50 protein-coding genes (1 of these 50 only partly in view) are annotated in these 57,671 nt (G+C 62.7%); 26 read left to right on the plus strand and 24 right to left on the minus strand.

Features of this window, described 5'->3' with window-relative positions:
* Positions 1-403 precede the first annotated feature (403 nt).
* Complete coding sequence (locus D5400_RS17970; RefSeq protein WP_126011344.1) at positions 404-598, plus strand: hypothetical protein; 195 nt, start codon at positions 404-406, stop codon at positions 596-598.
* Between the two features lie 232 nt (positions 599-830).
* On the opposite strand, the gene D5400_RS17975 is transcribed toward D5400_RS17970, so the two are convergent.
* A complete protein-coding gene (locus D5400_RS17975; RefSeq protein ID WP_245451349.1) occupies positions 831-2,771 on the minus strand; it encodes a sigma 54-interacting transcriptional regulator in 1,941 nt (646 codons plus the stop codon).
* 223 nt (positions 2,772-2,994) lie between these two features.
* On the opposite strand from D5400_RS17975, the gene D5400_RS17980 reads away from it, so the two are divergent.
* The 6 genes from D5400_RS17980 to D5400_RS21745 all read left to right on the plus strand — a co-directional run bounded on the left by D5400_RS17980 (position 2,995) and on the right by D5400_RS21745 (position 7,959).
* Complete coding sequence (locus tag D5400_RS17980) at positions 2,995-4,392, plus strand: CmpA/NrtA family ABC transporter substrate-binding protein (protein WP_425364936.1); 1,398 nt, start codon at positions 2,995-2,997, stop codon at positions 4,390-4,392.
* Position 4,393: 1 nt separating this feature from the next.
* Positions 4,394-5,230, plus strand: coding sequence for a nitrate ABC transporter permease (gene ntrB, locus D5400_RS17985; RefSeq protein WP_126011347.1), 837 nt, complete (start codon positions 4,394-4,396; stop codon positions 5,228-5,230).
* 9 nt (positions 5,231-5,239) lie between these two features.
* Positions 5,240-6,157 (plus strand): ABC transporter ATP-binding protein, encoded by a 918-nt coding sequence (locus D5400_RS17990; protein WP_126011349.1) that lies wholly within the window; start codon positions 5,240-5,242, stop codon positions 6,155-6,157.
* Positions 6,158-6,201: 44 nt separating this feature from the next.
* Positions 6,202-6,645, plus strand: a complete 444-nt coding sequence (cynS, locus tag D5400_RS17995) for a cyanase (protein ID WP_245451350.1) — start codon at positions 6,202-6,204, stop codon at positions 6,643-6,645.
* Positions 6,646-6,722: 77 nt separating this feature from the next.
* The gene (locus D5400_RS18000) at positions 6,723-7,187 is read left to right on the plus strand and encodes a nuclear transport factor 2 family protein (protein ID WP_126011351.1); all 465 of its coding nucleotides are present in this window, start codon (positions 6,723-6,725) and stop codon (positions 7,185-7,187) included.
* Positions 7,188-7,845: 658 nt separating this feature from the next.
* A complete protein-coding gene (locus D5400_RS21745) occupies positions 7,846-7,959 on the plus strand; it encodes a DUF1003 domain-containing protein (RefSeq protein ID WP_164527940.1) in 114 nt (37 codons plus the stop codon).
* A 485-nt stretch (positions 7,960-8,444) separates the two neighbouring features.
* Here the strand turns inward: D5400_RS21745 and D5400_RS18005 are convergent, their stop codons facing one another.
* The 7 genes from D5400_RS18005 to D5400_RS18035 form a co-directional block, all read right to left on the minus strand.
* Positions 8,445-9,647 (minus strand): benzoate/H(+) symporter BenE family transporter, encoded by a 1,203-nt coding sequence (locus tag D5400_RS18005; protein WP_245451351.1) that lies wholly within the window; start codon positions 9,645-9,647, stop codon positions 8,445-8,447.
* Between the two features lie 146 nt (positions 9,648-9,793).
* Positions 9,794-10,600, minus strand: coding sequence for an enoyl-CoA hydratase/isomerase family protein (locus D5400_RS18010; protein WP_126011355.1), 807 nt, complete (start codon positions 10,598-10,600; stop codon positions 9,794-9,796).
* A gap of 33 nt (positions 10,601-10,633) precedes the next feature.
* Positions 10,634-12,154 (minus strand): AMP-binding protein, encoded by a 1,521-nt coding sequence (locus D5400_RS18015; protein WP_126011357.1) that lies wholly within the window; start codon positions 12,152-12,154, stop codon positions 10,634-10,636.
* Positions 12,147-12,659, minus strand: coding sequence for a (2Fe-2S)-binding protein (locus D5400_RS18020; protein WP_126011359.1), 513 nt, complete (start codon positions 12,657-12,659; stop codon positions 12,147-12,149). Before D5400_RS18020 ends, D5400_RS18015 begins: the two co-directional genes overlap by 8 nt.
* Positions 12,647-13,474 (minus strand): FAD binding domain-containing protein, encoded by an 828-nt coding sequence (locus D5400_RS18025; RefSeq protein WP_126011361.1) that lies wholly within the window; start codon positions 13,472-13,474, stop codon positions 12,647-12,649. The genes D5400_RS18020 and D5400_RS18025 overlap by 13 nt, the downstream gene beginning before the upstream one ends.
* Positions 13,471-16,449, minus strand: coding sequence for a xanthine dehydrogenase family protein molybdopterin-binding subunit (locus tag D5400_RS18030; RefSeq protein ID WP_126011363.1), 2,979 nt, complete (start codon positions 16,447-16,449; stop codon positions 13,471-13,473). The genes D5400_RS18025 and D5400_RS18030 overlap by 4 nt, the downstream gene beginning before the upstream one ends.
* A gap of 95 nt (positions 16,450-16,544) precedes the next feature.
* On the minus strand, positions 16,545-17,411 hold the full coding sequence (locus D5400_RS18035; protein WP_126013546.1) for a helix-turn-helix transcriptional regulator: 867 nt from the start codon (positions 17,409-17,411) through the stop codon (positions 16,545-16,547).
* Between the two features lie 276 nt (positions 17,412-17,687).
* On the opposite strand from D5400_RS18035, the gene D5400_RS18040 reads away from it, so the two are divergent.
* The 9 genes from D5400_RS18040 (at position 17,688) to D5400_RS18075 (ending at position 25,699) form a co-directional block, all read left to right on the plus strand.
* The gene (locus D5400_RS18040) at positions 17,688-18,878 is read left to right on the plus strand and encodes a carbohydrate kinase family protein (protein WP_126011365.1); all 1,191 of its coding nucleotides are present in this window, start codon (positions 17,688-17,690) and stop codon (positions 18,876-18,878) included.
* Positions 18,879-18,907: 29 nt separating this feature from the next.
* Positions 18,908-19,660 (plus strand): ATP-binding cassette domain-containing protein, encoded by a 753-nt coding sequence (locus tag D5400_RS18045; protein ID WP_126011367.1) that lies wholly within the window; start codon positions 18,908-18,910, stop codon positions 19,658-19,660.
* 72 nt (positions 19,661-19,732) lie between these two features.
* Positions 19,733-20,719 carry an autoinducer 2 ABC transporter substrate-binding protein gene (locus D5400_RS18050; protein WP_126011369.1) on the plus strand — a complete coding sequence of 329 codons (987 nt, stop codon included), beginning with the start codon at positions 19,733-19,735 and terminating at the stop codon, positions 20,717-20,719.
* A 72-nt stretch (positions 20,720-20,791) separates the two neighbouring features.
* Positions 20,792-21,055, plus strand: a complete 264-nt coding sequence (locus tag D5400_RS21290) for an ABC transporter permease (protein ID WP_164527942.1) — start codon at positions 20,792-20,794, stop codon at positions 21,053-21,055.
* Positions 21,052-21,771, plus strand: coding sequence for an ABC transporter permease (locus tag D5400_RS18055; protein ID WP_164527943.1), 720 nt, complete (start codon positions 21,052-21,054; stop codon positions 21,769-21,771). The genes D5400_RS21290 and D5400_RS18055 overlap by 4 nt, the downstream gene beginning before the upstream one ends.
* Entirely contained in the window at positions 21,768-22,748 is a 981-nt protein-coding gene (locus D5400_RS18060; protein ID WP_126011373.1) for an ABC transporter permease, read from the plus strand. The genes D5400_RS18055 and D5400_RS18060 overlap by 4 nt, the downstream gene beginning before the upstream one ends.
* Positions 22,748-23,710: a carbohydrate kinase family protein gene (locus D5400_RS18065; protein WP_126011375.1), complete on the plus strand. Its 963-nt coding sequence runs from the start codon at positions 22,748-22,750 to the stop codon at positions 23,708-23,710. Before D5400_RS18060 ends, D5400_RS18065 begins: the two co-directional genes overlap by 1 nt.
* On the plus strand, positions 23,703-24,677 hold the full coding sequence (locus D5400_RS18070) for an eIF2B alpha/beta/delta subunit family protein (RefSeq protein ID WP_164527944.1): 975 nt from the start codon (positions 23,703-23,705) through the stop codon (positions 24,675-24,677). Before D5400_RS18065 ends, D5400_RS18070 begins: the two co-directional genes overlap by 8 nt.
* The gene (locus D5400_RS18075) at positions 24,674-25,699 is read left to right on the plus strand and encodes an SIS domain-containing protein (RefSeq protein ID WP_126011379.1); all 1,026 of its coding nucleotides are present in this window, start codon (positions 24,674-24,676) and stop codon (positions 25,697-25,699) included. Before D5400_RS18070 ends, D5400_RS18075 begins: the two co-directional genes overlap by 4 nt.
* Before the next feature lie 360 nt (positions 25,700-26,059).
* Here the strand turns inward: D5400_RS18075 and D5400_RS18080 are convergent, their stop codons facing one another.
* From D5400_RS18080 to D5400_RS18110, 7 genes are all read right to left on the minus strand, one after another.
* Positions 26,060-27,370: an MSMEG_0569 family flavin-dependent oxidoreductase gene (locus D5400_RS18080; RefSeq protein WP_245451352.1), complete on the minus strand. Its 1,311-nt coding sequence runs from the start codon at positions 27,368-27,370 to the stop codon at positions 26,060-26,062.
* A 4-nt stretch (positions 27,371-27,374) separates the two neighbouring features.
* On the minus strand, positions 27,375-27,662 hold the full coding sequence (locus D5400_RS18085) for an MSMEG_0570 family nitrogen starvation response protein (RefSeq protein WP_126011381.1): 288 nt from the start codon (positions 27,660-27,662) through the stop codon (positions 27,375-27,377).
* Positions 27,655-28,629: a sll0787 family AIR synthase-like protein gene (locus tag D5400_RS18090; protein WP_126011383.1), complete on the minus strand. Its 975-nt coding sequence runs from the start codon at positions 28,627-28,629 to the stop codon at positions 27,655-27,657. The genes D5400_RS18085 and D5400_RS18090 overlap by 8 nt, the downstream gene beginning before the upstream one ends.
* Entirely contained in the window at positions 28,626-29,255 is a 630-nt protein-coding gene (locus D5400_RS18095; RefSeq protein ID WP_126011385.1) for an MSMEG_0567/Sll0786 family nitrogen starvation N-acetyltransferase, read from the minus strand. The genes D5400_RS18090 and D5400_RS18095 overlap by 4 nt, the downstream gene beginning before the upstream one ends.
* Positions 29,252-30,355, minus strand: a complete 1,104-nt coding sequence (locus tag D5400_RS18100; RefSeq protein ID WP_126011387.1) for an MSMEG_0568 family radical SAM protein — start codon at positions 30,353-30,355, stop codon at positions 29,252-29,254. Before D5400_RS18100 ends, D5400_RS18095 begins: the two co-directional genes overlap by 4 nt.
* Positions 30,348-31,352: a Nit6803 family nitrilase gene (locus tag D5400_RS18105; RefSeq protein ID WP_126011389.1), complete on the minus strand. Its 1,005-nt coding sequence runs from the start codon at positions 31,350-31,352 to the stop codon at positions 30,348-30,350. Before D5400_RS18105 ends, D5400_RS18100 begins: the two co-directional genes overlap by 8 nt.
* 84 nt (positions 31,353-31,436) lie before the next feature.
* The gene (locus D5400_RS18110; protein WP_126011391.1) at positions 31,437-31,919 is read right to left on the minus strand and encodes an MSMEG_0572/Sll0783 family nitrogen starvation response protein; all 483 of its coding nucleotides are present in this window, start codon (positions 31,917-31,919) and stop codon (positions 31,437-31,439) included.
* Positions 31,920-32,207: 288 nt separating this feature from the next.
* Between D5400_RS18110 and D5400_RS18115 the strand changes: the two genes are divergently transcribed.
* The gene (locus D5400_RS18115) at positions 32,208-33,581 is read left to right on the plus strand and encodes an aminotransferase-like domain-containing protein (protein ID WP_126011393.1); all 1,374 of its coding nucleotides are present in this window, start codon (positions 32,208-32,210) and stop codon (positions 33,579-33,581) included.
* A gap of 114 nt (positions 33,582-33,695) precedes the next feature.
* Here the strand turns inward: D5400_RS18115 and D5400_RS18120 are convergent, their stop codons facing one another.
* A complete protein-coding gene (locus D5400_RS18120; protein ID WP_164527945.1) occupies positions 33,696-35,366 on the minus strand; it encodes a CYTH and CHAD domain-containing protein in 1,671 nt (556 codons plus the stop codon).
* A gap of 113 nt (positions 35,367-35,479) precedes the next feature.
* Here D5400_RS18120 and D5400_RS18125 point away from each other — a divergent pair, with 113 nt between their 5' ends.
* Positions 35,480-36,004 carry a SixA phosphatase family protein gene (locus D5400_RS18125; protein ID WP_245451577.1) on the plus strand — a complete coding sequence of 175 codons (525 nt, stop codon included), beginning with the start codon at positions 35,480-35,482 and terminating at the stop codon, positions 36,002-36,004.
* Positions 36,005-36,095: 91 nt separating this feature from the next.
* On the opposite strand, the gene D5400_RS18130 is transcribed toward D5400_RS18125, so the two are convergent.
* The gene (locus D5400_RS18130; RefSeq protein ID WP_126011399.1) at positions 36,096-36,761 is read right to left on the minus strand and encodes a hypothetical protein; all 666 of its coding nucleotides are present in this window, start codon (positions 36,759-36,761) and stop codon (positions 36,096-36,098) included.
* 90 nt (positions 36,762-36,851) lie between these two features.
* On the minus strand, positions 36,852-40,319 hold the full coding sequence (locus tag D5400_RS21750) for a S8 family serine peptidase (RefSeq protein WP_126011401.1): 3,468 nt from the start codon (positions 40,317-40,319) through the stop codon (positions 36,852-36,854).
* Between the two features lie 313 nt (positions 40,320-40,632).
* Here D5400_RS21750 and D5400_RS18140 point away from each other — a divergent pair, with 313 nt between their 5' ends.
* Complete coding sequence (locus D5400_RS18140; protein ID WP_126011403.1) at positions 40,633-41,946, plus strand: helix-turn-helix domain-containing protein; 1,314 nt, start codon at positions 40,633-40,635, stop codon at positions 41,944-41,946.
* A gap of 88 nt (positions 41,947-42,034) precedes the next feature.
* On the opposite strand, the gene D5400_RS18145 is transcribed toward D5400_RS18140, so the two are convergent.
* The gene (locus tag D5400_RS18145) at positions 42,035-43,030 is read right to left on the minus strand and encodes a L,D-transpeptidase family protein (RefSeq protein ID WP_126011405.1); all 996 of its coding nucleotides are present in this window, start codon (positions 43,028-43,030) and stop codon (positions 42,035-42,037) included.
* A gap of 370 nt (positions 43,031-43,400) precedes the next feature.
* On the opposite strand from D5400_RS18145, the gene D5400_RS18150 reads away from it, so the two are divergent.
* From D5400_RS18150 to D5400_RS18160, 3 genes are read left to right on the plus strand one after another with little or no spacing between them, the layout of a single operon-like run.
* Complete coding sequence (locus tag D5400_RS18150) at positions 43,401-44,165, plus strand: amino acid ABC transporter substrate-binding protein (protein WP_126011407.1); 765 nt, start codon at positions 43,401-43,403, stop codon at positions 44,163-44,165.
* A 7-nt stretch (positions 44,166-44,172) separates the two neighbouring features.
* Entirely contained in the window at positions 44,173-44,847 is a 675-nt protein-coding gene (locus D5400_RS18155) for an amino acid ABC transporter permease (RefSeq protein WP_126011409.1), read from the plus strand.
* Positions 44,844-45,575: an amino acid ABC transporter ATP-binding protein gene (locus D5400_RS18160; protein WP_126011411.1), complete on the plus strand. Its 732-nt coding sequence runs from the start codon at positions 44,844-44,846 to the stop codon at positions 45,573-45,575. Before D5400_RS18155 ends, D5400_RS18160 begins: the two co-directional genes overlap by 4 nt.
* Before the next feature lie 43 nt (positions 45,576-45,618).
* Here D5400_RS18160 and D5400_RS18165 read toward each other — a convergent pair whose 3' ends face one another.
* Positions 45,619-46,773 carry a helix-turn-helix transcriptional regulator gene (locus tag D5400_RS18165; protein ID WP_164527948.1) on the minus strand — a complete coding sequence of 385 codons (1,155 nt, stop codon included), beginning with the start codon at positions 46,771-46,773 and terminating at the stop codon, positions 45,619-45,621.
* Positions 46,774-46,889: 116 nt separating this feature from the next.
* Between D5400_RS18165 and D5400_RS18170 the strand changes: the two genes are divergently transcribed.
* Together D5400_RS18170 and D5400_RS18175 are read left to right on the plus strand one after the other, a co-directional pair.
* A complete protein-coding gene (locus D5400_RS18170) occupies positions 46,890-47,168 on the plus strand; it encodes a hypothetical protein (RefSeq protein WP_126011415.1) in 279 nt (92 codons plus the stop codon).
* Positions 47,169-47,315: 147 nt separating this feature from the next.
* On the plus strand, positions 47,316-47,762 hold the full coding sequence (locus D5400_RS18175; protein WP_126011417.1) for a hypothetical protein: 447 nt from the start codon (positions 47,316-47,318) through the stop codon (positions 47,760-47,762).
* Positions 47,763-47,865: 103 nt separating this feature from the next.
* Here D5400_RS18175 and xth read toward each other — a convergent pair whose 3' ends face one another.
* On the minus strand, positions 47,866-48,642 hold the full coding sequence (xth, locus tag D5400_RS18180) for an exodeoxyribonuclease III (RefSeq protein WP_126011419.1): 777 nt from the start codon (positions 48,640-48,642) through the stop codon (positions 47,866-47,868).
* On the minus strand, positions 48,639-49,274 hold the full coding sequence (locus tag D5400_RS18185; RefSeq protein WP_126011421.1) for an alpha/beta hydrolase family protein: 636 nt from the start codon (positions 49,272-49,274) through the stop codon (positions 48,639-48,641). The genes xth and D5400_RS18185 overlap by 4 nt, the downstream gene beginning before the upstream one ends.
* 261 nt (positions 49,275-49,535) lie before the next feature.
* On the opposite strand from D5400_RS18185, the gene D5400_RS18190 reads away from it, so the two are divergent.
* The gene (locus tag D5400_RS18190; protein WP_126011423.1) at positions 49,536-49,886 is read left to right on the plus strand and encodes a DUF2200 domain-containing protein; all 351 of its coding nucleotides are present in this window, start codon (positions 49,536-49,538) and stop codon (positions 49,884-49,886) included.
* Between the two features lie 21 nt (positions 49,887-49,907).
* Here the strand turns inward: D5400_RS18190 and D5400_RS18195 are convergent, their stop codons facing one another.
* Positions 49,908-50,576, minus strand: coding sequence for a response regulator (locus D5400_RS18195; protein ID WP_126011425.1), 669 nt, complete (start codon positions 50,574-50,576; stop codon positions 49,908-49,910).
* Entirely contained in the window at positions 50,576-52,075 is a 1,500-nt protein-coding gene (locus tag D5400_RS18200) for a sensor histidine kinase (RefSeq protein WP_126011427.1), read from the minus strand. The genes D5400_RS18195 and D5400_RS18200 overlap by 1 nt, the downstream gene beginning before the upstream one ends.
* A 265-nt stretch (positions 52,076-52,340) precedes the next feature.
* Between D5400_RS18200 and D5400_RS18205 the strand changes: the two genes are divergently transcribed.
* Positions 52,341-57,671: the 5' portion of a peroxidase family protein gene (locus D5400_RS18205; RefSeq protein ID WP_126011429.1), read on the plus strand. The gene runs 2,112 nt beyond the window's last position; only the first 5,331 of its 7,443 coding nucleotides appear in the window; the start codon lies at positions 52,341-52,343; the stop codon falls past the right edge of the window.

A 57,671-nucleotide genomic window follows, 5' to 3' on the forward strand; every position in this document is an offset into this window, starting at 1 on the left:
GACGTCATTTGCCGTCTCGCGCCTCGCCAGCGTATCGAGCGCCGACAGAAGCTCAAGCCAAACGCTCCATTTCGGATCGAAGCTACCCAAGAGCGACGTCCCTTGTCTCTCCCGTCTCAACGATTGACGGCAGGTCCCAACAATCGGGCCTCGGAATTGGTTTCTTAACGCGCGCTCTGGACCGAAAGTTGACTGTCAGCTCCTCGATCCGGTTTTCGCGAACAGCAGACATTTCGCATCGACCACTCCATGCTGGCGCCAGGCGGATCGCGATCCATACGCTCGGTATACGTGGAGATGTTCAACCCTATGTCGCACTTGCTCGCAGCCTGAAGGCCCGTGGCCAACAGGTTCAGCTCGCAGCTCCCATCCAGTTTTCCTGCCGCTTCGCCTGGCGATCGGGATGACCTGGATCGTCCTGGTTCCCTGCGAAATGCTGGGCGTGCAGGCTCGCCTTGGATACCTCATCCTCGACACGCGCGACAGCCTCGCCTCTCCCGAACTCGTCCCTACCATGATCACTCTCGGGATCATCGGATACTTCATCGACCTTTACGCACGCATGATCGTTCGACGCTTAGCGCCAAGCGCGACCTGAACGGGCTTCGAGCAAAAGACGAGCAAGGGTGTGTTCGCACCCGCAGTCGCAATCCAAGCGAAAACGATTGGGATCGCAGCAGTGGCGCAGAACGCCGATACCGCGCAGGTTACCCAATCAAGCCTGCAAGGTCGCCCAGCAAGCACAGACTGACCAACCCATCACACATTTCAACTCCGATGCTGGAATTGTCGACTAGCCGGCTGCAGGATGTCTGGCCGGGTCATGGCGGCTACTGACCGTTCCTGTCGATCCCGAGCGCCTTCAGTTTGGAGTAAAGCGTGGTCGGCTTCATTCCCAGCAGGGCGGCTGCGCCATCTTTCCCGGAGACGCGACCGTTGGTGCTTGAAAGTGCTCTTTGGACATTGGCCACCTCGAAGTCCTGCATTTCGCGGGCGGTGAGGATTGGCGCCAGAGCATCATCGATCGTATCGGCCACCTCGGTCGGGCGGCGCTCCTCAACAGGCCTTACGGTTTGCCCCTGAAGGTGAAATTCCATCCGTCCGTTGCGCGCGAGAATGGCGGCGCGCTCGATGATGTTCTGCAATTCGCGGGCATTGCCCGGCCAGGAATAGCTCTTGAGTTCGGCAATATTCGCCCGCGTCATCAGCGGCTCGTCGATGTTCAAGCGCGCGCATGCGATCTTGAGGAAATGCTGGGCGAGCAGGGGGATGTCCTCGCGCCGGGCGCGCAGAGGCAGGCACTCGATGGGGAAGACGTTCAGGCGGAAATAGAGGTCTTCGCGGAAGCGGCCTTTGGCAGCTTCCGACTTGAGATCGCGGTTGGTTGCGGCGATCAGCCGGATGTCCACCTCGCGCGTTTTTTCTTCGCCGATCCGTTCGAAACGCCGATCCTGCAGCACCCGCAGCAGCTTCGATTGAAGATCGAGCGGGATTTCTCCCACCTCGTCGAGAAAGATCGTTCCGCCATCGGCCAACTCGAAGCGGCCGATGCGGTCGCGGACCGCGCCGGTGAAGGCGCCTTTGACGTGTCCGAAGAATTCGCTTTCGAAAAGTTCTCGCGGGATTGCTGCGCAATTGACGCGGATCAAAGGCCGGTCCCGCCGCTTTGAAGCCTGATGGATCGCACGCGCCACGAGCTCTTTGCCCGTTCCGCTTTCGCCGGTGATGAGGACGTTGGCGTCGGTCGGCGCGACCAGATCGATCTGCTGCAGGATCTTGTGGATGGGGCCGGTGTTGCCGATGATGTCGTAATGGTTCGCCTGCGTCAGGATCTCCTCCTGTAGATAGGCGTTTTCCATTTCGAGCCGCTCTCGCAGGCGGGCATTTTCTTCCAGAGCCGAGCGCAGCTTCTCTTCGTTGCGCTTGCGCTCGGAGATATCGCGAAAGACGATCACCGCGCCAACATGCGCCCCGTTGTCGCTGATCGGCGTCGAGGTGTATTCGACGCGCACGGGATGACCGTCCTTGTGCCAGAAGACCTCGTCATCCACCGTGTTGATCGTGCCCTGGCGAAACGCCTTGTAGATCGGGCAGTCGGACGAATGGTAGTGGCTGCCGTCCGGATGCTTGTAGTGCACCATGCTGTGCATGTCGTGACCGACGAGTTCAGCCGCGCTGTAACCGAGCATCGCCTCGGCGGCCGGATTGACGAACGTCGTGACGCCATCGGCATTGACGCCGTAGATGCCTTCGCCTGCTGCCGCCAGAATGAGCTGATTTTCCCGCTCTATCTCGCGGAAGAAGCGTTCGGCGCGACGCCATTCCTCCAGCCCCTGGCGATGGTAGTTGTTGGCCTCCTCGTCGATGGAGCGACGCCGTCTCGCGTCCAGATCGCTGATGCGGATGAGGATATGGAATTCGCCGGCGGTCTGGAGTGCCAAAGCGCTGTGCTCCACCTCGAGAGGCTCGGCCCTTGCGCGCCGAATGACGATGTCGCGGCTATAGGCATGTCCGCGCTCGAGTGCCTCTTCCGTCAGGACATGCAGTGCGCCGATCGCATGGTCGTACAGAGCCGTGACCGGCGTTTCGCGCAAAACATCGATGGAATATTCGAAGAGACGGGCGGCTGCGGCATTCGCTTGCACGATGCGATTGGCCGCGGGGCGAACCAGCAGCAACGCCTCGGCATCGGCATGAAACGCCTCGGCGAACAGCACCGTGCTGTCAGCTTCTGATGAGGCGAATTCCCCCAGCCGCAAATCCTTTGCCAATACGCGCTCCTTTTACGAAATTTCATAACGTTATTACGAGAAACTGTAAATTACGGATATTCGTAATAAGTCCGCCTCTCACCACGCACCGATTCCCCCTGCCGGCGCGGGCTTTTGGTCAGCGGCGAGCACCTGGCACGGCCATTGCTTTGCCTCAGACGTGGAGGCTGGCGCAGCTGCGGCAACCGGGTGCGCTGTCAAAAAAGGGGTTCAGCAAATGACGATCAAGTCCTTGGGCAATCCATATGACGGCGATGTCGATCTTCGCCATGGCTTGGCTTGTAACTGCAGCGATTGCGCGGACGATGCAGGCCATCGCATGAAGGCGGTCTCGGCCAGAGACCAGCGCACGCGCATGTCCACCGATGACATGTTGGATAGAGCCGTCGAGAGCGCCATCGTGCGGTCCATGTTCGGACACAACGAACTGTCGCGCCGCTCATTCGCCAAGATGCTTGGCGGAACGACGCTTGCCGCCGCACTCGCGTCGGTCCTGCCCATCGACAAGGTGAAGGCTGCGATCCTCGACGAAATTGGAACGCCGGAAAAAACCGACCTCTCCGTCGGCTTCGTTCCGATTACCTGCGCCACGCCGATCATCATGGCGGAGCCGCTCGGCTTCTATCAGCGCTACGGCCTGAACGTCGAAGTCGTGAAGACCGCCGGCTGGGCCGTCGCCCGCGACAAGTCGCTGAATGGGGAATACGATGCCTCGCACATGCTGACGCCGATGCCGCTCGCGATCACGCTTGGCGCCGGCTCAACTGCAACGCCGTTCCTGATGCCCGCCGTGGAGAACATCAACGGCCAGGCGATTGTCCTGCACAACGACCACCGCGACAAGCACGAGGACGTGTCGACCTGGCGCGGCCTCACTTTCGGGGTGCCGTTCGAATATTCGATGCACAACTTCCTGCTGCGCTACTACGTGGCCGAGGCAGGTCTTGATCCGGATCGCGATATCCAGATCCGCGTCGTGCCGCCGCCGGAGATGGTCGCAAACCTGCGCGCCGGCAACATCGACGGCTTCCTGTCGCCAGATCCGTTCAACCAGCGCGCGGTCTGGGAAGAGATCGGCTTCATCCACATTCTCACCAAGGACATCTGGGAAGGCCACCCCTGCTGCGCCTTCGCCTGCTCGCAGGCATTTGCCGAAACCTACCCGAACACCTACGGCAATCTCTTGAAGGCGATCATCGACGCCACCCAGTATGCCAGCGACAGCGCCAACCGTTCCGAGATTGCCGAGGCCATCGCGCCGACCAACTATCTCAATCAGCCGGTGCCGGTCATCGAGCAGGTGTTGACCGGCCGCTTCGCCGACGGTCTCGGCAATGTGCGCGACGAGCCGAACCGGATCGATTTCGACCCGTTCCCCTGGCACTCCATGGGCGTCTGGATCCTGACCCAGATGAAGCGCTGGGGCTACATCGAGGGCGATATCGACTACGCCGCGGTTGCCGAGCAGGTCTATCTCGCTGCCGATTGCGGGAAGGTTATGGCCGATCTGGGGCTCGAGGTGCCAGCCGAGACCTACAAATCGCACGTCATCATGGGCAAGACCTTCGATCCGGCTGAACCCGAAGCCTATGTCGAGAGCTTCGCGATCCGGAGGACGTGAGATGACGCGCTCCTACGACTTCAGGGCACTCGCACTCACGATCGTCATCCTGATCGTCGCGCTCGGCGCCTGGGAATTGTCGACGAACACGGAAATCCTGCCGGGCGCCGGTGAGATGACCGAGTATGAGCGGCTGATGGGCGGCGGCAGCCAGAATGCCGGCGTTCCCGCGCCTTCTGCGGTGATGCAGAAGGCGTGGGAGGAGCTTTCCGATCCCTTCCACAACACCGGCGCCAACGACAAGGGCATCGGCATCCAGATTGCCTATTCGCTGATGCGGGTGCTGACGGGTTATGCGCTTGCAGCGATCATCGCGCTGCCGGTGGGCTTCCTGATCGGCATGTCGCCGCTGATGTTCCGGGCCCTCGATCCCTTCATCCAGGTGCTGCGGCCGATCTCGCCGCTCGCCTGGATGCCGCTTGCGCTCTTCATCATCCAGGACAGCGAGGCATCGTCGATCTTCGTGATCTTCATCTGTTCGATCTGGCCGATGCTGCTCAACACGGCCTTCGGCGTCGCTTCGGTCCGCAAGGACTGGGTGAATGTCGCACGCACCCACGAGCTCGGGCCGGTGAAGACGGCCTTCCAGGTGATCTTGCCGGCCGCCGCACCGACCATCGTGACAGGCATGCGCATCTCGATCGGCATCGCCTGGCTCGTGATCGTCGCCGCCGAAATGCTCGTCGGTGGCACGGGCATTGGCTACTACGTCTGGAACGAGTGGAACAATCTCGATCTCACCAGCGTGATCTTTTCGATCCTGATGATCGGCGTCGTCGGCATGGCGCTCGATGCCGCATTCGGCCGCCTGCAGCGCGCCGTCACCTACACCGAATAGGAGAGCGTCATGACACAACCATTCCTCGAGATCGACGGGCTGGCCAAGCGGTTTCCGGGCAGCAAGGACGAACTGCTCACGGTGTTCGAAAACGTCAACTTCGATATTCAGAAGGGCGAGTTCGTCTGCATCATCGGCCATTCCGGGTGCGGCAAGTCCACCATCATGAACGTTCTCGCCGGGCTCGACGAGCCAACCGAAGGCGTGGTGACCATGGATGGAAAGGAAGTATCGGGCCCAAGCCTCGATCGCGGCGTCGTCTTCCAGAACTATTCGCTACTGCCCTGGCTGACGGCGCTGAAGAACGTGATGTTCGGCGTCAAAGCGCGCTTTCCCTCCTGGTCCAAGGAGAGGGTCGAGGAGCACAGCTACGAATATCTGCGCATGGTCGGCCTGACCAACGGTGCCGAGCATCGCAAGCCGTCGCAGCTCTCAGGCGGTATGCGCCAGCGTGTTTCCATCGCCCGCGCCTTCGCGACACAGCCGAAGCTCTTGCTGCTCGATGAACCGTTTGGCGCGCTCGATGCGCTCACGCGCGGCACCATTCAGGACGAGCTTCTGAAGATCTGGCAAGACAGCGGCCAGACCGTCTTCATGATCACACATGACGTGGACGAGGCGATCCTTCTCGCCGACCGCATTTTGCTGATGAGCAACGGGCCCTTTGCCGAAGTTGCCGAAAGCGTCGTCATCGATATTCCACGGCCGCGCAAACGTGCCGAGATGATCCACCACCCGGCCTACTACAAGATCCGCAACCACCTCGTCGATTTCCTGTCCCGGCGCTCCGGAGAGATCGCGGCAAGCCCGCGTGAATCCAGTGGTGGGCGGCGGCAGCCGCTGACCGTGCGCCCCGGCGCGGACGACGAAAAACCGACCCCGGACGCCGAACGCGTCCGTCCCCATCTCGTCTCGCTCGCCGGCTGAGCTGGACGTTTCAACGCCATAACCAACACGAGGAAACGCTGACCATGATGAAGAAAATCCACGTCACGGAACTGATCATCGAAAAGAAGCGCACCGCAGGTCTGACCTGGGAGAAGATCGCGGCGGATATCGGCATGTCGGAAGTGTTCACCACCTCCGCCTGTCTCGGCATGAATGCCTTCCCGCGCGACAAGGCCGATCTGCTGGTACGCAACCTCGGCCTTCCGCAGGAAGCGGCGCTGGTCCTTGCCGAATTCCCGACGAAGATCTTTTCGCAGGCGGTCCCCACCGACCCATGCGTCTACCGTCTCTACGAGATCGTCGCCGTCTACGGCGACACGATCAAGGAACTGATCAACGAGAAGTTCGGCAACGGCATCATGAGCGCGATCGATTTCGACATGGAGATCGACCGGATTCCGAGCCCGAAGGGCGATCGGGTCGAGCTCAAGATGCGGGGCAAATACCTGGCCTACAACGCCTGGTGATCTGAACCACGGCGCGGGCGGGGCGTGAAAAGCCCCTGCCTGCACCGCATCGATGCCCCCGACTGGAGATCTGAACGATGTCGCGACCGCCCTTGCCCCCTTTTACAGCAGAGACTGCCGCCCAGAAGGCGCGCATGGCGGAAGATGCCTGGAACACCCGCGACCCAGGCAAGGTCGTTTTGGCCTATACGCCCGACACGATCTGGCGAAACCGTGCCGAGTTTCTGCAAGGGCGTGATGCCGTCCAAGCTTTTCTTGAGCGCAAATGGGTGCGCGAGCTCGACTATCGCCTCATCAAGGAGGTCTGGGCGCATCATGACAACCGCATCGCGGTGCGCTTCGCCTATGAATGGCATGACGACAGCGGCAACTGGTTCCGCTCCTACGGCAACGAGAACTGGGAGTTCTCGCCCGAAGGCTTGATGCAGCGCCGCATCGCGTCGATCAACGATCTCGCAATTTCTCGCGAGGATCGAAAATTCCACTGGCCGATCGGCATTCGGCCAAGTGACCATGCGGGATTGAGCGACCTCGGGCTTTAATGGTGTTTTGATCTGTCGGCGGCAGCACGTCCGGAGGTAGCGCGAGTTCTTCTTCCGATGGCTGCAGCTGGCAATTCAACCGCTGGCTCTCCAGCCGGTACCTCTGGCGAAACTGGAACGACAGCTGGAGACTTGGCGGCGGGCTCGGACAACGCCATCACAAGCGCAAACATGACGCAGATCCGTGCTTTCGTCGAAACTCAGCAATAATTAGAACAGAGCCGGCCGGAGCAGAAACGAGCCTGTTCCGGCCGGTTCGCTCCCCGCGTGATTGTTGCATCCCGTGGCAGCCGACGAGCAACGAAACCAAGTGGGAATGTCTGGGAGATCTGCGGGTTCAAGAGGCAAGCATGCGATCTCCAGCATCGTCGCGAGCACCCCTGCAGCCCGCGAACGCACCGGAACGTTCGCCAAGGCTTCCACTTCGTTACCTTCAATGAGGAGGTCGTGTTGTGATCGACCGATCCCCTGTTGTCCCCCCGCCCGGTCCAAAAGGCCTCGCACCCGCCTTATCTCGGAACATCGATGCGCTTGAGAAGCGTGAGACCGAACATCAAGCTCGTGCGACACTACAGGAACGGCTCGCTCAGAGTGTCACGAGCTTCACAGGCAGTATGGCCTCCGTCTATCTGCACTTGGCGTTTTTGGCTCTTGGATCTTGATCGATCTAGGCCTCACGCCCATCGAGCCTTGGGATACCTCGCTCGTGGTGCTGGCCATGATCGCCTCAGTCGAAGCCATTTTTCTCTCGACATTCGTGCTGATCAGTTAAAACAGGATGGCGGAGCTGAGTGACCGCCGAGCCAAACTCGACCTCCAGACCGATCTGCTTGCCGAACACGAGATCACGAAGCTCATTTCCATGACAGCCGCCATTGCGCAAAAGCTCAACGTGGAAACACCTGCAGAACAAGCTCCGTTTTCGACCGATAGATATTCAGCAACTTGATGCGATGACTCTTGGTCATGGTCCCGAGCCTTGTTGGATCGAACTTCGGTGACTGGACCATGTTCCGGATAGGCGCCGAAAACGCATCAACAACAGGCAAGGATTCAAGCTCTTCACGAGCAGCCCGATCATGGACCGATGGGCGGCGGGTTTGGCTTTTTGCCGACGAGGCCGGCTGCTTCACGTTCGGTAGAGCCCAGAGCGCGCCGCGCGGATGCACGACATACGCGTTGCTTCTGAGTAGAGGCTGCACCAGGCGCGATGGCTTTGCGCCTGGTACAATTGGCGAGACGTTTGCGCCGAGCGGTTTAGCTGACGCCGGCCGCTCCCTCGGCGCGTGTCGTGGTCAATACGTGCCGTTCGACAACCGCAGAGACGACGACGCCTGCCACGAGAGCCCAGAAGGGAGCGCTGATGCCGAGCAGCGTGATGTTGGAGAGTGACACGGCAAGCGCAACGAAGGCACCGGTCTGGTTGCCGAGTGACCGTCCGAACGCGTTCTGAAGGGCAGCGAGAAGCACGCCGATCATCGCGAGGCCGGCAACGGTTCCGATCAGCGCTCCGGGCAAAGACATGACGACGGGCACAGCAGCGCCCGCGACGATGCCGAACGCACCGAACAGAATGCCATTGACCACTGTCGCGGCGTACCGGCCTTCCTTGTTGTCGCCGGCCTGCTCGGAGGAGCAGATCGCGGTCATCGGGCCGGCGATGTTCGCGTTGTGGCCGCCGAGCAGACCAGCCGCCACGCCGCCTACACCCGAGATCACGGTCATCATGTTGATCGGCGGCTTGTAGCCTTCGGCCATCAGCACACCGGTCGCCTGCGCATTTTCGGCGCCGATGACGAGCAGTGCCAGCGGCACGGCAATCGCGAGGAAAGCGTCGAAGGTGAAGGTCGGCGCGGTGAATTCAGGGAAGACGAAGGCGATCTCGGTCGCAGCGCCGCCGACGGAACCGGTCGCAAAAGCGGCGATGAGGCCGGCAACGAGTGCCGCAAGCACCGGCGGGATCGTCTTTGTCATGCGCATCGACACGAAGAAGGCGATGATGGCTGCGCCCGCGATCAGCGGCGCGGTGCCGAGCGAGCCGACGGCGCCGGTCGCAAAGCGCATCAGCGCACCAGCAATCATGGCCATGACGATCGGCATCGGAATCCAGCGCATCACCTTGCCGATGAGGCCGGAAATGCCGAGAACGAAGACGATCACGCCTGCCATGATGAAAGCACCCACGGCCTGATCGAAGGAGAAGGTGGCGAGCGAACCGGCAACCAGCGCGGCGCCGGGGATCGAATAGGCGCCGGTGACCGGCTGCTTGTAGCGCAATGCCAGGAACAGGCTGATCAGCCCGCCCAGAAAATAGATGGCAAACAGCCAGGCGACGGTCTGGCCGTTGGTCAGGCCGCCGTCATTGGCAGCTCCGATCACGATCAGGGCCGGGCCGGAGCAACCGAAGATCGCGGCGACGAGGCCGGCGCTGAACGACTTCACCGTCAGATGCTTGGGCAAGTCGCGCAATCCGGACGCGAAGCCAGGCGCTGGTTCGATGATATGTCTTGTTTCCGTATTCATTGAAATTCCTCCCGTGGGGGCCGCGTCCCCTGGTGCGGCCCGGTGAAAAAATGCCGGCCCTCCTCGCGGGGCCGGCCTTGATGTCAGCGACCGACGAAGACGGCGGCCCGTTTTTCGTGGAAGGCGTTGACCCCTTCGCGGAAATCGTCGGATTGGCGCAGACGGCTGTAATTGAGCCCTTCCAGCTCGATCGCGGTGGTGAGCAGCGCGTCGTCGGTGTCGTTCAAGAGCTTCTTGGCCGTGCGCTGTGCGATCGGCGAGAAGGCGATCAGTTCTTCGACGAGCGCATCGACCGTGGTCTCGAGATCGGCGTCGGCGACGACGTCGGAGGCAATGCCCCAGTCATAGGCCTGCTTGCCGGTGATGCGCATGGAGCGCATGACGATGTTCTTGGTGCGGGTGACGCCGACCATCTTCTGCAGGCGGGCCGAGCCGCCGGAGCCCGGGATCTGGCCGAGCTTCTGCTCAGGCAGCGCGTAGCGCGTCGTGTCGGTCGCGATGCGGAAGTCGCAGGCGAGCGACAGTTCGAAACCGACGCCGAAGCAATAGCCGCGATTGGCGGCGATCACAGGCTTGGAGCAGCGCGCAGGTGCCGCGATGTTCCAGGCGAGCTTGGAAACATGTTCCGGGGTCGCTTCGAGGAAGCCCTTGATGTTGCCGCCCGACGAGAAGTGTTCGCCCGCGCCGGTGACGACGATGATGCGAACGCGGTCGTCCTCATCGAGCGCTTCGAAAACGAGGCGGAGCTGGTCGCGTGCCAGCATGGAGACGACGTTGTAAGGCGGCCGATCCAAGGTGATGTCGGCACGTTGACGCACCGCGTCGATGACGACCGTGAAGCCGTCGAGGTCGGCGAGGCGCTTGTCGTCGAAAGTGGCTTTATCTGCCATGTGGGAAATCCTTCTGGTCAGCAGGCTGTGTGCTTATTGATGTTCGGGAATGCGTTGTTCTTCGCGATATTCACCCGCAACCAGCATGCGGCGCAGGATCTTGCCGACGGGCGATTTTGGGATGTCCTCGACGAAGACGATACGGCGGGGCCGGCGGAAATTGGCGAGGCCTGAGGTCTTGCAGTGCTGGTCGAGTTCTTCGGCCGTCACGTTGCCGCGACGCTTGACGAAAGCGGTGACGACCTTGCCCCAGCGTTCATCCGGAAGACCGACGACAGCCACTTCGGCGACGTCGTCATGCAGCGACAGGCAGCTCTCGACCTCGACCGGCGACACGTTCTCGCCACCGGTGATGATCATGTCGTCGGCGCGCCCCGTGACGAACAGATCGCCGTCTTCGTCGAAGAAGCCGGTATCGCCGGTGAAGTACCACCCCTTGCGCAAGGCCTTTGCGGTCGCGTCGGGCCGGTTCCAGTATCCTTCGAAGGCCTCGTCGCTCTTGGCGAGGGCAATGATCTCGCCTTCCTCGCCCGGTGCGGCAAGCTCATCGGGATCGGCGGCATTCAGCTTGGCGACGCGGATCATCTGGTTGATGCCGGCACGCCCCGCAGAGCCCGGCTTGGCTGCCGCCTTCTGCTCGATGCTGAACGTGTAGATCTCCGACGATCCGTAGTGGTTCACGAACAGTTCGGGCTTGAAGGCGTCGTCGAGCTTGCGCAAAAGCCCGTTTGTCATCGAGGCACCCGCATAGCCAAGCTTGGTGACCGACTTCACGCGCTCGGGAGAGAAGGCTTCGTGATGCACCACGTCATGATAGAGCGTGGGAACGAGATAGAGATTGGTGATCGCCTCGGCCTCGATAAGGTCGATGGCCTTGCCGGCATCGAAGCGCGGCAGGCAGATGAAGGCGCCGCCTGTCAGCGAAGACGCTATCAGCGACCGCACGCCCATCGTGTGATAGAGCGGCATGACGCCGAGCGTGCGCTCGCCATGGCGATAGAGGTTCTGCGCCACATGGGCGAGCGCTCCGGCCCGTTCGGCACGATGGCGGCGCGGCACGCCCTTGGGCTTCGATGTCGTGCCGGACGTGTAGAGCATCAGCGACCAGTCTTCCGCCGAAGCCTGGGGCACGGCGAGCGGCGCATTCCCCTGCATCAGTTCAGCCAGCTCGGCGGCGGACTTGCGGATGATGCCGGCAGCTTTGGCAGACGTTGCGACGGCGTCTTCGGTGACCTCCTCGTAGAACACCGCCTTGGCGCCGGAATCGTCGACCCCGTGATCGACCTCGTCGGCTTTGACCCGCCAGTTGAGCGGCGTGACGATGATGCCGGCGAACTGGCATGCCCAGTGCAGCGACGCATTCTCCCAGCGGTTCTGCATGGCCGTCAGCACGTGATCGCCACGCGTCAGGCCCATCTCCCCGAGGCCCACGACCAGCGCCGAAATGCGCGCGTACCATTCGGCATAGGTTAGCCGTGTTGTACCATCCACGATGGCAAGCGCATGCGGATCGCGATCCACACTCGCCACGAAACTCGTTCCCAGATCAAACATTGCTCTTCACCTCTCTCCGGATTTCATCGAGAGCCGACAGCGCGGCCTCCACGATCGTCACGTATCCGGTGCACCGGCAGAGGTGACCGGAAAGATGGTCGCGCACCTCGTTGCGGCCCGCGTCTGGCCGTGCGCTGATCAGCGCATCGAGCGACATCAGGATGCCCGGCGTGCAGAAGCCGCATTGGAGGCCGTGGTGCCGCTTGAATGCTGCCTGGAGCGCAGAGAGCCGGCCTTCTCCGGGCGACAGCGCCTCGACTGTGCGGATGTCGGCTCCTTCCGCCTGAACGGCGAGCATCAGGCAGGCACGTGCCGGTGCACCATCGACCTGGATCGTGCACGCGCCGCAGACACCGTGCTCGCAGCCGACATGGGTGCCGGTCAGGCCGATCTCGTGGCGGATGAAGTCGCTCAGAAGCATCCGGCTTTCCGCATCGGCCCTGACGGGCAGACCGTTGAGCTTAAACGTGACGGTCTTTTTCTCGTGGGCATTCAGGCGAGACATGCGGCAGCCTCCTCGATGGTGCGGCGGCCCAAACGCCTGACGAGTTCGCGCCGATAGCGGGCCGAGGCGTGGATGTCGTCGCGGGCGTTCAGGTCCCAGGCGATCTCGTTCAGTGCATCGTCCAGGCCGGAATCGTCGGGCAACGGCACGTCGAATCGTCGGGGGCGGTCGTCCACGCCGGCAATGGCGATCGATGCGGAGTGCTCGGTCACGATGGCGGCCACCGCCGTGATCGCAAAATCGCCGTGGCGCCGTCCGATCTCGTTGAAGCCGTAACCGGTGCCATCGGCCCGGGCCGGGAACGACACCGCCTCGATCATCTCGCCCTCGGCGAGTTCCGTCGCCATCATGCCCAGGAAGAAATCTTCGGCACTGATCGTGCGCTTCTTGCGTTTGGTGCGCAGATGCACGCTTCCCCGAAGCGCAATCAGCGACAGCGGCAGTTCCGCGCTCGGATCGGCGTGGGCCAGCGAGCCGCAGACCGTTCCGCGCGCCCGGGTCTGCACATGGCCGAGCCACGGCAGGGCCATCGCCACCAGCGGCAAGCGGTTGGCAAGATCCGGCCACGCTTCGAGCTTGGCCTGGCGCACACCGGCGCCGATGAGGATGTCGCCGCCGCTTCGCTCGATCTTCTGCAGCGCCTCGATACGCATGATGTCGACGAGGACTGCAGGACGGGCAAGGCGCATGTTCAGCATGGGCACCAGTGACTGGCCGCCTGCGATGACGCGCGCGTCGCCGCCCGCTTCGTGCAGTGCATCCAGGGCCTCGTCGAGCGTTGCGGCCTGCAGGTAGTCGAACGCTGCGGGCTTCATGCGCGCCTCCCCAGAAGAGACCTCAATCGGGCCATCAGGCCGGTCGACGGAGCTTCGGCGGCCTTGCCGCGCCCGGCATACCGGGCGAGCGACTGGAAGAACTGGCCGATGACCACGCGTGCCGCGCCGTCGAGCAGGCGTCCGCCGATGGACGCGACCTTGCCGCCGATACCGGCTTCGTAGCTGTAGGAAACGCGGGTGCCTTTTTCCGTTGCGGTCAGCGTGATACGACCCTGCCCTCGGCCTGATCCGAGAGCGCCTTCCGTGCCGCCCGAAAGCGTCACCGCCTCAGGTTCGACCATGTCGGACAGTTCGATATCGGCCCGGTAACGCCCCTTGACCGGGCCAACCCCCAGGGTGACATCGGCGCGGAAATGCGTCTCGGAAATCTTCTCGACCTTGTGGGCGCCGGGAATGATCGCTTCCAGCGTCCTGGGATCGAGCAGCATCGCCCAGATCTCTTCACGCGTGGCGGAAACCTCTGCCGATCCTTCGCCCGACAGTGCGCGTTCGCCCTCGCGCGCCTTCAGCGGCTTCGCGTCGCTTTTCGGCCGGGCCGAGGGCTTTTCGTCGCCGTGGATGAGCGCCGAGATCTTGCTCGGCGAGAGCGGCAGCGTCAGGTCCTCGACGCCCGTGGCATCGGCGATGGCGTTGGCTATGCAAGCCGGCGTCGACATGCAGTTGCCTTCACCGACCCCTTTTGCGCCAAGCGGCGTGAAGGGCGACGGGCTTTCGAAATGGAGGATCACCGGCTCCGGTGTCTCCATCACGGTCGGGATCAGATAATCGGCGAGCGTTCCGGTGAGGAAAGCCCCGTCGGAGCCATAGGCGTATTCTTCGTAGAGCGCAGCACCCACTGCCTGGGCAAAGCCGCCGCGGACCTGGCCATCCACCATGCCGGGATGCAGGATCGTGCCGCAATCATGCATCGTTACATATCGATCGATACGGGCAACGCCGGTGTCGCGGTCGATTTCCACGCCGCAGAAATCAAAGATGAAGCCGTGGCAGAGCGATGAATTGATACCATCCTCGGCCGTTGGCGCGGTCAGTTCGTCGGGCGTCCAGAACACGGTTTCGCGAATGGTCTGCCCGGTGCCTTCCGGGACAGTTCCCGGCGCCCAATGGCTTGCTGCGGCGACGCGCGCGAACGAGACGGAGTTGTCGGGATTGCCACGGTCGAACACCTTGCCATCTGCGAAGTCGACGTTGTCGGCAGTGACATTCAGCTGTGCGGCAGCAATCGTCGCCAATCTGCCGCGCAGCCGGTCAGCGGCCAGCCGCGCAGTGCCGGCGACGGCTGGTGCGAAACGGCTGGCATAATTGCCGGATGCGATCGACCAGGCGTCCCGGTTGGTGTCGAGTTCCGTGTTGACCCGGACGGCGCTCAGAGGAAGGCCCAGCCGGTCGGCGACGACCTGGGCGAGCACCGTGCGATGGCCCTGCCCTTGCGGCACCGATGCGACCTTGACGGTGACCGAACCGAGCGGGTCGATGCCGACCGTCGCCACGGCCTGTGCGCCATTTTTCGGCCCGGCCTTGGCGCGTGCCTCCGGCGTCAGCAACGTGGTGATATAGCCCATGTTGGAGACGCTCGGCTCCACCGCGGCGGTGAGGCCGATACCGTATAACCTGCCTTCCGCGCGGGCTGCATCGCGCCGGGCCATCAGTTCGTCGAGCCCACCTTCGGTGACGGCGCGGTCAAGCGCGGCGGCATAGTCGCCTGAGTCCAGAAGCGCGCCGGTCGCGGTGCGATAGGGAAAGGCGTCGCTCGGCACCAGGTTTTTCCGGATCACATCGAGCCGGTCGAGGCCGAGTTCGTCGGCGATCTTGTGGACGAGCCGCTCCAGCGGGAAATAGATCTGAGGGCCGCCGAAGCCCCTGTTGAGGCCAGTCGGCGTCTTGTTCGTCAGGACGACCCGGTTGCGGATCGTGACATTGTCGATGGCATAGGCGCCGGTCATGTTGCCATGCATGCGGTAGAGCGTCGCCGGTTCGGGCGCCCTGAGATGCGCGCCGCAATCCTCGATCTGGTCCCAGGAGAGCGCGGTGATCCGGCCGTCCGGCTCCACCGCCGCTTCCAGTGTCGTTACCCGATTTGTCGCCGAGACCGACGCGGTCAGGTGCTCCAGGCGATCCTCGATCCACTTGACGGGCCTGTCGGCAACCCGTGCAGCAATGGCAATGAGCACCACATAAGGAAACACGCCCTGCTTGACGCCGAAGGAACCGCCGGAATCCGGCGGGGTGCGCAGGCGCATGCGGTTGCCGGGAACCTTCAGCGCACGTGACAGAACCGCGTGGATAGAGAACGGACCCTGGAAGTTCGCCGTGACGTCATAGGCGTCTTCGCCGGGGTCATATTCGGCGATGACGCCATAGGTCTCGATGGGCGTGCAGGAATTGCGCGGATAGGCCGTGGTGATGGAAATGCGGTGTGCGGCAGCCTCGAAGGCAGCCTCTGGATTGCCGTAGCGAAACGAACGCTCATTGATCAGGTTCGTGCCAAGCGACGGATGGAGGACGGGCGCGTCGTCGGCAAGCGCCGCGCGCGGATCCATCACCGGCGGCAGAGTCTCGTAAGTGACCTCCACGAGATCCAGCGCGTCCTCGGCGATATAGCGGCTCTCCGCCACCACGAGCACGACGGGCTCGCCCACATACCGGACGCGGTCGCGGGCCATCGGCCAGCATTCCACATCGGCCTTCACGCCGACGACGAGGCTGTTGGTCAGGCTTGCGACGTCCTCGCCCGTGAGGACCGCGTAGACGCCTGGATGCGCCTTGGCTTTATCGGTGTCGATAGCCCTGATTTCGGCATGCGCATGCGGGGAGCGCAGGAAAGCGGTGTAGGCGGTATCGCGGCGCGTCGGCAGATCGTCGATGTAGCGTCCGCAGCCTTTCAGAAGGCTCGCATCCTCGACACGTTCGACAGACTGTCCGACGAGGCTTTGCGGCCTCGTTAGCTCGTTCATGGCGTCTCCTCCCTGGCGCATGCGTTGGAAGCAGCACCATGGCGTGGAGGAAACAGCCGTTGAGACTAGTCGGCGATACCGGGACGTCTCACGACTTACCGAGAAGTCTCATATTGCGACCCGGCGAGGCGTGTAACGGAGCGAAATACGCTTGGCGAGGACCCGGCGTGATCGTGGAAGAAGCGCGAGAAATGCGCTGGAACCGAGAAGCCGAGTCGCTCGCCGATGGCGGCGAAGGTCTCTTCCCCGTCGGAGACCGCGCTGACTGCGCTTTCCAACCGCTGGACGTTCAGATAGACCCGCGGGCTGACGCGCATGACGCTTTCGAACTGCCGGAAGAAGTGCGCCCGCGACATGCCGACATCGGTTGCCAACGTGTCCATGTCGGTGATCACGCCGGGGTTCGCCGTCATCAGCATCACCGCCTTGCGGATGCGGAAATCGGAGGGTTCGCGTGCAGCCAGTGCGCTGATCGACTGGGGCACGCTGCGCCAGGCTGTGAACCGCTCGATGACGGTGATCATCAGCCGGCCGAGCATGTCTTCGTGCAGCGCAGCAGCATCCGGCGCATGCACCATCGCCTCTGCGAGCTCGCGGGCGAGCCGCCTGATATCAGGCGTGATGGAGCCGGCTGCGGCTTCGAAAAAGTCCGGCGCGTCGCTCGCACCCCAGTTCTTACGGAAGTGCTGCAGCCACTGAGGCTCGATATAGAGCGCCAGGATCACCGTTTTGGGCCGCGCCAGATCATGGTCGTAGGCGTGCGGCTCCCAGGCGTTGATCAGCACCGCCGTTTCATCGGTCAAGGGAACAGCGCGATCACGAACGAAAAACTGAGTGTCGGCGCCCTCGACCTTCAGCAGCACATGGCAGTGCGGATGCGCATGACGCACCAACGGCCTGTCCATGTCGAGCAATGCTACTCGACCAAATCGACCTCTGGCGATACGCAGTGCACTAGACATCGTGGGCTTCGTTGTTGATCGACCGACGCTCAAACTGCGTTGATCGGCTTTCGCTGTCAAATGTGGCAGCACGCACATGGATCGCGCCGGGTACCATTGCTCCGCAAGCATCCCGACGGTTCCACATCTCGACGGGGGACCACCCTGCTCCAAATTTGAATATTGTTCAATTATTGCCGCGCTTTCTGCTGCGCATTCGACCAGTTTTGCCGTAAATTTGGGCTTGTCCGCGCTGATAAACTCTGTTTCATTGAAGCGGTTCAATAAAGGCTTTCGATGAAACGCGCTCGCCCCACCATTTCTGATGTTGCCCGTGAGGCCGGCGTTTCGGTCGGAACGGTGTCGAATTACCTGAATGGCACAGCCAATGTGCGACCGGCGACGAAGCTCAGGATCGATGGCGCCATTCGCAGGCTTGCCTACCGCCCAAGCACGTTCGCCCGTGCGCTGTCGACTGGCTTTTCCGGCGGGCGCGCGGGTGATCGGTCAGCGATGCCGCGGCTCATCGTCGTCGGCTATACGAGCGTCGACTACATGTGCCGGGTCGACGTGCTGCCCCACCGCGACGACCGGGTGACCGCCCATCACATCGAAAAGGGCCTTGGCGGCCCCGCCGCAAACCTTGCCGTTGCAGCCGCCGGCATCGGTGCCAACGGCACGTTTGGCCTCGACGTCGAGCTGGCCACCGCGCTTGGTGACGATCCAGACAGCGAATGGGCGATCGTCGAGCTCGCCGCCAAGGGCGTCCATGCGGTTGCCATCCGCCGGCCGGCCAACAACCGCCTTTCACGCTGTATCGTCTTCATCGAACCGAACGGCAGCCGCACCATCGTCAACGAACCTTTCGAACTCTCCGAAATGGATCTGACGGATCATTTCGAGCTGGATCGCGAAGACCGCACATCCTGCCTGCACATCGAGGGCTACCATCTCGATCGCATGCGCGGATCGATCGGCCGGTTTCATGAGGCGGGCTGGTTGGTGACCCTTCACAGCGCCGGACTGCCGAGCGCAGCCCGGACCCAGGCGGGCTTCCAGGACCTGATCGGCGAGCTCGACATCGTCTTCATCGGCGACGCGATGCTCCGCGAAATCTTCGATATCCGGGTGTCCGGGCAAGACCTTATCGACGCCATCGACGTTCGGCTGGCGCGGCTCGCAAAGCGTGGCACGCTGGTCCTCACGCTCGGACCGATGGGCGCCATCGTCTTTCCGGCAAGCGGCGAGCCGCCCTTCGCGGTCGCAGCCCTGCCAGTTCGGCCTGTCGATGCAACGGGGGCCGGAGATAGTTTCGCGGGCTCGTTCCTCGCCTACCACCTCAACGGCGCCAGCCTTCGGGAAGCAGCACAATACGCCGCCGCCAGCGCGAGCCTCACCGTCACGACGGAAGGTGCGCAAGGCCGCACGGCGACCCACGAGGATCTCGTCGAGGCCCTCAACGAACACCAATTGCAGCAGGCTTCATGACATGGCCATCCGCATTAAGAGGTCGACCCATGGTTTTTAGAATGTCCGGCATCGTGAAGCGCTTCGGCGGGCTTGTCGCTCTCGACCGCGTCGATTTCAGCGTGGCCAAGGGCGAAGTCATGGCGCTCGTCGGTGACAATGGCGCGGGCAAATCCACGCTCATCAAGACGATGTCGGGCGCTCATGTGCCGGACGAAGGCACGATCGAGATGGAGGGCAAGCTCGTCCATTTCCGCTCCCCGCAGGAAGCTTGGGCAAGCGGCATCGCGACGATCTACCAGGAACTCGCGCTCGCCGGGAAGATGACGGTCGTCGACAACATCTTCCTCGGCCGCGAAATCAAGAAGCCCGTGCTGGGCGTTCCCTTCCTCGACCGGCAGGCGATGCGCAAGCGCACTAGCGAGCTCTTGAGCCAGCTCGATGTCCATGTGCCGAGCATCGATTCCTGGGTTGAATCCATGTCGGGCGGCCAGCGCCAGGGTGTGGCGATCGCACGCGCGCTCAACATGGATGCCCGCCTGATCATCATGGACGAGCCGACCGCTGCTCTTGCCGTCGCAGAAGTGCGCAAGGTTCTGGAGTTCATCAAGAACCTCCGGGCCCAGGGCAAATCGGTCGTCCTCATTTCCCACAACATTCAGGACGTCTTCGAAGTTTCCGACCGCATCTCGGTCATGCGCCACGGGCGCTGCATCGCAGTTCGGGAGACGGCGAAGACGACACCGCAGGAAATCATAGGTCTCATCACCGGGGCCCATGAGGTGCGCGCCGCCGCTTCGTGACGGCGCGAAAAGGCCAGCGGACGGCCTCAAAAAGATCCGTGAAGGCATAACCAGAACCAAGGGAACATCGACATGAAGAGCATTCTGAAAAGTGCCGCACTCGGCCTGCTTGCCACCAGCGCGATCGTCGGCGCTGCCTTCTCGCAGGACACCGTGCGCGTTGCATTCGTACCGCAGATCCAGGGCATTCCTTACTACGTCGCCATGGAAGAAGGCGCGAATCGTGCCGCCGAAGCATTCGGCGTCGAGTACATCCAGCAGGGCCCGACCAGCACGAATGCCGCCGACCAGCTGCGAATCTTCGAAAGCTTCGTCAGCCAGGGCGTCGACGTGGTCGGCGTCTCTCCGGTCGATGTCGAAACCCTGAAGCCCGCGATCGCCAGCGCCCGCGCACAAGGCATTCACGTCATCACTTCGGATGCCGATGCTGCCGGCAGCGAGCGCGAGTTCTACGTCGCCCAGGCCATGGACCAGGATCTCGGCTACACGATCCTCGACGAAATGGTCTCCCGCACGGGCCCGGATGCCAAGATCGCGATCATCTCCGACGCGCCGACCATCGCCAGCCTGAACGCCTGGATCGCAGCGATCCAGGAACGCGCTGAGACCGAGTATCCGGATCTCGAGATCGTGTCGGTCGACCACACCGACGGCACCGCATCGCGCGCCTTCCAGTTCGCGACCGACGCCATGACGCGCAATCCCGATCTCGCCGGCATCATCGGCATCGCGTCCACGACCTGCCCCGGCATCGGCCAGGCCGTAGAGGCTGCCGGCCGCCAGGGCCAGATCGTCACCGCGGGCTTCTGCTCGCCGAACACGGTCAAGGACTATGTGCTCAGCGATGCGATGACCTATTCGGTGCTGTGGAACCCGGCTGACCTCGGCTACCTCACCGTCTGGGCGGGCAAGCAGGTCGCCGACGGCGTCGCCTTCGAGGCCGAGCCTGCAGTCGAGGGACTTGAAGCCAATGTCCGCTGGCTGGAAGACGAAAAGATCCTGCTGCTTGGCGACCCGATGGTCTTCACCAAAGAGAACATCGAGCAGTTCGACTTCTAAGAACCGCCTGCAGCAGCACGCCCGCGCCGCCATCGCCACCGGATGGCGGCCGGGCGCTTCGAAGGATTGATCATGGCTTCCGTGGGTGACACCCGCCCTCAACTGCGCCTCGTTTCGCCGACGGCATCCCGCGAGCTCGCGCTGCTCGCGGCGATCGTCGTCGTCAGCATCGTGTTCGCGACCGCCTCGCCCTATTTCCTGACGGTCAACAACCTCGTGCAGACCATGCGCGCCGGGTTGGAGCTCTCTATCGTTTCGGCGGGCATGACGCTTGTCATCATCATGGGCGGCATCGACGTCAGCGTCGGGGCATCGTTGCGGTCTCCGCGATCGTGATCGGCAAGGCCTATCAGGCCGGTCTGCCCGTCTATATCGTCACGCCGCTCGGGTTGATGGCAGGGACGGCGCTCGGCGCCTTCAACGGCTTCGTCACCGCCAAGCTGAAAGTGCCGCCGATCATCGCGACGCTCGGCTCGATGTACATTTTCTCGGCCATCATGTTCATCGTGATCGGCGGAGCTTGGATCTCGGGCCTGCCGGGCACACTGTCGCCGCTCGTCAACGGCTGGGTCGGCATCTTGCCGGCATCCGCGCTGGTCATCGCGGTCGTCTACCTGATCGCGTGGATCATCCTGCGCAAGCTGCCCTTCGGCAACCATATCTATGCGATCGGTTGCAACGAGCAGTCGGCCCGGCTCGTCGGCATCAATGTCGACCGCACCAAGATCATGACCTACGCGCTTCTCGGCTTTCTCGCCGGCGTCGCAGCGCTGCTCTATGTCGCCCGCCTGCGCAATGTCGAAATCAACATCGGAACGACCATCGCGCTGGAAGCGATCGCTGCAACCATCCTCGGCGGCACCAATATTCGTGGCGGCGTCGGCAGCCTGCTCGGCACGCTGCTTGGCGTCGCCTTCATCCGCATCATGCAGAACGGTCTCGTGCTGACGGGCGTCTCTTCGCTCTGGGAAACCGTGATCATCGGTTCGCTGCTCATCGTCGTGCTGACCGCCGATGCGCTGCGCAACCGCAACAATCCGAGGGTCCTATGACCGGACGCCCCACCGTTCTTGCCGTCAACGATCCTCTCAGGGCGCGCCTGATCCTCCTCCTCGCGCTCTGGCTCGTGGCGATCGCCGCGATGGCCGTGCTCTCCCCATATTTCTTCCGGGCGAGCACGGTGCCCTACCTGCTGCAATACGTGCCGATCCTTGGCCTTCTCGGGCTCGGCCAGACCCTCGTGATCCTCGCCGGCGGCCCGGGCATCGATCTTTCGGTCGGCTCCATCGTCTCGCTCGTCGGCGTCGCTGTGGGCGGCCTGTTCACGATGGGCGTCGACATCTGGATCGCCTCGGCCCTCGGCCTTCTTCTCGGCACCGCGCTCGGCTTCATCAACGGCTTCCTCGTCAACGTCCTGCGCATTCCGTCGCTGATGGCGACGCTTGCAACGATGTTCGCCTTCGGCGGGCTCGCGCTTGCAACGACCGCCGGCCGGCCGATCGGTGGCTTTCCGCCAGAATTCGCCTGGCTCGGCCAGGGCCGCACATTTGGCCTGCCAAACGCGTTTCTCTTCGTGCTTCTGCCGGTCGCCGTGATCCTGCACGTCATGCTGACGCGCACCACAATCGGGCGGCATATCGTGGCCTGTGGCAATGACGACCGCGCGGCCCATCTTTCCGGCCTCAACGTCGTGCGCCTGCGCATCGGTCTCTATGCGCTCTCCGGCACGCTGGCGGCACTCGGCAGCATCATCTCCATGTCGTGGTTCCTTGCTGCCAGACCCGACGCCGGCCGGGGCATGGAACTCCTTGCTGTCACCATCGCCGTGCTCGGCGGCACCCACATCTTCGGTGGAATGGGCGGCGTGCCCGGCACCATCGTCGCCATCCTCATTGTCACGACGCTGCAGATCGGGCTTCAGCTGGCCAATATCTCCGCGGCTTGGCAGCTCGGCCTGATCGGCGTTCTCCTCATCGTTTCCGTTTCCCGCCTCTCCGAGTGGCGCCGAACGAAAGGCGCCAAATCCTGATGCGTGCCATCGATGTTCTCTGCATCGGCGATCTCGATGTGGACATGTTTATTTCCGTGCCGGCGATCCCCGGCTTCGACCAGAAGATCGCCGGCGAAAACCATGGTCAGATGCCGGGCGGCATGTCGGCCAATTGCGCTGTCGCCGTCGCGCGTCTCGGGCTTGCGTCACGGCTCGTCGCGGCGGTCGGCAGCGATGCGTCCGGCAGCTTCGCGGTCGAGAAAATCCGGGCCGATGGCGTGGATGTCGATCACCTGATCCATCGCGAAAATACCAACACTTTCATGTGCGTGGTGCTGATTTCGCCGTCCGGTGAGAAATCGCTCATCAAGCTCGAGACCGAAGCCTATCTGCCCTACGCCAATGAACTCACGGACGATGCCTTTGCGGGCGTGCGCCATGTCCACCTGACATTCGGTCGACCCGAGCTGGCACACAAGGCGCTGACCATGGCGCGCGTCAAGGGCATCACCACGTCGCTCGATCTCGAACCGCCGGACATCGCGCGCAATCCGAAACTGTTGCGATCGATCCTGCCTCTGATCGACACGCTGTTCCTCAATGCCGAAGCCTATGCGATGGCAACCTCGGCTCTCGGCGAGACGCTTCTGCCTGCGCATCTTCACGAGCGTGGCGAAATTCTCATGACGCTCGGCGCCCTGGGATGCAGGCGTCTCTTTGGAGAAGACCGGCTGGACCAGCCGGGCTTTGCCGTCGATGCGCTCGATACCACCGGCGCCGGCGACTGCTTCGCTGGCGCGTACCTTGCGGCTCGGCTGGAAGGCCTTGAACCGCAAGACGCGATGATCCTCGCCAACGGCGCCGCAGCACTCGCCACGACCGGCATCGGAGCGCAAACTGCCATGCCGCTGAGGCGCGATGTCGATGCCTTCGTCGCGCGGCACACGGACAGACGACCGGACAAGGATATCCGTCCGGCTACGGGAGACTTGCATGCCTGAACGTCGCTTCGACCATGTGCGCGAACTGGAAGCCCTCGGCCTCGCCCCGCCCGACGACCAGACGATGCATTTCCTCTGGCAGATCGTCGACGAAGGCGTGTTGGGTGCAAGCCGTCACGTCGAACTCGGCAACCAGCTCATCCTGCATCTGATCGGATCAGGCTCCGATGGTGTGGATCGCGCCAGGCGCGCTGCCGCCTTCATCGCGCGCACACGGGGCCAAGACACGCCCGTGATCGGCAACAGCCTCGACCTGCTGCTCGCCGGCATCGAGTCTCTCCCAGTTGACGAACAGGGCGCGACGTTGCGGGCCCGCATCGAGGACTGGAGCAAGGGGGCGGCGGCGCGCAAATCCGCGCTGGTCGACGCAGGCGTCCGCCATCTGTCGCAAGCGCGCGGCATCATGGCATTCGACTATTCCAGCACGGTGGCGGCCATTGTCCTCGAGCTTGCGAAAACGAGGCCCGATCTTCTCGTTGTCGTGCCCGAAAGCCGTGCGATCGCCGGCGGTGCGCGCTATCTGGAAGAGTTCGTGCCCGCGCAGCTCAACGTCCGCTTTATCCCCGATGCCGCGATCGAGCACGGGCTTGCTATGTGCGATGCGGCGCTCTTCGGCGTGGAAACGCTGCGCGCCGATGGCAGCTTTCTCAACACGATCGGCAGCCGGATGATTGCGCGGCTGGCGGTGCCGATGGGCGTCGAGATCTACGGCGCGACGGATCTCATGAAGCTCGACCGCCGAAGCTATGGTGGCCACAGGCCTGAGCCAGCAATTCGCGGCTACGACAAGGTGCTGAAGGCGGGGCTGGAGATATCCGGCATCGAGCACGTCGACACATCCGCTCCCGAGCTGGAGGTCGTTCCGCCGAACCTGACGACCGGGTTGATCACGGAATACGGCATCGTGCCGCCCGCGGCGATCTGGGCGCTCGGACGGGAGAAATTTGGCTTGGGAGAACGCCCATGAACGCGATGATGCAACGCGAGATCGAGGCGCAGGCGACCCTCCTGCCCGAACTTCAGCCTCAGCTCGCAGAGGCGGCTGACCGGTTGCCGCGCGCTGCGGGGCGTATTTTCGCAGGCGGCTGCGGCGATTCCGCATTTGCGCCCCAGGCGCTGCAGGATGTGTTTCGCGCGATCGGCGTGGACGTCGAAGCCAAGACATCGATGGAGATCGCCGCCTTCGCGACCTTGAAAGCGACGGATACCGTGCTTTTGTCGTCCATCTCCGGAGGCACGAAGCGCACGGTCGACGCCGCCAAGGCGGCACGCGCCGCCGGAGCCGAGGTCATTGCCATTACGTGCAATGGCGAAAGCGCGCTTGCCGCAGCCGCCAGCCACACGATCGTGCTGCCGTTCACGCCGCTGTCGCGCAAGACGCCGCATACGCTGGATTATGCCGTCACCTTGCTGGCGCTTGGCGAAATTGCCCGTAGCTTTGCCGGGCTCGACCGAACTGTGCTTGCATGCGAGGCCGCCGATCTTCAAGAGCGTCTTGCCGCATCCGACGAACGTGCCCGCGGCCTTGCGGCAACATACAAGCCGGCCGGCAAGCTCGTTCTTCTCGGTGCCGGGTGCGACCTTGGCACGGCCAATTACGCAGCCGCGAAATTCCACGAAGCTGGCGGCCTGCTGGCGCTATCCGCCGAGACCGAGAACTTCATCCACGGCATGAACTTCATGCTCGAGCCCGATGACACGCTGATTGCGCTCGCCTCCACGACGGCTGCAGAACCCCGTGCCCGGACAGTGACCGAAGCCTTCAGCGGCATCTGCCAAACCCATCTCGTCTTCGAGATCGGCGGTGATCTGAACCCGGCAGGAGCCTTCCGCCGCCTGCTTTCCCAAACCTTCACGATGCAGCTGCTCTGCCTTGCCATCGCCGATCAACAAATGCTCAGCGTCGAAGAACCACGGGCCGGACGCGCCAACGCGGACGCGCACGCCAAGGCTCAAAGTCAAGCGATGGCGTTCAGTGCCGAGGGTTAGCGACGAGACCTGCGCATTTGCTAAAGCTGGTCATGGATCTTGTTGCGGAGTTTGACGAGGCCTGACCCGCCGAGAAGGTGCGCTTAGTTGCGCATGTCGGTCGATCTCGGTCATATCGCGTTGGTCGGATGAAGCGCGACCTCATCACCTGACTGAAGTCGATCACCTCGCCGGCCTCTTCGTTCATGCGAACGGGGGCAACATCGGCTGATTGCCCCCTGCCGTCCACAAGCGAAAGACCTGCCAGCCGTCGCCGACGCATAAGTGCGCGCTGATGGGGAGGAGTTGCGGGCGCAGGCGCCATCATCAGCATCCGCTCGAAGAACATGCGACATGCCAGTCGCGCTTCTAGCAGATTTGCTAAATTTTAGCGCTTGCTTCGCGCCTTTGCACGATTGCGTCAGCCAAGTACCGGCTGTCTTCGCCAATCGCGAGGAAACGGCCTGATCCCCAGGTGTTCAGCCAGCCGAGACCTATGAAATAGAAGCCCGGCGTGTTCGTGATGCCGCGGTCGAACAGCGGTTTGCCGCGTTCGTCGAAGACATCGACGTCGATCCAGGAATAGTCCGGCCTGAAGCCGATCGACCAGACGACAGAGGTGATGTTGAGCGCTTCGGCGTCGATTTCAGTCACTTCCGCTTCCGGCCGCCAGACTTTCTGGAACGGAGGTTCCTCCGGAGCGTCGATGCCTTCACGCGCGATATGGGCATCGATCTGGTCGCGTATGCCGCAATAGCTCCTGTCGGCATCGTCGAGGTTCTTTTCGAGGTCGGGCAGGAAGGACAGGCGGTTTCCGTCCATGTCTGCCAGCGAACCATAGAGCGAAATGCCGTCCTCGACCACGAACCGGCGCAAGTCGATTTCCTTCCCGCCGTCACGCCCTGACATATAGTGATTGGTCTGCGTCAGCGCCTTGATCGGATCAGGATGATTGGCGATCGTGATGGCGTAGTGCCCCATGTCATGGAGCCAGTCGGTTGCATCGCGGCCGCGATAGAGACGTGGGCTGCGCGGGGCGGGTCCGACCGCGAGATGCACCTTGCGTCCTGCCCTGACGAGATCCTCCATGATCTGAACGCCCGACTGGCCCGTCCCGACGACGAGCGTCGCTCCCTCGGGCAATTGCGACGGACGGCGGTAGTCGCGCGAATGAAGCTGCTCGATCGCCGGATTGAGGCGCTCTGCATACGGCGGCACGATCGGCGCGTCGTAGCCGCCGGTCGCAATCACCACCTGGTCGGCAAGCCATACGCCCTTCGAGGTCTCGACCTGATAGCTGCCTTCGAACGCCGCGATGCGGGTGACAGCGGTCTCCTCGATGATCGGTGGATCGAAGCTTTCCGCGAAGGCCTCGAGATAGTCGACGATCTCGTCCTTCAGCATGAAGCCGTGCGGATCATCGCCGGAGTAAGGGAAATTCGGCAGCCGGCATTGCCAGTTCGGCGTGACGAGGCAGAACGTGTCCCACCTGTTTACCCGCCAGGAATGGAAGCGGCGATGACGCTCGAACACCACGTGATCGATGCCACGATCGTACAAATGGCGGCTGACGGACAAGCCCGCCTGCCCGCCACCAACGATCGCCACCGACACCCTTCTAAATTGAGACGGCTCGGCGTCATGGGGCGAATGATCGTCCAGCACACGCATCGTCGACTGGTTGTTCGCCATCGCCCTATCCCTCAATTTTGATGCAGCGCACGTTGGCCGGCTCGGTGCCCGCGAGGGCGTTTGCGCGCGCTTCGATGCGGGCGAGCTCCGCCATGGCCGAGGAGCAGGCAAAACCGTATCTGGCGGCGACCCTGTCGGAGGCCTCGCCGAGACCGGTTCGTGCCTTGCCGACGAATTCGTCGAGCGAATAGCTCGCGCCCTCGGCGATGTGGTTCTTGATGACGGTCGAGGGCGAGTAGCAGCGCTCTTGCGCGCCATCCGGCCAGAGGACGGTGAAGTAGACCTCAGGCATGGGCAGGCTCCGCAACGGTTGGACGGATGTAGGGTTCGCGCTTCCAGTCCCAGAACAGCGCGGATTGCGATCCAGAGCGCAACGTGACGGTGCTGCCTCTCTCCACCCGTCCGATTTCTGCCACCGTGATGTCGCGGGCGGCGATGGGCGCGCGAACGGCGCCGACCTCGTCGGGCTTTACGGACAGCAAATAGCCGAAGCTGGGAAACGTTCGAAGCCATCGCTCGAGCGCGACATCGGCCGGCAACGGGATGTTGTCGACATCGAGCGTAACCGCGACGCCGGAGCATTCGGCGAGCATCAGCGCGGTTCCGACGATGCCGCCCTGGCTGATGTCCTTACCAGCGCGCACCAGTCCGCTCTCCGCGAGTTCGGGCAGAAGCGCCAAATCGCCTCGCAGGCGGGCTGGTGGCACGTCCAGCGACGCGCAGTAATTGTCGAAGGGCGGCCTGTAGCTGCCCCGCATGTCGATAGCCGCCAGGAGCACGTCACCGGGCTCGGCATCGAAACTTGTGATCAGCGCGTCGGCGCTTCCGAAAACGGTCACGGCCAGGCCCAGCGCCGGGCTTCCATAATTCGTATGCCCGCCGACAATCGGAACGCCATAGGCGTCAGCGGCATCGCGCAGCCCCTGCATGAGGGGGCGAGCAGCCTCCGGCGACGGCGCCCAGACCTGATCGATGAGCGCATGCGCGCGGCCGCCCATGGCAGCAATATCGGACAGATTGACCATGACGCCGCACCAGCCAGCAAACCATGGATCAGCAGCAACGAACTGCGGGATGAAGCCCTCGCCCGCCAGGAGATCATAGCCGCCGCCTTCGCGCGGCAGGATTGCAGCGTCGTCTCCCGGGCGCCCGATGCTCTCGTGATGAAGCCCGAGCGCGCCCGTGGCACCCGCGATGGCCAGCTTGCCGCGGATCGACGGATGGTGTCGCAGCGCACCCGCGAGAGCTTCAAGCGTCACGCGCGGCTCCCGTCGACATGCCAGTGTTGCGCAAGCAGTGCCGGCACGTCGTGGCAGACGGGACGCGGCACGGATGCGCGAGCGGCCCCCTCGCCTCCAACGAGGCTCAGCCAACCACTTTCCGGGTCTGCGATCGGCGGGTAGCGCGACAGGTCGGCCCGCATCAAGGCGTGGGGAAAGCCATGGAGATCGACCTCGTCTTCCACCGACCAGGCGAGCTTCTGGAAAAGCGGCACGTTCTGCGCCTGAACATGGGCCAGGAAGGTGTGGCATCCACGTCCGTTGGCTGTGGAGACGGCAAGCTGGATAAGCTGCTGGCCAAGCCGCGCGACGGTGCGGAAGCGGCGATCGACGGCAAGCCGCGATCCCCACCACAGTCCGGGCTCGGGCTCGTGGATGCGCACGGTGCCGACGACTTCGTCGGGCTCATGGGCATAGGTGGAGAGCGCGACCAGCGTAGTTGCAACCGCGTCGATCGTATCGCTGTCGTGATCCTTGAAGATCTTTTGCTCGTCCACGAACACGCGTTTGCGAAGCGCGGCCGCTCCCGCCTTTTCGAACGGTGCGGCGGCTGCCTTGATGAAATAGCCTGGGCACCGAAACTGGTCGTGCTCGAAACGTATCATGCCGACACCTTCAGCTTTTCATAGGTCGACAGCGCCGAGCAGGCGCCGCAACGTCCGCATCCGGCCTTGATATCCTCCGAGCGCATGCCTGCCCGCACGATCATGGTGCCAAGCGGTTCGAGGATGGCGCGCATGAAGGCAGCGGCCGGCGCGGGATGGCTTTCGAGCGGGGTGCCGGAAATTGGCACGAAGGGAACGACAAAAGGATAGACGCCGAGAGCACAGAGCCGCTCGCTCATTGCCAGGATGTCTTCCACCGTGTCGCCGAGGCCGGCGAGAATATAGGTGGATACCTGCCCGCGCCCGAACACCCTGACCGCTGCTTCAAAGCTCGAATAATACTTCGACAGCGGGACGCTCGCCTTGCCCGGCATGATGCGCGCACGCACCTCGGGATTGACCGCCTCCAGATGCATGCCGAGCGCATCGACGCCCGCATCCTTCATGCGCTGGTGCCAGATATCGTCTTCCGGTGGCTCGCACTGGGCCTGGATCGGAAGGTCGACGGCGGCCTTGATCGCGCGGGCGCTTTCGGCGAGCACGGCCGCGCCGCGATCGGCTCCTCTCGGTGTTCCCGTCGTCATCACCATATGCTTGACGCCGTCGAGTTCGACAGCCGCCTTGGCGACTTCCGCCAGCTGCTCCGGCGTCTTTTGGGCGATGGTCCGCCCGGCGGCGAGCGACTGGCCGATGGCGCAGAACTGGCAGGTCTTCTTGCGACTCTCATAACGGATGCAGGTCTGCAGTACCGTCGTCGCGAGCACGTCGCGGGAATGGAGGACCGCGATCTTGTTGTAGGGAATACCGTCGGCTGTGGTCAGGTCGTAGAAACGCGGCCGCGACGGAAAGCTGACTTTCGCGATCTCGGTTCCGTTCCGCATGATGCGCGAGCGACCGGAGCCGTCCGGCACATCGACGAGATACGGGCTCTCGAAGGCCGGGGCCGTGTGGACCGGGACCATTACCGTCGTGTCCCCGATCGTCACCGCCTTGTGGTCCGAAGGCCCTGCACCGCCGCGTCGGCTTTCGTGTCCGACGCGCGGATCGACGAGGCGCATGCCGCGGGTCTGGAGATCGTTGATCAGATCGGATTCACGCATTGGACGGCTCCTCGAGGCGTCTGGCGCCAAGCGGCGCATCCTGGTCGTCTTCTTCACCGTCGACGTCGTGAACTTGCCTGACCGGCCGCGCCTCGCGCATGTCGTGAACGAGGTGCAGCAATTCGGGCCGGGAATAGTGACCGACCGAATCCATCATGCGCTTGCGCTTAGCGATCAACCGCATGTCGAGATCGGCGATCACCATGCCTTCACCCTCGGTCACAGGATCTGCGAGATGGCGGCCTTCAGGAGAGATGATGCAGGTCATACACCCATCTCGAAGGCCCTTCTGCAGTTTGGGGTCGGGATGAATTGCGGCGATCTGGTCTTCGGTCAGCCAGCCGGTTGCGTTGACGACGAAGCAGCCGGATTCCAGCGCATGGTGGCGCATCGTGACTTCGATCTGCTCTCCGAAGATCGGCCCCACAAGGCTGCCGGGAAAATGCGACGCATGGATCTCCTCGCTCTGGGTCATCAGGGCGTAGCGGGCGAGCGGGTTGTAATGCTCCCAGCAGGCCAGCGCACCGACGCGGCCGATCGCGGTGTCCACCACCTTGAGGCCTGCGCCGTCGCCCTGGCCCCAGATCATGCGCTCGTGAAAGGTCGGCGTAATCTTGCGGCGCTTGAGCTTCAACGTGCCATCGGCGTCGAAGATGAGCTGCGTATTGTAGAGCGAGCCATGATCCCGCTCGTTGACGCCGAGCACAACGACCATGTTGCGCCGCTTGGCGGCTTCAGCGACTGCGCGGGTCTCGCCGGAAGGAACAGTCACCGCTTCTTCGTAGAGCCGCAGGTGCTCAGGGCCTTGCTGCACCGGCGGCAGCACGAAGGAAAAATAGGGGTAGTAGGGAACGAAGGTCTCGGGAAAAACGGCAAGGTCGGCGCCTTTATCGGCGGCCTCGGCGATCGCGTTGAGCACGCGCTCAACCGTTCCGGCGCGACCGGAAAGATCGGGCGCAATTTGAATTGCGGCTGCACGCACCGTATCATTGCGCATCCTGGCTTCCTCTCCTCTATGGCCTGAAGCGTCCGCAGTCGAGGATGCGGTGCCGTGCGCTCACGCGCCCGGCACCGCGCGTGGCTAGAGCGTCCAGGTGTCGATCACCACCGCGTTCGCCTTCTTGTGGAGCAGGATGCAGTCGAGAACGTCCTGCGGGGCAATCGGCACGATGCCGGGCAGAAGCGCCGGCTCGCCATGACCATAAAGCGCCTGAAGCGCGAAGCGGCAGGCATAGACCTTGCCGCCTTCACCCATGAACTTCTTGAGGTTTGCCGCGAAGTTCTGATGCCCGGGGAAAGCCTCGTCGCCGAGCCGCGGAAAGCCGCGCTGGATGCCGAGCGTCACGCCTGGTCCGTAGAGAAGGATCGAGGTCTCATAGCCTTTCCGGTTGAGGCGGATGGCGTTCAGGATGTTGACCAGACCAATCGAGCCTTCGAAGGCGACGGTGTGGAACGCGACCAGCGCTTTTTCCCCCGGTTCGGCTTTGACATCCTCAAAGACTTTTTCTTCGTAATCGACGAAGTAATCGCCATCCTTATGCGCTTCCACGGTGACTGCCGGCATCGAAACCTCCTGTTGGTCTTGGCTCAACACGCAGACTGCTGAGGACGCAAAATCCAGTCAATATCCATTGCAATATGCATACAATAATAGTTGTTTCATGCACCACACATGCTACTATTATCTGCATCTGCCGATAATTACGCCGCGCATTTGATGTATTTTACGTCATTTTGGAAAGCAGAGACTTACGATCAAACTGTTTCAAACGGCCGATCATATTCCATACAATTCGCTTTCAATCTCCCGCGCCGATCCGTATGAAGAGCAGGACGATTTTGGAGGCGTGACGTGGCCGATTGGATTCCGGACCTCAAAAGAGGCGGCAAGCCGCTTTACGTCGAGATCGCGGAGACGCTTGAAAGCGATGTGCGGCTGGGGCGACTGAAGGCGGGCACGCGCCTGCCGCCACAGCGGCACCTCGCCAAGCGACTCGGAATCGATTTCACGACCGTGTCGCGGGCCTATGCCGAAGCCCGCCAACGCGGTTTGATCGACAGCCATGTCGGCCGGGGGACCTTCGTCGCCCCACCGGCCAACCGGTCCGATCGCATCGATCCCGACCGCGTCGGCGCAGAAGACCCGACGATGAACATGCCGCCCGAGCCGACCGATCCGGCCTTGCTGGCGAAGATGCGTGAAGGCCTCGACTATGTCGGCGCCAATCTGATCTCGCTCCTGCGCTATCAATCGCCGACCGGCAGCGAGCGCGACAAGATTGCCGCGTCTTCCTGGCTGTCGATGCGAGGCATGGTTCCGAAACTCGAACGCATCGCGGTGACGCCCAGCGCCCATGCCACGATGACGGCGATCATGTCACTGACGGCCGAGCCTGGCGACACCGTCCTGTGCGAGGCGATCACCTATCCCGGCTTTCGCGGCATCGCAAAGTTACTGCGGCTGAACGTGGTCGGCCTCGACATGGACGAGGCCGGGATCGTTCCCGAGGCGCTCGAAGCGGCGATCGCGCTTCATCGCCCGAAGATGCTCTATCTGAACCCGACCCTGCAGAACCCCACCACCATCACGATGCCCATCGCAAGGCGGCTTGCGGTCGCCGAGATCATCAACGAATACCGCCTCGCGACCATAGAAGACGATGCCTATGGCTTCATCCCGCCCAAGGCGCCTGCTCCCTTGGCCGTCAGCGCTCCCGACTATGTTTGGCACATTGGCGGGCTGGCGAAGTGCATCGGCGCGGGCCTCAGGCTCGCCTACACCGTCGCCCCGAGTGCCAGAGACGCCTTTGCGCTGTCCCAGGCGCTGCGCGCGGTCAGCGGCATGGCGTCTCCGATCTCGATCGCGATGGCGACGCACTGGATCGAGGATGGGACCGCCGATCAGATCCGTCGCTTCATCCGGTCAGAAAGCGCTGCGCGGCAAACCATCGCCGCGGAGATCCTCCAAGGGTTCGACTTCGCATCCGACCCGCATGCGTTCAATATCTGGCTGCGCATGCCCGAGCATTCGGAAGGTCGCGCGCAATTGATGGGCCGCCTCTCCCGCCGTCACCTTGGTGTCATACCCTCCGACGCGTTCACAGCAGCCGGCCCCGCCCAAGAGGCCGTCCGCATCTGCCTCGGAGGATCGATCTCGCGCGAAGACCTCGGTTCAGAACTGAGGTTTCTGGCGAACGCGCTTGCCGCCGAAGACTGGTTCGCATGACAGCGCGGGCGCTCCTATGCCGCGGCCAATCGTTCTTCGACTATCGCAACGCCTTCAAGCCGAACGCTGCAATAGCGCCAGACAGCCGCGCCCGCAGTGCCGCGTTCGAAGTGATCAGTTGCTCGCCTTGAAGCGGCGCCAGGCTTTCAGCAGGCCCTCATCGTCATCGGCGAGAAGAGCAGCGTTGCGCCCAAGCACGAAACCGGCGGCGAGATGGGCCTTGGCAGAGGGCTCGGTTTCTAAGACGGTGTGGATCAAACGATTCATCACGACGCGATCATTGTGCTCACCAAGCGCCGTCTGCAGGTTTGCCAGCGCCTTCGCGAATTTCTTGCGCTTCGATGAACCCTTCAGCAGCGGCTGGAAGAACTGATAGGCATAGCGCAGCTTCTTGATAGCAATGCGTACCTGATGGCGGGCATCGGGAGAAAGCTTGCGAAAGCCGCGCCCCTTTTTCAAGGCCTTGTCGCGCAGAGCCTGCACCGTCCTGTTGCCGAAATCTTCAGCCGAACCGTTCAAGACGTCGATGGCATCGTGTCGTGCTTCAGAGAGCCATCCCCGCCTCTCGATCCACAGGCCGAGGTTGAGAATGAAGTGAGTGGTGCGCTTGTCGTCAAGCGCTGCCACGACATCGCGATGGGCTTTTCGTCTCAACTCTTCCGCCGCGTCTGAAACATCGGCGGCGCCGTCACTGTCTACACCCGCACCGCTCATCCTAGGCCAGGTTTCGGTCACGAAGACATCGAGATCGCGCGCCTTCCCCAACCGGGACATGAGCGCTTTCGCTTCCGCTCGCAGCATCTCGAAGGTGGGTCCATCGACGAGCCGGCGCATCAAGGAAAGCAGCGAGCGAAGCCGGCGCAGCGCGACCCGATATTGGTGAAGTCCTTCCGGATCTCGACCGTCGCGCGCAGCCGGCGCATTGCGGAGCATGTCGCCGAAGGCACTCTGCAGCATGATCGCAAACGCATTGTCGAGGCTGACAGACTTCGGGAACTCGACAGGCTGCCCCTTGCTGAAGGAGGGCGGCTGATGCATGGCGACCTCGAAGCCTCGCGCCGATTTCGCATGAATGCTTACATGCGCGGCGTGTTCGGCAGCCAATTCAAGCGCGGCGAGATAGATCGCCTCGGGACTTCCGCTCTTCAGCTCAAGCTCGATTTCGGCAATCGGCAAACGCTTGCGCCCAACGACGATGGCACCCTCATCGACTGACACCTCGATAATTCCCGTCGCCGTCTCCAGTTCGAGCGTTCGCCGCCGTACGTCGGTACGAACCATCGGCCTCAGCTCTTTGGACCGCAGCCGCTCGGCGAGCTCGGCGGGAAGATTTGCAGGAAGAAGGTTGACCAACTCTGTGGACCGGGCTCCATTTTCCCGTTTGGCGGGGGTCTCGGGCAGACTGACTTCCCACTCCCCGCGCATGAGGGCGTGACTGCCACCGTTTTTGTCAGACTTGACCGTCAGTATCCGCCCGCTCTCAGCCGTGCGTATCCGAAAGGTGATGCCGGATTTGATCAGAGAGAAGTCATCTTGATCGAAGTAAACGGAGGAGAGTTCTCGATCAGTTGTCGCACGCGCCGCCTTCTGCCAGATCGGCGAGGCGAGCATCGCATGAAGCGTTTGCTCGTCTGTCATGAGCTTGAGTTCAAGCTCCGCGTCGGCGGCCGCTCCGGGATGCAGTTTGTCAATGACCGGTCGCGAGCCTGCATCCCGCGCAACTGCCGCCTCGCCTTCGTGGGACGCAAAGGAGCCGGATGCACCCTGTCCAACAGCCTGCGACATGCAATGTCTCCTATCAACGACGCCCAAAGTCGTGCACCATGCAAGGCAGACGGTCTTCGAAGGACTTTTGCCAACCATACCCCAACCGAAAAGGTCTCGACATGCGCCGTTTGATGCTTTTGCGTCACGGAAAATCCGACTGGCCGGCCGGGGTCCCGGACGAAAGGCGCCCGCTTGCCGAGCGTGGACGGAGCGCAAGCAAAACCATGGCGCAGCATATGATCGATTGCGGCCTGTTGCCCGATCATGTGCTCGTGTCGCCGGCCGTCCGCACCCTGCAGACCTGGGAGATCGTGGGCACAAAACTTGCGACCGCAACTGTAGTTCCCGAAGCGGACATGCGACCCGCGATCTACGATGCGGATGCCGCACAGGTGCTTGCAGAGGTGCGAACTGTTCCCGACGACAAGCATTCGGTGCTTTTGGTGGGCCATAATCCCGGCCTTGAAGACCTGACCCGTCTTTTATGCCATGGAGGGGACGCCCTTGCATTGAGCCGCATCAAGGTCAAATTTCCGACGGCTGCACTCGCCGTGATCGACCTCGGCTCGTCGCACTGGTCCGAGGTTGGAGAGGGTTCCGGCCAGCTCGCTCGTTTCGATACGCCGCGTTCCATAACCGACGCCGCGAAAAGCTAGCTGCCCTTAGAGCTGGTCGCCAAGCAACAGTCCAACGAGATGGTCGCCGCCGATCATCATGGCAGCGACCGTCCATGTCTCACGGCCGCTGTTACGAGCCGAACACTTCGGCGCAGCGCGAGAAGCTGGCGCCGACACCCTGCGTATCGCGCTGGACGCCGATCGAAGTGATCGTGTTGTTGGCGTCAGCCGTGATCGACAGCTCGCAGAGGAGCTGACGCGTCTGTCCCTGTGGGCGCGCGGCCGGCTGGGTGCCGAGAGCTGCGCCAGCAAGACGGCTGGGGTCCAAGCCGACATTGACGCCGGAAGAGCGCGTTTGCGATTCCGTCACGCGGGTACCGTCGGCGCGGGTGTATTCCTGCGTCGAGGTACGGCTGCGGCTGTCGGCGAAGATCGTCTGCGACGTCGCCTGCTGGCCGAACGGTGCCGTGCCGAAGGGTTGACCAAAGGCCGGCTGAGCAAACGCAGGTTGGCCGAATGCAGGTTGGCCGAACGCGGGCTGTCCAAAGCCTGGCAGTGGCGGAGGCGGTGGCGGCGGTGCGACGGACACGGTGCGCTCGCCGCCACGCCAGCTGTACATGCGTCCACCATCCTGTCGCTGATAGGTGGAGAATGGCGCGCCGTGACGGGCGAAGAAATCGTCGGCCGGTGTGCCGACATAGGATGAACTGATCGAGTTCTGCGCATCCGCCGTGGTCTGGCAGCCGGCGATGGCGAGAAGCGCGGGGATCATCAGCGCCGCAAGAGCTTGCTTCATGGTCTTCATGTTTCCTGGAGTTGCGGGATCTATCCCGGTCCGCCGCAGTCGCGACATGACCGGGAAGCAAGATCGTTGGTCGTTTCGCCGCTACCAGCGCGCGATCAGGTTGAACCGCGCCCCATGGGAGGCGAAGTCAGAGCGCACTTCCGTTTCGTAGGCGGCCGAAAGAGAAACCTTGTCCGAAACGGCCGCTTCGACCCCGAACGAGCCGACAAAGGCGTGGCGACCGATATCGGCACCAGCGGCTTCGAAGGATGCACCGAGGATGGAGGCAGTCCCGGAGGCATCGACCCGATCGAAGTCGAAGCGATAGGCAAGCCGCGCTTGCGGCTCGAGCGTCACCGAGCCGAGCTCGAAGCTGTGAGACAGCGCGATCCCTGCCGTGGCGAAGGTCTGGTCGTAGGTCTTGCCGGCGATGTCGAGCGCAAATGCGCCCGCCTCACTGAAGCCACGGCGATCCAGTGCCCGGTAGCCGATGGCGGCAAAGGGCTCCACCGTGCCGATGTCGAACGTGTAGGGCTTCGATACGGCAAGGTCTGCGAAGCCACCGAAGCCCCGGTAGGAACTTTCGGCGACACCCAGGATGCCGACGCGGCGCGTGTCGCCCGACGCATAGGACAGACCGGCCGCGCCTGAAACGATGACGCCCGACCAATCGTAGGAGCCATAGACGCCGCCCTGCACCACATCAATCTCGGCGGTGCCCGTCCAATCGTCGAGGCTGCTGGTGGAATAGGCACCGGCAAAGCCGATCGACGCCTGATTGCCGAACAGTGCATCGGGCGAACCTTCGATGCCGAGGGCGAAGCCTCTGAAATCAGCGTCGTAGCCTTCGCCGTTGCCGGAGACCTGCACGCCACCGAGGAACGGCGTCGCCCAGACGGTGCCGGTAGCAGCGCCTTCTGCGGTCAAGCCGGTGTGACGGGTGGCCAGTACATCCGAAAAACGTCCGATGGAACTCAGGCTTTCCTGTGCGACATCGACATGGATGGTTCCCGCGGCGCCGGACAAGGCGATCGGAACGGCATTGGCGCCGAGGCGGTAGAGCGGGTCGAAGATCGCAGCCGCTTCGGCGCTCGGGCGCGTGCCGGCCGCCGGACGGATGGCTTGCAGTGCGGCCCCGACGGAACGTGCAGCAGTCTGGTTGCCTGCGGCACCGGCCGCAAGCGCAGTGCCGTAATCCGACGGCGTTGCCACGAGCGACAACGTTTGCTGGCCGTAGAGCACATCGAACCGCGAGCCCTCAGGCAGTCCATCGGTCGGTTGGGTCAGGCTGGCAAAGGACCCGGCAACAACGCCATTCGGTGTTTCCACGAACCTGAAGATCTCGCCGAGCTCGGGGACGAAGCTGTTTGTCGCCGGGCCGGCGATGCCGCGCAGTTGTGGTGCCAGCGTGCCGGCGGCAGTGAAAGCATCGAATGCGCCGAGTGCAATGATGCGATCGAAGTTCGCCACACCATTGCCGGTGCCGGCTCCATCGATCTCGATCGCCGTCGTGGCGCTGTCGAGAAGGCCCACGGTGCCCGAGACTGTCAGCGTGCCTGGCGAACTGCCGGGCGCGAGCGTGCCCGCCACCCCGACATCGCCTTGGATAAAGCCTGAACCGCCGAGCAATGCGCCGGGGCCGACAAAAAGACGCGGAGCCGCAAAGCGCCCATCGACCTGAAGCCCACCGTCGATGATGGCCGCTTCCTGAGCGAACGAAATAGTTGTGTCCGTGGCGGTCGTCAGCAGGCCCTGCCCCGTCTTGAGGAGGGCTCCGTCGGAGGCAAAGCTGAAGCGCCAGAGATGGGTATCATCGACATTCGCCTGATAGATTTCGGAGGAATCGCCAGTCAAGCCGATCGGTCCCTGCAACGCCTGGTCGAGCCGCAGAAGGCCGTGGCCGAAGATCTCGTCGATGCCGGGAGCACCGAGATCTTCCGCGGTCTGGAACATGATCTCGACGATCCGTCCCGGCGTGAAGCCCGGATAGGCTTCCACCAGCACCGCCATCGCACCAGCGACATGCGGAGCGGCCATCGACGTTCCTGTCTTGAACCCATAGGGCGGAGCGTCTCCATTCGGAAATGCGGGATTGGTGTCTGCAATGTTCTCCGGAATGGTCGAAAAGATCGAACGCTCTGTCGGATTACCGTCTGCATCTTCGACGAAATCGCCACCCGGCGCGGCGATGCACCAGCGCGCAGTCACGCCGCAGCGGTTCGAGAACATCGAGATCTGCTTCTCTGCACCGACGGCGACGACGGTCACGATGCGGCCATAGGCTTCACCGGTCTCGGCTTCCAAGGCAGCCAGCCGGTCTGGTTGCAGATGCGAGTAATCGAAGCCCTGTCCGCCATCGGTAAACACCGGTGCGCCGGCTGAGTTGGTGACATCCGCATTTTCAGGCGAGATGAAGGGCGTGAGGCCGAGACCGTCGGGGCTTTCCGACATGACCGGCGCGGTGTCGAAGCCATTTCCGGCCGCGGCGACCCAAATTTTTCCGGACATGACATAGCGATCGAGCGCATCGAAATTGACGCGATCGAACTCGACATTCGCCGTCACGGCGTCGCGCTCGGGAATAGGCCCAAAGGAGCCGTTGGAGATCCGGACGTCCGCCTGTGACGTCAGATAATCGAGCGCAGCCGCGACATATTCTTCGTCTGCCACCTTCGGGGCACAATCATTGCCATTCGAATTGATGAGGGTGGGACCACAAAATTGGATTTGAAACAGTGGCGCAGGACCGATGAAACCCGGGGCGGGTATCGTCGCGACCGAGAGAATGTTGGCGCCCGGCGCAACACCCACCATGCCTCTCCCGTCGCGGGCAGCCGCGATGATGCCCGCGACATGGGTGCCATGGCCATTGATGTCCTCAAAGCCGTTCGCACCCGCCTGGTCGAAGAGCCGCTCGAGCGCGGCCTGCGGATCGCGCTCGATGTCTTCCATCGTCACCGTCGGATCAATCCAATAGAGGTAGCTGATCGAGCGCGGATCGATCCGGTCTTCGAATTCCGGGTGGGCAGAGCCGTCCAGGCGTCGCGCGATGCCGGAATCGACAACACCGACAGTTACACCTTTACCCGTGAGGCCCAGGCGGTCTGCCGCATCGGCGCCCGACATCAGCCAGCCGAAATTGGCTTCCTCTTCGCTAAGCTCGGAGATCGGAACCGCTGGGTCCGCGCCGGGCGGGAGTGCGGTGCCGGCTGAGGCCGCAGCCATCGCAAGACCAACGTCTCTTGCCTTGCCGATCGTTTCGCGGGCCAGCGTCGAATTTGCGACTGCAGCCGATTCGATGAGCGCCGCATGCTCGGGCGTCAACCGCACATTTTCGATGATGGACGCGATGACGGAGCGCTGGCCGTAACGCGATGCCAACGCCATTGCCTCTGCCAAACGCTCGGAAAGCTCCGCCTGCTCCGATGTCTGCGCCTCGATAGGCGTCTGCTCAGCCGCGCCGACATGTGCGGGAGCGAGCGTCAGAGCCGATACGCCGGCGAGAAGCATGCCTGCGAGAGCGGTGGTACGGGTGCCGGACCGGCTTATGGAAGATCCGAAGAAATGCATGCGCTTGGGTGCCAACCTGAAGAGAACTGCGATGATGGTGCGATGGACGCCACATCGACCACGTTCCCATAGCGGTGCCGTCCAGAACCATTGTCGTTCCGGATCGCCGCTCAGAAAGCCCCCAATGCTTCCGCCCGCGATTGTTCTAGCAATCTCAATCTTGAAACCGTTAGCGGCGACGTTTCAAAAATCATCCCGTTTCTTATCCCTGCGTCTCAGCCGTGCAGGCTGACCGCGTCTCAAAGAAGACGCCAACAGGGTAGCGCTGGTCTCAGAACCCGTCCTGCGGACGCACAGACCCGATGGTCACCGAATGATCGTGGATGAGGTCGAGATAGGAGGAGAGGTGCGGCATCCGCTCATCTGGCAAGGGCTCGGTTGCGGCCATCATCAGCACCAGCGTGAAGAGGAGCCCCACGCAAGCGGTTGCGAGCGCGGACTGCGCGCTCGCCGATTCAATCTTTGGCTGCGCCCGTTTTTGGCGAAGCGGCTCGACTTGCATGATGGCCCCCCAGACCCGTACCGCAAATCTACCGTCGCTGCCGAAGAAGCCGTTAGTCGGCGCGTCTCAGGCTCTTCACCCAAAATTGACTGGCCGTTCCAATCTCAGTGGGTATGCGCTAACTCAACCGAAAATGATCCATTCGCCAAAGAGGAGACAACTTTGACGAACCTTGCACCGACGCAGCGGCTTCACTCCAAGGATACCAATTTCTGGAGCCATCGCGTTGGGGTGATGTTCGAAACGGAGTTCGATCCTGAAGCCCCCTTTTCGATCAACGTGCAGAGCACGCAGCTCGGCCGGATGATCATCAGTGAAATGCGCACGTCCACGTTTCACTTCGCCCGAAGCGCCCGCAAGATGCGCTCGGACATGCTCGACCATGTGATGATCCGGCTCGATGCGACGCCGCAGGGACATCGGTTGAATGTCGTCGACTTCGGTCAGACGCTTGAGGATTTCGAGGAAATTTCGCCCCGCAATGTGTCGCTGATCATGCCGCGGGAAGTCATGAGCGAGGCCGTGCGCGATCCGGGTCGATTGCACGGCGTTCTGGTGCCGGATGCGGGGGTGCAGCTCCTGAGCGGCTTTCTCGACATGCTGCCGACCTACGCGCCGACCTTGCGTCTCGATCAGTCGACCGGCGTTGCAACCACCCTGACGGACCTGATTGCGGCGACGCTGTGCGAAGCACCATCGAGCAGGGACCGGGGCCGGGAAGCGATCGCGATTGCCACGCGCCAGCGCGCGCAGGATTACATTCGGCGCACCATTACCGATCCTGCCCTGGGACCTGCGAAGATCGCCCATCACTGCGGAGTTTCACGCTCGACGCTCTACCGGCTGTTCGAGCCGCTTGGCGGCGTCTCCCACTATGTGCAGGAGACCAGACTGCACCACACTTATCGGCTGCTGTGCAACCGCGAGGAGCGGCGCCGGATCGGCGACATAGCCGATGAGGCAGGCTTCAGCAGCGACGCACATTTCTCCCGCGCGTTCCGCCGCAAGTTCGGCATGAGCCCGCGTGACGTGCGCGCCGCCGTACACGAACAGGACGACCTGCCGCCGGCCTACCGCATCGATAAGCGAAGCCAGCCCTTCGGCGCCTGGCTGCATGCGCTGTAACAACGAGCCGGTGAGACTGGCACGCGTGGCTTGACCTGATCGCTTCCGTCAGCGGCGCTCGTTCTTCGCGATCATCACCGTCTCACTCTTACGGCCGGTGCGGGTCGACCAGGGCGGCATCCGGGCGGCTGACGGGAACACGGGTGCGGGAGGACATCTTCGACAGGCGGTCGGCACCGCGCTTTTCGAGGAGTGACCGAAAGGTCGGATGCATGCCGCCATCCGCATAGGCATGCACGGGCGCGAGGGTCTCGGCGCTGATCGCCTTCTCGTATGCCACGGCTTCCGTTGCGCGCAGAGCGGCGACGAGCGGATTTTCGGATTGCTCGGCGACCGGACATGCTGCCAAAGGATCGAGCGAAGCAGCATCGGCAAACATCATGTCAAAGACATAGCGCCTTCCACAGGCAGATACCTGGGGCTGTCGGCGTGTCGCCTCGAAGATGTCGTAGCCTTCCTTCAAATTGTTCCAGAACGGCATGTTCGCATTGCCCCGGTGTCGGGCCATGTTGCGCGCGTTCATCCGGAACGGCAGAGACTGCACCTGAACGCTCTGCTGGCCGGACCCGAGAGCGTCCCTCACCACGGCATAGATTTCCTCGACGCCCTCGTCGGTCATCGCAAAGCAGCCCGCAGACGAACATGCGCCATGCACCATCAGCGAAGCGCCCGTGTAGCCGAGCGCGCTTTCGAGCCGGTTGGGATAACCGAGATTGAACGAGAGATGGTATTGCGACTGCGGGTTCAGCATCGCCGCGGTCACATGATAGAACCCCTCGGGCGCCTGACGATCGCCGGAGGTCGTCTTCGGGCCGAGGTTGCCAGACCAGCGGCACATGGGATAGGTTTTCAGATGAGCGAATTCGCCTGTCCGATCCTGTTTCCAGATCTCTAGTTCGCTCTCTTCCTTGAAAATCCGGATGAGAACCGGGGACGCAGGCGACATGCCTTTCTCGCTCATCTGGGCGACCAGCGTTGCGGGGATCGGCACGTTTCCGCGGTCGGCGAACTCGTCCATCACCGAAACGCAACCGGACAGACACATCGCCAGCACGGCAACGACTGCAGTGAGGCGAAGTGACATGCAGCATTCCTCGATTTGTTCGCGGCTTCCGTACAAACGACGAGGCTAGCCACCGCGCATTAAGAGGCGATTAACGATAAGCCCCTCGACCCCGGGCAGACGGCATAACGTTCATATCCCAGACGCCGCGGGCCGGCCAAATCACACCTCAAGACAGTAGATGTTTGAAGGCACCAAGCTGAGGAGAGGAGGCCGGCAAAAGGGCGGATAGGCCGGTCAAGCAAAAGCGAACTCCATTCCTTTGCGATATTGGTTGGACTTACCCGGTCGTGCCATTGTTTCGTCTGCGATCGGCAGCCATATCCTCAATCAAGCGTTCATAATTCTGCTGGTGATCTTTCGAGGATCGCCGTTGATAGGAGACAGTTCCATGTTGCTCAAGGCAATGCTCGCCGCGGCCGCCGTGGCCACCTTTACAGTTCCCTCCTACGCGCAGGAGAGCGCGGAGCCGATCACTGTTGGCATGTCGGGCGGCTATTTTCCCTTCACCTTCGTTCGGCAGGATGAACTGCAGGGCTTCGAGGTGGACCTCATGAACGCGATCGGAGAAGAACTGGGACGCGAGATTCAGTTCGAGACCATGTCGTTTTCCGGTCTTATCGGCGCGCTGCAGGCCGGCCGCATCGACACGGTCGCCAACCAGATCACGATCACGCCGGAACGCGAGGCGACCTTCATCTTCAGCGAGCCTTATGTTTATGACGGCGCGCAGATCGTGACGCGCGAGGGCAACGAGGATACCATCTCGGGCCCGGAGGATCTCAGCGGCAAGTCCGTGGCCGTCAATCTCGGCTCCAATTTCGAGGCCCTGCTGCGCGAATTGCCCAATGCCGACGAGATCGATATCCGCACCTATGAAAGCAATATCGAGCAGGACACGGCGCTCGGCCGCGTCGACGCCTTCGTGATGGACCGCGTTTCCTCGACCCAGGTGATCAAGGAGAGCCCGCTGCCGCTGGCGCTTGCCGGAACGCCCTTCAGCGAGATCCGCAATGCCTATCCCTTCCGCGACGACGAGGAAGGGCGCGCGCTCAGGGACGATGTCAACGCGGCTCTCGACACCCTGCGCGAAAATGGCACGCTGACGGAAATCTCGCAGAAGTGGTTCGACGCCGATATCACCAAGCCGGAGTAAGTGAGGAATGCGGGCGCTCGATCTGGAGTACATGCTTGGTCTTGTGCCCGTCATCCTCGGCTATGTGCCGCTGACGCTCGCCATGGCGAGCGTTTCCATGGTGCTGGCGCTGATCATCGCGTCGCTTCTGGCCGTCGAGCGGGTCGTGCGCATTCCTGTGCTCGACCGGCTGGTCGTCCTCTTCATCAGCTTCTTCCGAGGGACGCCGCTGCTGGTGCAGCTGTTTCTGTTTTATTACGGGCTCCCGCAGGTCTTTTCCGTCCTGACGCAGATCAACGGTGTGACTGCGGCGATCATGGGCCTGACGCTGCATTTCTCTGCCTACATGGCCGAAAGCATCCGTGCTGCGATCGTCGGCGTCGACCGAAGCCAATGGGAAGCGAGCCAGGCTGTCGGCATGACGCAAATCCAGATGATGCGTCGCATCATCCTGCCGCAAGCGGCACGCGTCGCCGCCCCGACGCTCGTCAATTACTTCATAGACATGATCAAGGGGACGTCGCTCGCCTTCACGCTCGGCGTTACGGAGATGATGGGAGCGACCCAGAAGGAAGCGGCCGGAAGCTTCCTCTATTTCGAAGCGTTCGTCGTCGTCGCAATCCTGTACTGGATCATCGTCGAGGCACTGTCCTTCGTCCAGCGCCTGCTTGAGGAACGGCTGAACAGGGCCTATGCGCGATGATCCGACTTGAAGGACTGACCAAGCGTTTCGGCAACAATACCGTGCTTGACGGCATCGATCTGCAGATCGAGGCCGGCGAGCGGATCGTCGTCATCGGGCCCTCCGGCACGGGCAAGTCGACGCTGCTGCGGTGCATCAACTTCCTCGACCGTCCCGACGCTGGAATCATCGGGATCGGCGACCTGACCGTCGACGCAGCGCGGGCGACCCGCAAAGACATCTTGGCGCTCAGGCGCCGTACCGCCTTTGTCTTCCAGAACTATTCGCTCTTTGCCAACAAGACTGCGCGGGAGAACATCACGGAGGCGCTCGTCACGGTCCACGGTCAATCGCGCGTGGATGCGGAAGCACGCGCCGACACGATCCTCAGTGAAACCGGGCTTTTGGAAAAGGCCGGATCCTATCCGGCGGCGCTTTCAGGCGGCCAGCAGCAGCGCGTCGGCATCGGCCGGGCGATGGCGCTGAACGCGGACCTGATGCTGTTCGATGAGCCCACCTCCGCGCTCGACCCTGAATGGGTGGGCGAAGTCCTCGACCTCATGCGCCGCGTCGCCGAGAGCCGGCAAACCATGTTGATCGTTACCCACGAGATGCAGTTTGCCCGGGAAATCGCCCATCGCGTGATCTTCATGGAAGGTGGGCGCATCGTCGAACAGGGACCGCCGGAAGCGATCTTCGATGATCCGCAGGATCAGCGCACCCGCGATTTTCTGCGCAGGGTCACTTGAGCCTGGATCGATGGTCGGCGCATCGACAGCTTTCGGCGACGCCTCATTTCCAACGATCGCCGCTCGCTTGGGCAGCGGCGAGCGCCTGAGACGCGTGATCCAATGCCCACTCACGATGCGGTATTCCGAGAAGCAGTGACACGAGCTTGGACTGTCGATTGACGCCGGTCTTGCGATAGATGCTCTTCAAATGGGTCCGCACGGTCTCTTGCCCGATACCGAGAGCCGCGGCGATGTCGCCCACCTTCTCCCCGCCAACCACGCGTTGCGCGATGCGCCCTTCCGCTGGGGTAAGATCGAACAGGCCGCAGATGACGCGCGCGTCCGGCGGTCCGACCTGCCCTACGGCTGTCGCGATCAGAATTGCGGTGGCAGGCCCGAAGATGTCACGTGCATCGCGCCGAACGGGCAGAAGCTGCAAGACGAGGACCGGTTCTCCGAAATCGGCCGCGATCGGTATGGACTGGACGACCGGTGCGTCTTGATGCTTTAGCCCAAGGAGCGCCGCCTGAAGCAGATCTTTCGCTGCGGCGTCCTTCACTATCAGATAGTCGCGCGCACCCACCCGGAGGCGCGGCGCAAACTTCTCCATGTCGGCGTTCATCGACAGGACCTTGCCTGACAAGGTGAGGACGGCAGCCGCCAGTCCGACGGTCGACAGGGTCTGGGTAATGTTCTGTGCCTGACTGAAGGCCAAGCGCGTTGCCAAGAAGGATGCACGGGCAAGGTCGGGCTTGAGCGCATCCATCCGATCGGCATCCGTGGCAGCGAAAGGCCCGTCTGCCGTGCGTCGAAGAATGCTGGTCACCAGCATTGCACCCGACGGCTCCGCGATGGCGCAGCCCATCTCCCATCCCAGCCCGATCGGCTCCAGCAATTCGATCCGAATCGGGTCTCGTGCCAGTTCCTCATCGGTCAGAAGGTCGATGTCCCGCATGAAGGTTCCCGGCGCTCGGGTGAGGGCGCGCGCGGGCCGAATATTGCGAAGCCGGAGATCACTTGCACCATACCGTTCCATCTGTTCGGCGATCGCCGCGCTCGACACCCAGCGCGCCATCCCGTCCGGTGAAATGCAGATGATTGCCGTAGAGAAAGCACCGATACCCGCGCTGATGCGTTCGCATACGCCTGGCCAGAGTTCAGGGATGACGGCGGCTTCATAGAGCCGATCTACCAGCGGGCCTTCCCACTTAGACATTGCGAACGATCTCCTCACCCGAACGGGTGAAGACGACATTACCGCACCCATGCTTACTGCAGCGTAAGCGCAAGGCGCGCGGTCGACCAACGTTCCATCGTATTCTGGGGGAAAAGATGTTTGTGAGACTATCCATTCTGGGAGCGCTTGGCTGTTTAGCCGGGCTGATTTCTGCGAACGAACAAGCAGAGGCGCAGGAGTGCCAGGTTACCCTGGAGGAAAGCCATCAGTTCTATAACGGATGCCCCTACACCGTCTTCGTCACCTACGAGGCCATCTGTCAGGACCACACTTTCCGGGAATTGGGGAAAGGTCCGATCCAGCCCGGCAACTATTCCGATGCCGTGGTCGGCGGGCGGTTCTGCTCCTACAACTGGGGTTGGCGCGCATACTGAGCTGGAGATATCGAAGCAGTCGTGCGGCAGCCTCAAGCCTCAGCAGGGTCGAATGCCGAGAGCGTCGCCAGGCAGCACAAAAACCGCATATCTCTCGCTGACCCAAACTGGAGCTGGATCGTGCGCTTCATCTCTTTCATCTGCACCTTGTTCTTCGTCGCACCGGCCCTTGCCTTCCCTGCCGTCGGCGACAAGGTCGTGTTCGACGGCACGTACACCAGCCCCGACGGTTTGGTGGTCGTTTTCACACAGACCATGGAAATTGTTGCCTTCGATGCCAGCACCGAGATCTTCACCTTCTCGAACACCTTCGTTTCATCCGGTAAGCCGATACAAAACACGGTAACAACCCCGGCCAGCGAAATGGTGAGCGACGTCAAAGTCCGTGAGGTGCTCGGTGGCTGTGAAGCGGCGGGCGGGACGATCGAGGACATTCGCGTGCCAGCCGGAACGTTCAGGACATGTCGCTCGTCGAAACAGGATGGAGGCACGGTATGGACGGCAGACGTTCCCTTTGGCCTCGTCAAACAGATCTACTTCGATGGCGAGGACCGCGTTGAAGTCGAATTGCGCGGCTTGCACGCAGGCCAATAGGTTTTGGCGGGGCCCACAGACCTTGTGAAAGCCACCACTGAAGCGTGGGAGCAACGGCTTCCGGGTTGACGCTAAAAGCGAGGCTGCCGCATGTCGATCTGCTTCAAGGCGGGGATAGCCTGATCCAGACGGGCGCGTGGTCGCTGGCGCCTTCAAGCCCCCTCACCGCGCGATCGACTCCCGCATCTTCCAGCTTTTCGCGCAGGTTGCGGCTCAGAAGCAAATGGTCGAGGCGCAGCCCGGCATCGCGCGGCCAGCGCATGCGTTTGTAGTGCCAGAAGGTGTAGATGCGCTCGTCGGGATAGCAATGGCGCAGAGCGTCGAGCCAGCTGCGGCCGATGAGGCTTCGATAGGCGGCACGGCTTTCGGGCTGGATCAGGGCGTCGTCATCCCAGGATTTCGTCGGATAGATGTCGAGATCGGTCGGCGCGACATTGTAGTCGCCCGCAAGGACGACCGGCGCGCCGGATTTGCGGAGCTCTGTGGCATGCTTCTTCAGCCGGGCGAGCCAGGCAAGCTTGTAATCGAATTTGGGTCCGGGCTGCGGGTTGCCGTTCGGCGCATAGATCGAGGCGATGAGGATGCCGGAGACGGCCGCCTCGATGTAGCGGGCCTGCTGGTCGGCCGGATCACCCGGCAGGCTGCGGCGGGTCACCACCGGCGCGCCGACGCGCGAGAGCACGGCGACGCCGTTCCAGCTCTTCTGCCCGGACCAAACCGCATCATAACCCGCTTGTGCAATCGCCTCTTGCGGGAAGGCACCCTGCTCCGCCTTCAGCTCCTGCAGGCAGACGATGTCCGGTTGCGCGACCTCTAGCCACGCGATGAGATTTGGCAATCGCTTGTTGACGCCATTGATGTTGAAGGTGGCGATCTTCATGGACGCAGCATGCGCTCAGCCCAGTTTCGCGTCGTTTGGGCCAGCGTCGCGAGATGGTCGGACAGTGTGAAGCCGGAAAGCTTCTTGCGCGGCTTCAGATCGTGATCGCCGTCTTCGAGCCACAGCACCTCGATCCGATCCGAGAGCGCATAGGTCGCGACTTCCGCCCGCGTGCCGAAGGGATCGCGCGTGCCCTGGCAGATCAGCGCCGGGGTTTCGAGCCGTTCGAGATGAGCCGTGCGCAATTGCTCAGGCTTCGTGGGCGGGTGGAAGGGGTAACCGAGACACACCAGGCCGGTGACGGTGCCTTCGTCGTGGAGCTCGTCGGCGATCATCGATGCGACCCGGCCTCCCATCGACTTGCCGCCGATGATCAGCGCCCCGTCGCAGTCGAGTGCCGCCACCGCTTGGCGGTATTCGTCCTGCAACCGTTCGGCTTTCGGCGGTGGGCTGCGCTTCCCCTGACGGCGGGCTGCCATATAGCCGAATTCGAACCGCGCGACGCGGAACCCGGCCCGCACCAGGGCCTCGGTGATGGCGTTCATCGCGTCGGAATCCATCGGCGCGCCCGCACCATGTGCGAGAAGGAGCGTCGCGAAGGCGTCGTCCGGGCCCTCGATGAAAAGTGACATGCGCGATCCCCTGTTCGATGATCGCTAACGTCCAGCCAGCCTATGGGTTTCGTTCTGGCAACCGCAGCCAATCTCAAAGAAGTTGCGTTTGTTCTGCTGGCGAGGGTGCTGCGCCGTCAACATGTCGGCGTCGCGATTGAGGCTACCATCTCTGCGGGTGATCCTCATCGCCGATTGAACAGTGCACGCGGCTGAGATTTCCTTTTACTCTTGGGTCTCGACCATCAGCGGCTCTTAAAGCCGCCAATATGGGGACTGTTCATGTCCGGCCACCGCATCTTCTCGATGAAGTTCTCGAAGGTCTATCCGCTTTATGTGCAGAAGGCGGAACGCAAGCAGCGGACGAAGGGCGAGGTCGATCGGGTGATTTGCTGGCTTACCGGCTATGATCTGGCTGAGCTGGAACGGCATATCGAACTGGAAACCGACATCGAATCCTTCTTCGAGCAGGCGCCCGCGTTCAATCCGAAGAGTGCGCTCATCACCGGCGTCGTCTGCGGCGTCCGCGTGGAAGCGGTCGAAGATCCGTTGATGCAGAAAATCCGTTATCTGGACAAGCTGGTCGACGAGCTCGCGAAGGGCAAGGCGATGGAGAGTATCCTGCGAGAATGATCGCAACTGCAGGCGCGTGGCTTATCCGGCTTGCCATTCGGCAATCTGCTTCTCATAGGCCTTGGCGATGAGGGTCGCCTCGGTGCGATTGCGCACTTTGAGTTTACCGAAAATGCCGGTGAGATGTGACTTGACTGCCTTCTCCCCAACTTGAAGCGTCGTTGCCACTTCCCGGTTGCTTAGGCCCCTGGCGACGAGGCTCAACACCGAACGTTCGCGTGGCGTGAGGCTTTCCAGTGCTGTCCACTGGGGATCGACTTGGTCGCGCCGCCTTGCGCGCGCCAGAAGTGCCAGGGCAAGTTTCGGCGCCATATGCGTCTGACCGGACGCGACATTCTGGACGGCGGAAATCAGTTCGCGGGCGGAGGTGCCTTTCAGGATGTAGCCGATGGCGCCAGCCTCCACCGCATCGAAGACATCGTCGTCGTTCTCGGAGACGGTCAACATGACCACCTTGGTCTCCGGCACGGATTGCGTGATCGCCCGTGCGGCTTCGATCCCTCCTCCGGGCATGGAGACATCGATCAGCGCGATATCGGGACGCAGCCTTTCAGCCAGCGCCTCGGCTTCATCGGCGGAACTGCCTTCCGCGATGACACGGATGTGAGGATCCAGTGCCAGCGATTGGACGACGCCTGCGCGGAAGATGGAGTGATCGTCGACGACGATGACGGAAACCGATCGGGCCATTAAGCAGTCTCTTTCAGCAAGGTCATTTCAAGTCTCGTGGGCATTTGCCCGTCATGGGCGATCGTGAAGGTCCCGCCCAGACTTTCGACGCGCTCCTTGAGGCCGGAGATACCGAGGCCGGGCCGACCGTCCCATGATGCGCTGTTCTCGTTCGGCAGGTTGGATACGCTGACACGCACCGTCTCCGCATCAATATCGCAGCAGGCCGTGGTCGCCGTTCCAGGTGCATGGCGGTGCACATTCCAGAGCGCCTCCTGCAGAAAGCGGTAGACGCAGATCTTGAACGATCGCGACAGCACCGGATCGTCGATGGTGATGAACCGGTCGACCTTGTTCCCTGTGCGTTCCTCATGGGCGCCGATGGCCGCGTCGATGAGTTTCGGGACAGGCATCCGATCGAGATCGGGCAGGACGAGGCCCTGTGACATGTTGCGGATTTCGCCGACGGCTTCGACAAGCGCCCGCTCGACGTCCTCGATCATCGCCGAGCGCTCCGCGATGGACCGCGCGCGTCTGATCTGCTCGAGTTTCAGCGTTGAATAGCTGATCAGTTGAGCCGGGCCGTCATGCAGGTCAGCGCCGATACGGCGATAGGCCTTCTCCTCGCGCTCGACGAGGCGGGCGGTCGCCGATTGCACAGCATCCTTCAGGCGCCGAACCTCTTCGAGCGCACGCTCCGTTTCCTCGATGCGCTCGACCAGCCCGCGCTGCTGCGCCCGGATGATCGCGTTGCCGCGCATGACGACCGTCAGCAAACCGGCCATGACCAGCAACGCAAGCGTGACGACGAGTGCCCAGTTGCGCCGCGTCGCGAAGTCCAGTTCCTGGCGCACCGCCTCCGCACTTTCATGGATTTCGGCCACCGCGATGATCGTCCCCCCGCCGAGATCGCGGATCGGCGTGTAGATCTCGAGATATTCTTCGTCGAGTTGGCGCACCGTATGTTCCTGCGCCCTCAGATCCGTGAAGTCGGACGCGATCTCGCCTTCGAAAGCGACTGCGAGGCTGGGCGGCGGCGGGTAGCTTCGGCCGATCATCTCGCGGTGATTCGAATAGACGATCGTGCCGTCGGCTTTCCATATCTCGATGAAGGGGAATCGGTCGCGCAGCACAGGGTCGAGGAACGTGCGATCAAGAGCTTCAATCGCGGTATCCTGAAGAGCGGCAGCAACAGTGAGATCCTGCACGTGCGGCGTAACGATGCTGTCGACGAAAAGTGCGGTCGATGATGCAGCCGTGCCGAGCACGTTGCGGGTGATGAGCGTCGTGCTCATCCAGCCGACAAGCGCCGTGGTTGCGATGACGACGGCGCCGCCAAACAGCGCGAAACGCTTCGCTATATCGGCATCCAGTACCAGCATGGGTGATCCCAAGACCTGCCAACGTTCTTCTCGGGGCGCGTTTTCCCGCGCCGCCAGTGATCCGAGAAGAAGAAAGACCTGAAGTCTCGGGCTCCGCAAGCGGTCCATGGTCGAACATAGACTAGGTCTATGGTCCATGGATGACCTCCGTCATGACCGCGACGGCACAAACGCCGGAGTTGTATTCCTACGAAGCGCTACCCGATCTGCCGGACGATCAGGCGTTACGCCGATTGATGGCCCATCCTATCCTTGTCCTCACTTCGAGAACCGAGAAGTGGCGGGGCAAGCCAGCTCAAAAGGTACTCCGACGGGTCAGAATGAACGCCATTCTGCCGACGGCCCTGCTTTGTCTCCTCTCGACCCGAACAACCGGAGCTCAAGCGCTCGCGAGGAGGATACGATGGTCAAGCTGGTTCAACACGATCTGGAGTTCATCCTGAAGCAGATCAAGATCGCCGAAGCGCACAGCGCGGCGATCGATGGCAACGACACGCCGGCCGAAATTGCCGCGAAGCTCGCGTCACTCGTCAATGGCGCCGGTGGAACGCCCGGCGGCGTTCTCGGCCAGACCCAGGCGGGCCTGATGCCGTTCGGCCTGCGCACGGTTGACGGCAGCTTCAACAATTTCATGCCGGGCAGCGAAATGCTCGGCTCCTCCACCCAGTTGATGGACCGACTGCTCGATCCGGTGTTCAAGCCCGCGGAAGGTTCGCCGGCTGGCCTGCATGCACCCGGCACGCCGGCAGGAGCGCCGACATCCTATGCCCAGCCGAACGGGATCGTCTACGATTCCCAGCCGCGCGTGATTTCCAACCTGGTTGCGGATCAAACGCTCAAGAATCCCGCGGCCCTCATGGCTGCGCTGACCGTCGAGGGTGTTCCCAGTGCGCCGGCGCTGGCGATCGTGCAGCAGGTTCAAAGCCTGCTCGCTGCCGCCGAAGCCGCGCACGCGGCGGTCGATACGGCCGATACGGCGGCCGACGCGGCAGTTGCCGCGGCGCAGATCATCGTCGACGCAGCGACAGCCACCGAGGCTTCGGCGCAATCGTCCTATGATGTTGCGCTTGCCGCCAAGCAGGCCGCCGATGGTCAGGTGACATCCGCCCAGCAGGCACTCCAGAGCGCTGTCACGGCGCGCGACACCCAGGCTGCCGAAGTCACCGCGGCCGATACTGCCGCTGCAGCCGCGCTGGCCGATCGCACCGTTGCTCAGGCGAACGCCACGGCGACCGAAGACGCCAAGAACGTCGCTTCCGCGAATCTCGCCCTCGCGACCAATGCCGCCCAAGCCGCATTGGCCGCCTTCCAGCAGGCCCCGACTCCGGCCAATGCTGCCGCCTTTGCCGCAGCCAACGAGGCGCGGGACGATGCCGCCCTTGCCTATGAACTGGCCCTCGACGCCGATCAGGCAGCCGACGAAGCTCTCGTTGCGGCGCAGGCAACGCATGCGACGGCGCTGTCGACCCTTCAGGCCGCTATCGCCACGCAGTCGACGCTGGCTGCAGCCGTGGTCAGCGCGCAGGCAGCGCTTTCCGCAGCTGAACAGGCGCTTTCGCAGGCAACGGCGACGTTGACAACTGCCACGAGTGCACTTGCCGCAGCCGAAGCTGCACTGGCGGACGCGCTTTCCGATCTCGCGGCCATTCCGACCGGTACGGCAGCCACTGCCGCCGCCCAGGCTGCCGCGGATGCTGCGGACCAGGCCGTCATCGACCTCGTCACGTCGCATGGCGTGCAGATGGACGGGATCAATGTGCTGATCCCGAACGTCGCGGCCGATCTCGGCGATACCGCGCCCTATAACGGCTTCTTCACGATCTTCGGCCAGTTCTTCGATCACGGGCTGGATCTCACCACCAAGGGCGGCAGCGGCCAGGTGCTCATCCCGCTCCATCCGGACGACCCGCTCTACGGCAAGGGTCCGACCAACTTCATGGTGCTGACGCGGGCGACCAACCAGCCGGGCCCGGATGGCGTGCTCGGCACAGCCGACGACATCCGCGAAAATGCCAACGAGACGACGCCTTGGATCGACCTCAACCAGGTCTACACCTCCAACGCCTCCCATCAGACCTTCCTGCGCGAATATGCGCTGGTCAACGGAAGAGGCGTGGCCACCGGCGACATGCTGGAAGGCGGAGCCGGAGGCCCGCCCACCTGGGCAGACGTCAAGGCACAGGCAAAAGCGATGCTCGGCATCGAGCTCAAGGACGCCGACGTCAACAGCGTGCCGCTTCTGGCAACCGATCTCTATGGCGAGTTCATGCGCGGCCCGAACGGCTTTGCCATGGCGACGATCGGCGTGACTTTTACGGTCAACGGCGCCGTTGTCGGCCGCACGGCCTTCGTCAAGGAAGGGCATGCCGACGGGCTGCATCCATCCGAACTCACTCTTGCCGACCTGACAGCCGCCGGGATCACCGTGCCGGCTGGTGCGAGCGTCGCCTTCTCGTTTGCTTCGGCCGGCCGAGCATTCCTGAACGACATCGCGCACAATGCAGTGCCGACAACCAGCACGGGTGCAGCGCTTCCGGCCGATGCAGATACCCTGACCGGAAACAGCGTTGCCGTAGGCACGCGTGCCAATAACCTGGAATACGACAACGAACTCCTCGATCGGCACTTCATCGTCGGCGACGGTCGTGGCAACGAAAACATTGCGCTCACGTCCATCCACACCGTGTTCCATGGTGAGCACAACCGGCAGGTCAGCGAAATCAAGGCAACGGTGCTCGCTTCGAACGACCTCGCCTTCATCAACGAATGGCTGCTCGACGGCCACAAGCTTACCGCGCTGCCGGCAGCCGGCGCCGATCTCGTCTGGGATGGCGAGCGGCTGTTCCAGGCGTCACGCTTCTCGACAGAGATGGTCTACCAGCATCTGGTCTTCGAGGAGTTTGCTCGCGCCGTCGCGCCGCAGGTCGACGCTTTCCTCTTCTCGAACTCCATCGACATTGATCCCTCGATCAGCCAGGAATTTGCGCAGGTCGTCTATCGCTTCGGCCACTCGATGCTCAACGAGAAGGTGGATGTGTTCGGCATCGGCGGCGATGCCGCCAACCGTGACGATCCGGGCCTCATCGAAGCATTCCTCAACCCGGTTCTGTTCGACAGCTACGGCGCCAACGCCGAGGAGGCAGCCGGCGCGATCCTGCGCGGCATGGGTCGCCAGCGCGGCAACGAAATCGACGAGTTCATGACCGATGCGTTGCGCAACAACCTTGTCGGCCTGCCGCTCGACCTTGCCGCCCTCAACATGGCGCGTGCCCGTGAAACCGGCATCCCGTCGCTGAACGAGGCACGTGCGCAGTTCTACGCACAGAGCAACGACACCTATCTGAAGCCTTACGAGAGCTGGACGGATTTCGCCCAGAACATCAAGAACCCGCTCTCGGTCGTCAATTTCATCGCGGCCTACGGCACCCACAGCACCATCACCAGTGCGACCACGGCCGAGGCGAAGCGCGACGCGGCCATGAAACTGGTGCTCGGCGGAAACGGCGCACCGGCCGACCGGCTCGACTTCCTGAACGCGACCGGCGCCTATGCCGGCGGCAAGCTCGGCGGCTTGAACGACGTCGATTTCTGGATTGGCGGGCTTGCGGAAGCCAAGATGGCGTTCGGCGGCATGCTGGGCTCCACCTTCACGCTGGTCTTCGAGAACCAGATGGAGCGCCTGCAGGAAGGCGATCGCTTCTACTATCTCAGCCGCGCCCAGGGCCTGAACCTGCTCAACGAACTGGAAGCGGACTCGTTTGCGGAACTGCTTCGCCGCAACACCGATACCGAACACAGCGGTCTGCACGTCAATGGCGCAGCCTTCCAGACTGCGGACTTCATCCTGGAAATGGATCAGTCCAAGCAATGGAACGCCGGTCTCGGCTCAGCCGATCCGACATCGGAGGATCCGATCCTCGGTGGCATGCTGAGCGGCGGAAACTCGCTCGTTCAGCGCGGCCCCGGTTCCATCAAATTCCTTGGCGACCAACATGTGGTCATCGGTGGCACGAACGGGAACGATAAGATAACCGGCGGCTCAGGCGACGATACGCTCTGGGGCGAAGACGGTGACGACGATCTCGAAGGCGGCTTCGGTGTCGACCATCTCTTCGGTGGCGCCGGCGACGACCTCATAACCGATCGCGGTTCCGACATCGGCGAGTTCGACGTCATCCACGGCGACGAAGGCAACGACGTCATCAATCCCGGCATGGGCATCGACCTCGTCTTCGGGGGCGAAGGCCAGGACTTCATCTTCGGGGGCACCGAGGACAAGCACATTTCCGGCGGGCTCGGCAACGACTTCATCCGCGGCGGGGAAGGCTTCGGCTTCCTGCTCGGCAACGAAGGTGACGACTGGCTTGAGGGGGGCGACAGCTTCGATACGCTCGCCGGCGAAAACTCAGAACTGTTCTTCAACTCCACGATCATCGGCCACGATGTCTTGAACGGGCGCGGCAACGACAATGACTACGACGCCGAATCCGGCGACGACATCATGTTCCAGGGGCCGGGCATCCAGCGCAACAACGGCATGGCCGGCTTCGACTGGGCCATCCACAAGGGCGATGCGACTGCCGCCAACAGCGACATGAACATCTCCATCTTCACCAACCAGCAGAACAACATCCTGCGCGACCGGTTCGACCTGGTGGAAGGCCTGTCGGGCTGGAACGGCAACGATACACTCACTGGACGTGACGTCGTCATCGGCGCCTATGACGCCAATGGCAACGGCACGCAGGTCGACCCGACAGCGCCGCTCGACAGCTACTCCAATGCGCTGCTGGCCAAAAACCTCGGTTTGATTTCAGGGCTGGATGCACTGACGTCGCACCTCGTACGCCAAACGGTGACGGTTGCAGGCAGGACAGAAACCATCGTCATGGACACGACCGAAGCCGGTGACATCCTGCTCGGCGGCGCCGGCTCAGACGTGATCCGCGGCATGGGCGGCAACGACATCATCGATGGCGACAAGTGGCTGAACGTCCGGATCGCCTTCACGCACAATGGCACCGCCTACACGACCGACGGCCTTGGCGAGAGGGTCTATCTCGCGTCCGACTATGTCTCTGGTGCACCGCTTGCCGGAGCCGTGGCGGCTTTCGGTGGCAAGACACTCGACCAGCTGATGTTCAGCCGCACCGTCAACCCCGGCACGCTCAACATCGTCCGTGAAATCGTCGATGGCGGTAAGCCGACGGATGTCGACGTCGCGGTCTACTGGGATGTTCGAGCGAACTACACGGTCACGCGGAACACCGACGGCAGCGTGACGATCGAGCACACCACAGTCAGCGATGCCGTGGTCGATCCGACCACAGGGCGGGCGCTGGAGTCCGACGGCACCGACCGACTGTTCAATATCGAGCGGGTGCGGTTTGCCGATGGCGAAGTCGCCATGAGCGTCATCGCGCCTCCGCCGAACATTGCCGCGACCGGAGCCCCGATCATCATCGACCCCACGCCGACCAACGGATTGGTGTCGCCGACGGAAGGCGTGCAGATGACGGTCAATACCGCCGGCATTCAAGACGGCAACGGCCTCGGCACCTTCAGCTACCAGTGGCAGCAGTCCTCGAACGGTGGGCAGACCTGGACCAATATTCCCGCTCTCCAGGGTGGCACATCCGGCAGCTTCACGCCGAGCGACGGCCTGCTCGGCCTCGGCAGCCAGGTCGGCAACATCCTGCGCGTCGCAGTCAGCTTCACCGATGGCAATGGCTAC

It is taken from the genome of Georhizobium profundi, assembly GCF_003952725.1.
GTDB classification, from domain to species: domain Bacteria; phylum Pseudomonadota; class Alphaproteobacteria; order Rhizobiales; family Rhizobiaceae; genus Georhizobium; species Georhizobium profundi.

Coding starts and splice junctions, on each gene's coding strand:
- D5400_RS17970 (WP_126011344.1), top strand. CDS start 404: ATGACCTGGATCGTCCTGGTTCCCTGCGAAATGCTGGGCGTGCAGGCT.
- ntrB (WP_126011347.1), top strand. CDS start 4,394: ATGACGCGCTCCTACGACTTCAGGGCACTCGCACTCACGATCGTCATC.
- D5400_RS17990 (WP_126011349.1), top strand. CDS start 5,240: ATGACACAACCATTCCTCGAGATCGACGGGCTGGCCAAGCGGTTTCCG.
- cynS (WP_245451350.1), top strand. CDS start 6,202: ATGATGAAGAAAATCCACGTCACGGAACTGATCATCGAAAAGAAGCGC.
- D5400_RS18000 (WP_126011351.1), top strand. CDS start 6,723: ATGTCGCGACCGCCCTTGCCCCCTTTTACAGCAGAGACTGCCGCCCAG.
- D5400_RS18010 (WP_126011355.1), bottom strand. CDS start 10,600: ATGGCAGATAAAGCCACTTTCGACGACAAGCGCCTCGCCGACCTCGAC.
- D5400_RS18015 (WP_126011357.1), bottom strand. CDS start 12,154: ATGTTTGATCTGGGAACGAGTTTCGTGGCGAGTGTGGATCGCGATCCG.
- D5400_RS18020 (WP_126011359.1), bottom strand. CDS start 12,659: ATGTCTCGCCTGAATGCCCACGAGAAAAAGACCGTCACGTTTAAGCTC.
- D5400_RS18025 (WP_126011361.1), bottom strand. CDS start 13,474: ATGAAGCCCGCAGCGTTCGACTACCTGCAGGCCGCAACGCTCGACGAG.
- D5400_RS18030 (WP_126011363.1), bottom strand. CDS start 16,449: ATGAACGAGCTAACGAGGCCGCAAAGCCTCGTCGGACAGTCTGTCGAA.
- D5400_RS18035 (WP_126013546.1), bottom strand. CDS start 17,411: ATGTCTAGTGCACTGCGTATCGCCAGAGGTCGATTTGGTCGAGTAGCA.
- D5400_RS18040 (WP_126011365.1), top strand. CDS start 17,688: ATGAAACGCGCTCGCCCCACCATTTCTGATGTTGCCCGTGAGGCCGGC.
- D5400_RS18045 (WP_126011367.1), top strand. CDS start 18,908: ATGGTTTTTAGAATGTCCGGCATCGTGAAGCGCTTCGGCGGGCTTGTC.
- D5400_RS18050 (WP_126011369.1), top strand. CDS start 19,733: ATGAAGAGCATTCTGAAAAGTGCCGCACTCGGCCTGCTTGCCACCAGC.
- D5400_RS21290 (WP_164527942.1), top strand. CDS start 20,792: ATGGCTTCCGTGGGTGACACCCGCCCTCAACTGCGCCTCGTTTCGCCG.
- D5400_RS18060 (WP_126011373.1), top strand. CDS start 21,768: ATGACCGGACGCCCCACCGTTCTTGCCGTCAACGATCCTCTCAGGGCG.
- D5400_RS18065 (WP_126011375.1), top strand. CDS start 22,748: ATGCGTGCCATCGATGTTCTCTGCATCGGCGATCTCGATGTGGACATG.
- D5400_RS18070 (WP_164527944.1), top strand. CDS start 23,703: ATGCCTGAACGTCGCTTCGACCATGTGCGCGAACTGGAAGCCCTCGGC.
- D5400_RS18075 (WP_126011379.1), top strand. CDS start 24,674: ATGAACGCGATGATGCAACGCGAGATCGAGGCGCAGGCGACCCTCCTG.
- D5400_RS18080 (WP_245451352.1), bottom strand. CDS start 27,370: ATGGCGAACAACCAGTCGACGATGCGTGTGCTGGACGATCATTCGCCC.
- D5400_RS18085 (WP_126011381.1), bottom strand. CDS start 27,662: ATGCCTGAGGTCTACTTCACCGTCCTCTGGCCGGATGGCGCGCAAGAG.
- D5400_RS18095 (WP_126011385.1), bottom strand. CDS start 29,255: ATGATACGTTTCGAGCACGACCAGTTTCGGTGCCCAGGCTATTTCATC.
- D5400_RS18100 (WP_126011387.1), bottom strand. CDS start 30,355: ATGCGTGAATCCGATCTGATCAACGATCTCCAGACCCGCGGCATGCGC.
- D5400_RS18105 (WP_126011389.1), bottom strand. CDS start 31,352: ATGCGCAATGATACGGTGCGTGCAGCCGCAATTCAAATTGCGCCCGAT.
- D5400_RS18110 (WP_126011391.1), bottom strand. CDS start 31,919: ATGCCGGCAGTCACCGTGGAAGCGCATAAGGATGGCGATTACTTCGTC.
- D5400_RS18120 (WP_164527945.1), bottom strand. CDS start 35,366: ATGTCGCAGGCTGTTGGACAGGGTGCATCCGGCTCCTTTGCGTCCCAC.
- D5400_RS18125 (WP_245451577.1), top strand. CDS start 35,480: ATGCTTTTGCGTCACGGAAAATCCGACTGGCCGGCCGGGGTCCCGGAC.
- D5400_RS18130 (WP_126011399.1), bottom strand. CDS start 36,761: ATGAAGCAAGCTCTTGCGGCGCTGATGATCCCCGCGCTTCTCGCCATC.
- D5400_RS21750 (WP_126011401.1), bottom strand. CDS start 40,319: ATGCATTTCTTCGGATCTTCCATAAGCCGGTCCGGCACCCGTACCACC.
- D5400_RS18140 (WP_126011403.1), top strand. CDS start 40,633: ATGATCGTGGATGAGGTCGAGATAGGAGGAGAGGTGCGGCATCCGCTC.
- D5400_RS18145 (WP_126011405.1), bottom strand. CDS start 43,030: ATGTCACTTCGCCTCACTGCAGTCGTTGCCGTGCTGGCGATGTGTCTG.
- D5400_RS18150 (WP_126011407.1), top strand. CDS start 43,401: ATGTTGCTCAAGGCAATGCTCGCCGCGGCCGCCGTGGCCACCTTTACA.
- D5400_RS18155 (WP_126011409.1), top strand. CDS start 44,173: ATGCGGGCGCTCGATCTGGAGTACATGCTTGGTCTTGTGCCCGTCATC.
- D5400_RS18160 (WP_126011411.1), top strand. CDS start 44,844: ATGATCCGACTTGAAGGACTGACCAAGCGTTTCGGCAACAATACCGTG.
- D5400_RS18165 (WP_164527948.1), bottom strand. CDS start 46,773: ATGTCTAAGTGGGAAGGCCCGCTGGTAGATCGGCTCTATGAAGCCGCC.
- D5400_RS18170 (WP_126011415.1), top strand. CDS start 46,890: ATGTTTGTGAGACTATCCATTCTGGGAGCGCTTGGCTGTTTAGCCGGG.
- xth (WP_126011419.1), bottom strand. CDS start 48,642: ATGAAGATCGCCACCTTCAACATCAATGGCGTCAACAAGCGATTGCCA.
- D5400_RS18185 (WP_126011421.1), bottom strand. CDS start 49,274: ATGTCACTTTTCATCGAGGGCCCGGACGACGCCTTCGCGACGCTCCTT.
- D5400_RS18190 (WP_126011423.1), top strand. CDS start 49,536: ATGTCCGGCCACCGCATCTTCTCGATGAAGTTCTCGAAGGTCTATCCG.
- D5400_RS18195 (WP_126011425.1), bottom strand. CDS start 50,576: ATGGCCCGATCGGTTTCCGTCATCGTCGTCGACGATCACTCCATCTTC.
- D5400_RS18200 (WP_126011427.1), bottom strand. CDS start 52,075: ATGGACCATAGACCTAGTCTATGTTCGACCATGGACCGCTTGCGGAGC.